Consider the following 57,671-nt stretch of genomic DNA (forward strand, 5'->3'; position numbering starts at 1 on the left):
CAGCCCGGCGACCAGCAGCAGCGCCACCAGCGGGTCGGCCAGCTGCCGGCCGACCCGTCGTCGCCACCCGGTTCGTCATCGTGGTCGCCTCCTGACAGCGGCGTGCTTCCCGGAATCACCCGATCAGGAAGGGCCGATCACCCCACCTGTCGGCCGGTAGCCGACCAGCGCCAGCGGGCAGACGGTGTGCCCGATGAGCGCGCCGGTCGTGCTGCCGACCGGGTCCGCGGCGGCGCCCACCACCAGGAGCCCGGCGTGGTCGGCGAGCACACGGAGGGCGGTCCCGGGGTCCTCGTCGTGCAGGATCTGCCGTTCGGCCGCCGCCCTCTCGACGGGAGTGAGGCCGTCGCGCGCGGCCGCGGCCAGCATCAGATCGGCGTGGGCCGGCAATTCCGGGAGCAGCCGGAGGCCACCGATCTGCCGACAGTGGCCGGTCCAGACGTGCACCAGGCGCAGCGGGGCGTGCAACTCGGCGGCCCGTTCCCGTGCATAGCTCACCACGGCGTCCCGAAGGGAGTCCTCGGTGATCGCGGCGAGCACCACGTCGCCCGTTGGGGGCATGTCCGGGATCAGCTCGACGGCATTCCGGGCCGGGTAGGTCCGCAGCCGCCAGCGGGTTCCCGGTCCCAGCCGCATACGGATCGCCACGGCCAGCCGGTCCACCGGTGTGCCTGCCACCGTCGTGCCCATGAGCCACCTCCCCGGACCATCGCCAGATCGCTGTCGGCCCACTCGGCCGGGCGGCGGTCCACCGGCTGCCGGTGCCCGTCTTGACGACGGAGGGTCTGATGGCTCGAGGGCCATACCTCGGTCTCGTCCGGCAACCGGTGGGCTTCACCACCCGGCCGGGGGTGCCTGAAGCGTCGCGCGGCTGCGGCGCGGTGCCCAGAGCCGAAAGTCCCGACCGAGGTTCCCTCGGGTCAAACGGACCATGTGAACCTGCCGGCCGGCGGTGTCTCCCGCCCCAGCCGGGCGGTTACCTTGCGGATATGACCAGTGTCGTGTCGGTAGTGGAGAGGCTGCCCGTGGTGGTCGGCGTCGATGGGATGCCGGCCGACCTGCAGGTGGTGGATGTGGCCGCCGAGGAGGCGGCGTTCCGTGGAGTGCCGTTACACGTGGTGCACGCCTGGCCGGGCCGGCTGGTGACGTGGTCGCGGCACCGGGTCGCTGCGGACCAGCCGGACGGGCGTCACCTGTTGGATCTGGCAATCCGCCGGGCCCAGCTGGCGTACCCCAGCCTGATCGTCGGAACCCAACTGGTGGACGAGGGTGCCGCTGAAACACTGGTCCGCTGGTCGGCGCGGGCCGGTCTGCTGGTGGTGCGGCATCGCGATGAGGCCGGCCTCGGCCACGGCTGGGGCTCGACGGCGGCGTACGTGGCGCATCACAGCGTTTGCCCGCTGCTGGTCCACCGTGGCGCCGCGCCGCCGCGCGGACCGGTGGTGGTGGCGGTGTCCGGACGGCACACCGCTTCCCTGCGGTGCGCGTTCGAGGCGGCCGCCCGGGTCGGATGCGGCGTCACCGCCGTACACGTCAAGGAACCTGGCGTGGCGGGTGGCGACCATCTGGAAAAGGCGCTGGCCGAATGGTCCGGACAGTGGCCGCAGGTTCCGGTGGAGCGGCTGCTCATCGACGAGGACGAGGTGGCGTACACGATCGACCGGGCCTCGCACCGTTGCCGGCTCCTGGTGGCCGGCCGCGGCCGAAAGGGCTGGTCGGTGGAGGCCGTCTACAACTCCGGTGGGGTGGTGGGCGTTCGCCAGGTGTGTCCTGTACTGCTCGTGCCGCCGGGGTGGCCGGTGGCCGGCCGCGTACCCGCCTACGCCTCTCAGCCCGCCGCGCACTGACCGTCACCAGCCCTCACGGCGGGTGAGTCGTCCGCGTCCCTCAACCTTCGCGCCCTGCCGGAAGGATCCGGCAGGGCCTCTTCCCGCGGGAGGACCCGGCCGCGCCCGAGGGCGTGGAGGAAGAGCCCGAGGCCGACGGCAGCGACGCCGCGCCGACCACCCCTCGAGGGCGCGCTGGTCGTCCAGCTCCTGCACGGCGAGATCAGCCGGGCCCAGTACCAGGCGGTCCAGTCCCGGCTCGCGGCCCGCGACGACGAGCGCAACCCGCTGTCGGTGCCGGGCAACGACCGTCCGGACGCGTGCGCCTGAGTCCGCACCGATTCGTCGCCCTGCGCGCCGCGGGACGTGCCGCTTTGTGGTTCGCGACCCGGGACGGTAGGAAGACCAGCATGATTCGCGTATTCCTGCTCGACGACCACGAGGTGGTCCGGCGTGGTTTGATCGAGCTGCTTCAGGCCAGTGGCGACATCGAGGTGGTGGGTGAGTCGGGTTCGGCCCAGGAGGCGACCCGGCGGATTCCCGCGTTGCGGCCGGACGTCGCCGTGCTGGACGGACGGCTGCCGGACGGCAGCGGCATCGACGTGTGCCGGGACGTGCGGGCCGTGGACTCCTCGATCAAGGGACTGATCCTGACCTCGTACGAGGACGACGAGGCCCTGTTCGCGGCGATCATGGCGGGGGCGTCCGGATATGTGCTCAAGCAGATCCGCGGCAGCGACCTCGTCGACGCGATCCGCCGGGTCGCCGACGGGCAGTCCCTGCTCGACCCGGCGGTCACTCAGCGAGTGCTGGAAAGGATCCGCAACGGCGTGCAGCAGCCGCGCGAACTGGCGGCCCTCACCGATCAGGAGCGCAAGATCCTCGAACTCATCGCGGAGGGACTGACCAACCGGGACATCGCCGGCCGCATGTTCCTCGCCGAGAAGACGGTGAAGAACTACGTGTCGAGCCTCCTGGCGAAGCTCGGCCTGGAACGCCGCACCCAGGCCGCCGTGCTGGCCACCCGCCTGCTCCGCGAACACCCGCACTGAGGGTCCTTCTCGGCGGGTCACCCCGGGTCGCGGTGCGTCCCGAGACCGCGCCACCGGACGATCGCCAGGGCCAGTGCGGTCCAACCGGCCAGGATCGGCAGTGCCGTGGCGGGGACGGTGCTGCCGGTCGCGGCCGAGCCGGTGGCGGCGATCACCATTCGCAGCAGATGCCGCAGCGGGAACACGTCGGCAACCGTGGTCAGCCCTCCCGGCAGCGGTACGTCGCCCACCACGAAGATCTCCGAGATGAGGCAGAGCGGCAGCAGCGTGCCGAGGGTGACCGGGACGATCGAGCGCGCCGACGGTAGCAGGGCGGCGACCGCGAGACCGAGCGCCGCGAAGCACAGCGACCCGGCGACGATCGCCAGCAGCAGCGCCGGCAGGCGGGCCGCCTCCAGGCGTATGCCGAGGAAGATCGTGCCGACGACGGCGAGCACGGTTGCGGCGGTCAATGCGACGATCAGCGCCGCCGACACCCGGCCGGCGAAGTACCAGCGGAACGACAGTGGTGTCCCGAGCAACCGTTTGAGGGCGGTGCTCTTCGCATCCACTGCGGCGAGACTGTCTCTGATCGTTGCGACGACCCGCTCCGGCCATCCGGTCAGGTCGGTCACGCTTTGCTCGCGGATGGCGGCGGCTCCCTGCGCGTCGTCGCACAGCTTGTCCAGGTCACCGTTCGCGGCCTGCCAGGCCTGCGCTGCGCGTCGCGCCCGGGCGGCTTCGCTGTCACGCCGCGCGTCGTCCACGATCTGCTCTGCCTGCCGTCGCGCCTCGACGAGCCGGGTATCGGCGAGGTTTCGCGCTTGCCGACGGATCGCAGCGGCTTCTTTCTGTGTGCCCGACAAGGCTGCGAAAACCGGTGCCAGCTCAGCTCTGGCCGTAACCGGGGGATCGCCGGGAACGCCTGCCGGCCCGGGCTACCCGCGGGCCGGAACCGGGCGAGGAGATCGCGCGCACTGGACATGCCGGCCCGTGCCGCGGCGCTCCTGCGCGGCACGGAGGTCATGATGCGGCTCACCGCGCGGGCGCTGATCGCCCGCAGCGTCCCGGCCTCGCGGGTCCGGGTGTCGCTGGAACGCAACCCGCGCTGTGGGGTCGGCTGGTGCGGGCACTGCCAGTCTCCGGCAGGCCGGCCGCCAGGTCGATGACGAGGTCCTGGCGCACATATGGCCGGCCCACCACGAAAACGTGCACTTCTACGGCACCCACTCGGTCGACATCGACGGGGAACTCGCCCAGCTCGACGCCGACTGCTACCGGCCGCTGCGGCTACCCAATGTCGGAGCCGCCGGATAGCGGCACATCAGCAAGCCGCACACCTCACCTGTGTTCCTCCGGCCAGGTGCGATGCAGGTCACCATGGACGCGCAGCATACCCCTGGAGGTATATTGACTTCGCGATCCGGGTACCCCCTGGGGTATATTTCGCGGCGGAGGTGGGTAGCTGTGGAGATGAGTCCGGTGCTGCTCAAGGATGCGCTGACCCGGTTGAAGCGGGCGCAGGGGCAGCTCGGCGCGGTGATCGCGATGATCGAGAACGGTGAGGACTGCAGGCGGGTGCTCACGCAGCTGTCCGCGGTGTCCAGCGCCGTCGACCGGGCCGGCTTCAAGATCATCGCTACCGGCATGCGGGAATGCCAGACCGCCCGCCAGCGCGGTGGGGAGCCGCCGATGACCGAGGAAGAGCTCGAGAAGTTGTTCATGTCGCTGTCCTGAGTCGGGATCGCGCCCCTTCGAGGGGGTGCGATTTCAGCCCTGCTTCATGGCCGAACCATGCCTCTCATATACCCCCGGGGGTATGCACTGAATGGAGTGTTGAAATGACTATCAGCGAGATCTCGGTTGGTCAGCTGGGTGAAGACGGGTTCTCCGGCGTACTGCTCGACGTGCGCAGCCCGGGCGAGTACGCCGGCGGTCATCTGCCGGGTGCGGTGAATGTGCCGCTCGACGAGGTGGATGCGGTCGCCGCCCGGTATGCCGGGCAGGACGTGGTGACGGTGTGCCACTCCGGTGCCCGCAGTCTCGCCGCCGCCCGGCTGCTGTCCGCCGCGGGCGCCCGGGTGCAGTCGTTGGCCGGTGGCACCGAGGCCTGGCGGCGGTCCGGAAACCCGGTCGAGACCAGCCACTGACCAGCACAACAGACGAGGAGATGACCTGTGATGCCTGAGCTGAGTGTGGAGGTCGTGCAGACCTCGTCCCTGGGTGACCGCAGCTACCTGGCCCACGACGGGCGGGTCGCGCTGGTGGTGGACCCGCAGCGCGACATCGACCGGATCCTGGCTCTGGCCGGCCGGCTCGGCGTGCGTGTCACGCACGTCGCCGAGACGCATGTGCACAACGACTACGTGTCCGGCGGCTTGGCCCTGGCCCGGCTGACCGGTACGACGTACCTGGTGGCCGCGGACGACGAGGTCGGCTTCGATCGGCGGCCGGTGACCGACGGCGACGATATCGCGATATCGGCGGGTATGCGGCTGCGGGTGGTGGCCACGCCCGGGCACACCTTCCACCACCTGTCGTACGTGCTCGACGGCGCCGGCGGTCCGGTCGGGGTGTTCACCGGCGGGTCGTTGCTGTTCGGCACCACCGGCCGCACCGACCTGCTCGGTCAGCAGCACGCCCATACCCTGGCCGAGCACCAGCACGCCTCGGCGCGGCGACTGGCGGACCTGCTGCCCGACGGCGTGCGGGTGTGGCCGACCCATGGTTTCGGCAGTTTCTGCTCCGCGGCGCAGTCGGACGCGCCGGAGTCGACGATCGGCCGGGAACGCAGCGCCAACCCGGCGCTGCGGTTGGAGGCCGGCGACTTCGTCCGCGAGACCCTGGCCGGCCTGGACGCGTACCCGGCGTACTACGCGCACATGGGCGCTCGCAACACCGCCGGCGCCGGCCTGATCGACCTCACCCCGGTTGTGGTCGCCGACCCGGCCGAGTTGGCGGCCCGGATCGCCGACGGAGAGTGGGTGGTCGACCTGCGTTCGCGCAAGGCGTTCGCGCACCGGCACCTGACCGGCACGCTCAGCTTCGGCCTGGACGGTCCGATGTCCACCTGGCTGGCCTGGATGGCCCCGTGGGGTGCGCCGATAACCCTGCTCGGCGACGACCCGGAACAGGTGGCGGACGCGCAGCGCGAGCTGGCCCGGATCGGTATCGACCGGCCCGCCGCCGCGGCCGTCGGCAGCCCCGAGCAGTGGGCCGGCGGCGACGGCGCCCGCCTGACCCAGCTCACCACCGCCACCTTCACCGACCTGGCCGCCGCCCGCACCGGCGCCGCGCCGCACGGGCTGCCCACCGTGGACGTGCTGCTCGACGTCCGGATGAGCAACGAGTGGCGCACCGGCCACATCGACGGCGCCGTGCACATCCCGCTGCCCGACCTGCCCGCGCGGCTCGCCGACGTGCCTTCGGGCGCGGTGTGGGTGCACTGCGGTTCCGGCTATCGCGCCGCGGCCGCCGGCAGCCTGCTGCGGCGCGCCGGCAGGCAGGTCGTGCACATCGACGACGCCTACGCCGACGCCGCCAAGGCCGGCCTGTCCATCGTTTCCGGCATCTGAACAGGAGCACCAGCCCCACATGACCACGCCCACCGGCACCCCACCCGCCCTCGACGTCCCCGCCCTGCACCATCTGATCACCACCGGTCACGCGCCGCGGCTGATCGACGTTCGTACCCCGGCCGAGTTCGAGACCGCGCACATCCCCGGCTCCTACAACGTGCCGCTCGACCTGCTGCGCGAGCACCGCGACGAGCTCCGTAACCACCTCGGCGAGCAGGTGGTGCTCGTCTGCCGTTCCGGGCAGCGCGCCGCCCAGGCCGAACAGGCGCTGGCCGGGGCAGGCCTGCCGAACCTGCGGGTGCTCACCGGCGGCATCGCCGCCTGGCAGGCCGCCCAGGCGCCGGTGACCACCGGCACGCCGCGCTGGGACCTGGAACGGCAGGTCCGCCTGGTCGCCGGCGGCATCGTCCTGACCGCGGTGCTCGCCAGCACCCTGGCCGAACAGGTGAAATGGGTGGCCGCGTTCATCGGCGCCGGACTCTCGTTCGCCGCGCTGACCAACACCTGCGCGATGGGTATGCTGCTGGCCAGGCTGCCCTACAACCGCGGCCCGCGCACCGACCTGGACCAGGTCGTCACCGCCCTGACCGGCGACCGGCGGTAGTCCGGTGCTCTGTCACCGCAGCATTTGCCACCGACCGGGACGCGACCGATCATGATCGCCGCTGTCGGACTCGGCGCTCTCATCGGGATCCTGCTCGGCCTGCTCGGCGGCGGCGGCTCGATCCTCGCCGTCCCCGCCCTCGTCTACGGCGCCGGCCTCACCCTGGCCGCAGCCGTGCCCACCTCCCTGCTGGTCGTCGGGATCTCCTCGGCCACCGCCCTGCTCCCGCGACTACGGGCCGGGCTGGTGCGGTGGCGCATCGCCGCCATCGTCGGCGGCACCGGCGCCGCCGCGGCCTTCGCCGGCGCCGCCGTCAACCGGCTCCTCGACCCGCGCCTGGTCCTGGTCGGCTTCGCCGCCCTGATGGTGCTCGCCGGATGGCGGATGCTGCGCGGCACCGACGACTGCGGTGGCGACTGCGCCCTGCCCGGCGGCGGCGTCAACTGGCGCGGCTGCCTCCCGAAGTCCATCGCCGCCGGACTGGGCGTCGGCTTCCTGACCGGGCTGTTCGGCGTCGGCGGCGGCTTCCTGATCATTCCGGCCCTGGTTCTGCTGCTCGGGCTGAGCATGCCCGCCGCGGTCGCCACCTCACTGGTCATCATCGTGGTCAACTCGGCCGCCGGGTTCGCCGCGCACGCCGGCGACACGGCCATCGACTACCGCATCGCCGCGGCGTTTACCCTCGCCGCCATCACCGGCTCGCTGGCCGCCGGCCGCCTCGCGACTCGGCTGCCCACCCAGCGGCTGCAACGCGCCTTCGCCTGGCTCGTCTTCGCCATCGCCGCGTTCGTCGCCGTCCAGGCGAGCGTCAACCCCGTCACCACCTGAACGCCCTTCCGGAGGAGTCCTGGAGCGGCTGCGCACACCACACCCATCACCCTCAGATACCCCCTGGGGTATCCGAATGGACAGGTGCCCGCCCACCTTCCACACCACTGAACTTCACGAGGAGATCCGATGCCCGTAGCCGCACTGCTCACCAAGCTGTTCCGCAAGCCGTACCGGTCCGTGGACCCGCAGCAGGCGGCCGCGCTGATCGCCCACGGTGCGGTGCTGCTCGACGTGCGCGAACCGGCCGAGTGGCGCGCCGGACACGCGCCGCAGGCCCGGCACATCCCGCTCGGGCAGCTCGCCGACCGGCTCACCGAGGTGCCCGCCGACCGGCCCGTGATCACGGTCTGCCGGTCCGGGGCCCGCTCCCGGCAGGCCGCCGCCCTGCTCGCCCGTCAAGGCCGGCAGGTCCACGACCTCACCGGCGGCCTGCACGCCTGGGCCGGCACCGGGATGCCGCTGCAGGCCAAAGGCGGCCGCCCCGGCCGCCTCACCTGACGCCCCACAACCAGAACCGACCCCATCCCGCCGACCGAAGGAAAAAGATCATGCGGTTCACGCAGTACTACCTCGACTGCCTGTCGCAGGCTTCATACCTGATCGCCGACGAGACCACCGGCCGGGCCGTGCTCGTCGACCCCCGCCGCGACATCGGCGAATACCTCGTTGACGCCCGCACCCACGGCCTGACCATCGAGGGCGTCATCAACACCCACTTCCACGCCGACTTCCTCGCCGGACACCTAGAAGTCGCCGCCGCCACCGGCGCCTGGATCGGCTACGGACAGCGCGCCGACACCGAATACGAGATCCGCAAGCTCACCGACGGCGAACGCGTCAGCCTCGGCGACGTCACCCTGCAGGTCATGGAAACCCCCGGCCACACGCCCGAGTCGATCAGCGTACTCGTCTACGAACACGCCACCGACAGCACGCCCTACGGCGTGCTCACCGGCGACGCGCTGTTTATCGGCGACGTCGGCCGCCCCGACCTGCTCGCCTCCGCCGGCGTCACCGCCGACGAACTCGGCCGCATGCTCCACGACAGCGTCCAGCACAAACTCATGGCCCTGCCCGACGAGGTACGGGTGTTCCCCGCCCACGGCGCCGGATCCGCCTGCGGCAAGAACCTGTCCACCGAACGGCAGTCCACCATCGGCGAGCAGCGCCGCACCAACTACGCCTGCGCCCCGATGAACGTCGACCAGTTCCTCACCCTGGTCACCGCCGGACAGCCCACCGCACCCGGCTACTTCGCCTTCGACGCCGCCCTCAACCGCCAGGCCCGCGACCTGTTCGACCACGACGTCGCACCGCGGGCGCTGACGACCAAAGAGTTCGCCGAAGCCCGCACCGCCGGCGCCATCGTCATCGACGCCCGCGACCCGCACGAGTTCGCCGCCGGACACCTGCGCGGCGCGCTGAACATTCCGGCCGACGGCCGGTTCGCCGAGACCGCCGGCACCGTCGCGCAGCCCGGCGACACGCTGCTCGTAGTTGCCGACCCCGACCGTGCCGAGGAGATCGTCATCCGCCTCGCCCGCATCGGCTTCGACCGGGTCCTCGGCTACCTGTACGAACCCGAGACCACCCTGCCGCAGATGGAAGCCGACCTCACCCGCGCCAGCCGCGTCACCGCCGCCGACCTGCGCACCGCACTCGACAGCCCGCAGCCACCCGTGGTCCTCGACGTCCGCGGCGCTGGCGAACGAGAACAGGGCGCCATCGACGGCTCGGCGCACATCCCCCTGCCCGAACTGCGGTGCCGCATCACCGAAATCCCCACCGACCGGCCGGTCGTCGTGCACTGCGCCGGCGGCTACCGCTCGTCGGTCGCCGCCAGCCTGCTCCGCGCCACCGGCCACCCGGACGCCTCCGACCTGCTCGGCGGCTACGCCGCCTGGCAACTGACAGTCGCACCCTCCGCCGTCTGACCTGCCACCAGCACGCCTTCCCCGACGTGCCGTCGCCGTCCGCGCTACCTACGGACGGCGACGGCACCGTTTACCGGCGCCCTCATGGACTCCAGCGGCGTCCGGCCCGGGAACGACGGGTGCCGTGCCATTCGCCTGACGTCCCGGGCCGGCACCAAACGCGCCCTGCCGCCGATCACAGCTCGGACGTCGACATCACACATCACCGCACAGGACACGTTCGGCCGTGCCACCGGCCAGTCCGGCCGCACCTGTCTTAGCGCCAACCGCGGCAGCCCCGAGAACTGCGGCCCCGGATGAGGACGCGAAGACTTACCAGCCCGGACGCCGCGCTCATGAGGCCGCCGTCGATACTGAGCAGTGAAATATCGCTCCCGGTGACCGGGATCGGCGGATACCGCGTCAGCGCGGGTGGAGGAACCGATGAGTCTTGCCTACCTGCCCAGCCCGTCGCGGGGGTCTGGCATCTAGGCCCGTTCCCGGTGCGGGCGTACGCGCTGTGCATCCTCCTAGGCATCATCGTGGCAGTTCTGATCACTCAGCGCCGCCGGGTCGCGCGGTCGGGTAAAGCCGCGGATGTCACCGATGTCGCAATGTGGGCCGTACCGTTCGGCATCGCCGGTGGACACCTCTACCACGTGAACACCGACCCACAGTTGTACTTCGCGCAAGGTCGTAACCCCATCGCAGCCCCGTACATCTGGCAATGTGGTCTCGGGATCTGGGGAGCCGTTGCTCTCGGGCCGTCGGGACCTGGATCGGCTGTCGCCGGCGCGGCATCTCCCTGGCCGCGTTCGCCGGCGCGGTGACACCGGGACTCGTCTTGGCCCAAGCGATCGGCCGGTGGGGCAACTACTTCAACCAGGAGCTCTTCGGCGGCCCCCACCGTGCCCTGGGCGCTGCTCAACAATGCCGAAACCGTCCCACCGAAACCCACGACATCGCCCTCTACCACCCGACTCTTTTGTACGAGTCGCTGTGGTGCGTAGGGGTCTTCCTCCTGCTCATCTGGGCTGAGAAACGATTCCGGCTCACCGGCGGCCGCGTCGTCGCGCTTTACATCGCCGCTTACACCCTGGGACGGGCCTGGGTAGAGTCGTTGCGGGTCGACGACGTCAACCGGCTCGCCCGCTCCCTGCAAGACCTGATCACCCTGACCGTCGAGCTGCGCCGGCGCGGCATCGGCTTCAAGAGCCTGCACGAAGCCCTCGACACCACCACTCCGGGCGGCAGGCTGGTCTTCCAAGTCTTCGCCGCGCTGGCCGAGTTCATCCGCGAGCTGATCATCGAGAACGCCCGCGACGGCGTCACCGCGGCCAAGGCCCGCGGCCATTGCCTCGGCCGGCCTCGGCGATGACCCCGGAGCAGATCGACCACGCCATCGCGCTGCTCGCCCAGCCGAAGGCCAGCGTCAAGGCAATCGCCACCCTGCTCGGCGTGTCTCGCTCCACCCTCTACACCCGCGCCGCAGCTCGCCGCGATCCGCGCCAAGGCCCGCACCGACACCGCCGCCGCGGTGCCCGCACCGCGGCCGCCGATCACCCGCGATCCCGGCCCCTGGTGGGAGCAGGGCGACTTCGCCCTCGACCACAACCACGCCGGCCGCCGGCTGACCCAGGCCGGCTCGACGTACGCATCACCCAGCTCAGTCAATGGTGTCACTGGAATCAGCACCATGGTCACTCAAGCGCTGCCACACCGGTCCCGCCACGATCTGCGAGCCGTCACATCTTCCCCACCTCGGTGTTCCTAACGGCTGCTCTGCGCCGTCTCGCGCAGGGGTGGCCGGGCCGAACAGGCCGCGTGGCCCCGTACGAGCGCGACCGGCGCGGAGGAGTGGTGCAGCAGCGTCTGCGCCACCCAGCCCAGCAGGCCGGCGTAGGGATGCCGGCCCCGGGCGCCCACTACCACCAGGCCCGCACCCTGTGCCGCCGTCCGCAGGGCCGTGCAGGGATCGTCCTCGACGACCCGGACACACGCCCGGAGGCCGTACCGGGACTCGAGCGGGCCGACGGCCGCTAGGAGCGTGGCCCGCGGGTCCTCCTCCCCGTCGCGATCCCAGGCCCGTACCACCATCAGACCGGCGTCCCGCCCGGCCGCGCTGTCGAACGCGAACTCCAGCGCCTGCTCCGCGGTGGCCGACGCGTTCACGCCCACCACGACCGGGCCCGCCTCCGGGGCCGCCGCTGGGGTGACCAGCACGGTCCCGGCCGCCCGCGCTGCCACCTGCACGGTGAGGGCCTCGAGCGGCAGGCAGGTGCGATCGTGCAGCCCGCCGTCGCCGATCACGGTCAGCGCCGCCACCCGGGACCGGCTCAGCAGCCCGGCCTCGGCGGAACCCTCAAACAGGCGCGTTTCGATCGGTACGCCGGGTGCGGCGTCACGCGCGTCGGCCACCGCCCGCTCCAGCAGTTCCTCCCGCCCGAGCCCGCCCTCCGGGGCGATCGCCGGTTCCCAGTTGAAGGCGTGCACCAGCTCCAGGCGGCAGCCGCGCCGCGCGGCCTCTCGCGCACCCGTCCGGACCGCTTCCCTGCTAGCGGGTGAGTCGTTGACTCCGGCGACGATCAGGCCGGTCGGTTCGGCATCCATCTGACGTCCCTTCCGCTCGTGTGCTGTTCCTCACCCTCAACTCTGCTGCCACACCAGCCATCGTGACAGGGCCGTTGAGACCCTTGTCCCTCCCGGGCGCCGCAGCGTCCGGCACGGACCGCTGCAGGTGGAGGTGTTTGTGATGTGTTCCTCGTGCCGACCACGGTCGGGCTGATCGTCACTTCGGTGCTGTATGTCGTGTCCGGGCCCGAAGCTACCGAGCAGGACCAATAGCCGGTTCACGGTGCCGATGGCCGGTTCGCCGGGATTCGAGCGGCAGGCGGCAAGGTCGCCCCATCTCGATTCCGGTTGCGTGAGGACAACCGGCAGGCTATCCGGTTCACCAGGAACTCGCGGTTCAAGGTGCTCGAAAAACGGCCGGCTGAGGCTGCCGAAGATCGGCGACGTGGTGGTTCGCTGGTCGCGGTCGTTGCCGTCGGACCCGTCGAGCGTGGCGATCATCAAGGACGCGGCTGTCGGACGGCACGAAGATCGCCGCGCCGAGGTTTCTGCGCCCTGCGGCCCGCAAGCTCAAGCGTTTCAGCAAGCCCTCTCCCGCAAGCAGGAGGGCTCGGCCAACCGCAAGAAGGCCGTCGTCAAGGTCGCTCGCGTTCATGGCCGGGTGGCCGCCACCCGGCGGGACTGGCAGCACAAACTGTCCACGGCGATCATCTGCGAGCCAAGCGGTGTACGTCGAGGATCTGTGCGTCGTCGGTCTAGGCTAGATGGTTGAGTCCTAAATCCGGTCAGGGCGTGTGTGGGCGTATCGAAGTAGGGCAGGGTGTCGTTGTCGGCTCGTGACTGCTGACATCAACACCCTTCTGACCGCACTGTACGTGTTCGTTGACGATCATCTGGTTCCGCGAGGTCCGCGGTGACGGGGTCGTCCGCAACGGTTGTCCGACGCCGAGCCGGTCAGTCTGCTGATCGCGCAGGTGTTGCTCGACTTCCCTCGGGGCCGGCACTGGATCCGCTAGGCCCACGCTCGCCTGCGGGGTCTGTTCCCGTGCCTGCCCAACGGGGACGTCAAGGGCGCCGCCCTCGAGCGCTCCCATCCGGTCGTCCACCACGCGGAACCCACGGCCCCATCCTCGGCGCCCGCCCTCCGCTGAGCCACTCGCCCGTTGCCGCCCGCACGGCAGTGGGGCGTTCTGCTTCCTGTACCACACCGAGAACCGACCTACGCAGGATGAAATAGTCCCATGATCAAATCAGGCGTACCGGAACAACGGCGGGGCCGTGGAGCGTCTCCCAGTTACTAAATGCCTGACCAAAGACAATTGAGCTGATCCGCCCAGCGATTTCCATTCACCCAAGGCCCGGGTATATATCGTTTTATGGTGGGATCATGAAGACGCATCTGAAAAGAGTTGCTGCCGGTTTTTCGGCTGCGCTCGCCATTTCCTTGGGAACCGTCGCTCCGGCCGAGGCGGCCGGCATCACCGGCACCCCGGCCTCCGCTGCCGCGGCACAACCGGATATGGACCCACAGCAGTTGGAGGAAGCCCTGCTGACGGTGGCCGACCTGCCACTGGGATACCGACAGCTAGACTTCCCCGCTGTGCTGCTCGATGCGGTATTCCACCCGCACGACTCCACCGAGACGCTGTGGACGGCTTCGCAGATGACGAGATCGGGCACCCTCCGGCCGACGGGCAGGAACGACGCGCCGGCCGCCAGCAGCCGGCTCGGCAAAGCGGCCACCGGCCGCCACGTGACACCGATGCAGATAGGCGCGTTCATGCAGGGCGAGACGGGGCCGGTGCTGATACAGAAAATCGTCGCCACGGGCGAAGAAACCGCCCAGGAGGTGATCGACACCATAGAGAGTATGCGCGAATGCTGTCAGGTCATCACGTCCGACGATCTCCGGATCACGCTGTCCGAGCTGCCGATGCCGCGGTTCGGCGACGCGTCGGTCGCCATGTCGATGACTCTCACCGTCAAGAACAAGGACTTCGACCTCACGCTCCGGGGCAACATGGTCGCATTGGCCTACGGCGACGTGTACGAGCAACTCGTGCAGGTCGGCGCACCGGAGACAGCGAACGACGCACAGTTCACGAGGATTGCCGGAATGGCGTTCGACAAACTCATGGACGCATACGAAATCGATGACAGCTTCCAGCCGGACGGCCCGGCACCGATTGCCGTGAGTTGATCTGCTCATACCGTCGACCGGAACCGGCGTGCGCACGCCGGTTCCGCACCGGTACCACACCACCGGCCAAGATTGACTACCGCGGAGGCTGGCGGAACCTCGGCAACCCACTCGACGATCGTCGTGTAGGAGCGTTAGCCGTCTTGCTGCCACCGGCTGCGGCGCTCCCACCCGGAGCCACCCAAGCCGGACAACCTAACGACTTTGCCGGGCCCTGGACACTTCATATGGTGTGACGGTCCACTAATTCAGACCGTGACCAGCATCTATCAAACTCCCAATAACCTTGCCGGGTCCTCGCCGCCATGGATGGCGTCCGGGTTCCGACGGAACGCGCCGCCCGCTGTTCTAAAAGCCATTTTCACAAGTGTTGCACGGGCAGTCGATATGAATGATTAGAATGTGGCCGTCACAAAACATTCTCATAAAGGGGGATTCTTATGCGCGCGCAATCCGCGCTCGGGGCCGGGCTCGCCGTCACCATGATGCTCTGGGCACCCACAACAGCGCATGCGGTCAGCAACAGCCACGAACCGGGCATCAGTTCAACCACCAGAACAGACGCGATGGCCGCGATGCACGACGAGGCGTACGCGTACCTGACATACCGCGTCTACGCTGCCGAAGCGACGCGAACCAAGCTGGGCGCGGTGGCGAGACTCTTCCGCGAGGTCGCACGGCAAGGCCGATACGAGCATTTCGCCGATCTGGCACAACTCACCGGCCTGGTGCGCGGCGACGTGGAGAACCTCGCCGACGCCATCACCGGGGAACACTACGAGGCGACCGTTATGTACCCGTCGTACGCCAAGCAGGCGCGACGTGACGGCTGCACCGCGGCGGCGGAGTTGTTCACCGAAATCAGCGGCGACGAGGCACGCCATGCAGCGTGGTACACCTCTGCCCGCGACGCGCTTCTCGACCCGAACCACGATCAGTCCTACCCGATCGGCAACCGCCTGCCCGCCAGATCGATTCCCGCCGGACCGCCGCGCTGCGCCGGCCAGACGCTGGCCAACCTGAAGAACGCGATGCACGGCGAAGCGCTCGCCAGCCTCAAGTACGAGTTGTACGCCCAGCACGCCCGCTCTACCGGCCACCCGAGGTTGGCGCAGCTGTTCACGAACGCAAGCACTCAGGAACACAACGAGCATTTCGCAGAGGAAGCCGCCCTCGCCGGCTTGGTGCAATCCACGCGGGATAACCTCCGCACGGCCTTGGCGGGCGAGCAGGGCCGAGCTACGACTAGCTATCCCACCTACCGCGACCGGGCGGCGCAACATGGTGACATCGGCGCCGCGCGGCTGTTCGACGAACTGGCCCATAACGATGCGAAGCACTCGTACCGGTTCACCGCCGCCCTAGCTGAACAATGCTCGACGAGCACGTCCGTCATCAGTGATCACGACCGGAACACCTGCTCGGGACACTAGATGGTTAGTCCTAAATCCGGTCAGGGCGTGGGTGGGCGTATCGAAGTAGGGAAGGGTGTCGTTGTCGGCTCGTGACTGCTGACATCAACACCCTTAATGGTCGCCTATGACTGCCGGTGGGTCGCGGGACCGAGGCGATCAGGCGGGCGGAAATCGCGCCGGGCGAGCGGGTGAACCCGTTTCCCCGCACAAGACCGCCCAAACGACCTTGCCGGTGGGAGTGGGCAAGGTTCCCCATGCCCGTACGAAGGCGTCGACGATGCGTAGTCCGTACCCGCGTTCACCGGACCCGCACCCCGACGGTAGACCGTGGGACGTCAGATGGGGCTGCCGCGGATCGCCGTCGTAGACGGCTACGCGAAGTTGGCTGGCTCCATGGGCGGCGCCGCGCCGCAGTGGCCCGAGCCGGGTGACCACGAAGTCGATGCGGGTGCCGGCATGCTCGACGGCGTTGGCAACGAGTTCGGAGACCACCAACCGGGCGCTGGGAAGCAGCGGCTCCATAGCCCATTCCCGGCACGCGGCGGCGACGACCTCGCGGGCCGCGGCGGGGGCGACGGGCTCCGGGTGCAACCTCAAGTGGATCTGGTCGGTGAGGGGACGGCGACTCGCCAGAGCGGCTCGGGCCTGCGGGACATCGGCACAGAGGACGAGGCGGCTACGGACGCCGAGTCGTTTGAGCTTCACGGCCAGCGTCGATACCGCGGGAATGCAGGCCGCGACTGGCACCGGCGGGTCCAACTGTGCTGCCTGCGACTCGGCGGTCAGCCACAAGGGCGCGCTGCCCGCCGCGGGATCGTCGAGTCCCGACAGGTCGAACAGCAGACCGGCCGGATGTTGGGGCAGGGATTCGCGCAAGGCGTCGTGGGATCGCCGCCACAGGCGGCGATCCCAGGCGCCGGTCACCGAGATCTCCAGGATCGCGGTTCGGGGATCCAAACTGGTGGTGACGGAACATGACACGCCTACGCCCTCCGAACCGTTACGGGAAATGCCGCACCCGCGTGTCTCCGCTACCGGGCGTGCCGGTATCGGCGCCGATCCGCCGAGCGGCATGTCGATGTCGTGACTCTTCTCCGTCCGCTTCCTTGATCGCTCGGGCCCTTTCTCCCGAGGTCCCGGGCCAAAAGTCCTATTGAATCGGTAGTTGCCAATGAAATGGGTCGGGCATTCGGATACCTCTCTCAGCAGGGGAAGCCCTGTTGGCAGGCATAGAACCCTCGCCGGCGCGGCGTTTCGGACCGGGTTGCACATCGAACCGATTCCTTCAGCGACCCTGTCGCCGCCGGCTGCCGCAACCGTCCATCGAATGGCTGACAGTCGTCATCGCGTTCCTTGTCGTGGCCGGGGCGGCGATGTAGGCCATCTTCTTGGCCGGCTTCTGGGGGAAGAGCGCGAACAGTTCCTTGACCGGGATCCCGCCGACGACCGACACGCGGCGCAGCGTGGCGGTCTCGCCCTTGGCGGCGTAGTCGGCGCGCAGGAAGGTGAGCGCCTTCCATCGGTGCCCCAGAGCGCATCGACCGCTGTCGACGGGGCCTCTGGCCGGTACCACCGATGGCACGGACGTTGAGACCGTCCGTGCCATCGGTGGGAAAGCGGGGATCAGATCAGCCAGCGGTTGCGGTGCACGAACGGGAGCTTGGCCCACCAGCGGCCCAGGCCCCAGGTATGACCGGCGTAGGTGAGGGCGATGACGACGGCGGCGAGCCCGTAGAGGATGTGGTAATCCATGAACGGATTCGTGGAGTGGGTGGCCTCGCCGGCGGCGGTGGTCTGCGCCGGCGGGAACTCGGCGAACCACATGAGCAGCATCATCACGGCGGCGGCGCCGGCGGCGATACGCAGGCCGATGCCGAGGACCAGGGCGGCGCCGATGCCGAGCAGACCGAACATGAACAGCCAGTCGGCCCACGGCTGGCCGGCGATGTCGTTGAAGAAGCTTTGGAAGGGGCCGACCTCGACGCCGGAGAGGAAGCCTTTGGTGGGGGAGCCGCCGTTGATCCAGGCACGCTCTGTGGGGGTGGCGTATCCGAGGCCGAAGGTCTTGTCGGCAAATGCCCACAGAAAGACGAATCCGAGGCAGATGCGCAGCACCGCGAGGGAGCGGGCCGCGGTGTGGGTAAGCATCGAGCCGGGGGCGGGGGCGTGCTCGAGCGATGTGGCCGCGTCGCGGCCGGTAGCGGTCATGATGTCCTCCTCAATCACGAATCTCTATGGCCGACTATCCGCCGCCGGGTGACGGGCCGAATGAGCTGAAGGACCCGACCGGAAGGGGCCGAAAGACCCGAACGGCGGCCCGCCCTGAGCGCCCTGTGACCGGATCGTCCTCCTGATGCCTCCGCCCTGCTCATGGTCGTTTCGGGACGGCCTGGCGGGTGTCGTTCCGCCTCGGGTTCCCCGCCGCTGTGGCAGGCTGGGTGAGGTTGTGACGGGGCGCCGCCGGGAGGACACCATGACCGCTGACACGCAGACCCGTGACCTGCTGGCCCAGGCGGCGGGCGCCGCCCGTTACGCGCCGTCGGTCCACAACACCCAACCCTGGCGCTGGGTGGTGTACCCCGACCGCCTGGAGCTGTTCGCGGTGACCGAGCGGCAGTTGCGCTTCCAGGACCCGGACCAGCACATGCTGCTGATGAGCTGCGGCGCCGCGCTGCACCACGCCCGGGTCGCCCTGGACGCCGACGGCTGGGTCCATGAGGTCGAGCGTCCCGCCGCCGAGCCCCTCGCGATCATCCGGCCGCTCGAACGCCGTACCGCCGACCCGGCGGCCGTCCGCGTCCTCGACCAGCTGTCGCGGCGGCACACCGACCGCCGCACCATGAGCGACGAACCGGTCGACGTGAAGGTCCTCGACGCGTTCACCGCGGCCGCCGAGCAGGCCGGCGCCCGCCTGTGCCTGCTCAGCCGTGATCAGGTCATCGAGCTGGCCGTCCTGGTGGAGCAGGCGCAGAAGGCGGAGACCTCCGACGATCTGCTCCAGGCCGAGACCTCCACGTGGGTCGGCGGGGACCGCGCCGACGGCACCGGCATCCCGGACGGGAGCCTGCCCGCCGAACCGGCGCAGACCACCGTCGCGGGCCGGGACTTCGGCGTGACCGGCACCCTCCCGGTCGGGGCCGGGCACGACAGCGCCGTCACCTACGCGGTGCTCTACGGCACGGGCGACGAGCCGGCCGACTGGCTGCGCGCCGGCGAGGCGCTCAACGCCGTGTGGCTGGCCGCCACCGAGCACGGCGTGGCACTCACCCCGTTGAGCGGCCCGGTCGAGGTGGGTTTCACCCGGCAGCGGCTCGGCCACATGCTCGGTGGCGTCGGCACGCCGTACCTCGTGACGCGTCTCGGCATCGCCGACACCAGCGGCCCGGCCGCCGAGCCCACCCCGCGCCTGCCCGTCGAGCAGGTGGTCGAGATCCGCGACTGACCCCCGGCCGAAGGTCCCATTGGCCACCATCCATGTTTTGGGACGTTCGGCCTTGAACCTCCGCACACCACCGCCGCACGGTGGGGGTGTAGCGCGGGCACCCCCGCCCGTGCGCGGAGGTGATCCCTGTGGACGCAGGGCGCTCGACCCGGGTGACGCTGCGGACCGCGGTGCTCGCCCTTTCCCTTCCGGCACTCACTCTGACCGCCGCGCCGGCCGTCGCTGCCGACGTCACGCCCTACCGGGCGCAGGTCTTCACCCAGGGGTACGACACGAGCAAGGTCGCCACCCTCACGTTCGATCTGGACTGGCGCACCGGCACGGCTGACCAGATCGCGGCCAGTAGGGCGAATCTGGACACGGTGCTGCGCGTGTTCGCCGCCAACGGCATCATCGGCGGCTTCGGCATGACCGGACGGTTCGCCGAACAGAACCCGGCCGAGGCACGGAACATCGCCACCCAGGGTCACAAGATCATCAATCACAGCTGGAGCCACCCCGACTTCATGACCCTGACCCAGGCCCAGCGCTGGTCCCAACTGGACCGGACCGAGGCGGCGTTCCGAGCCGCGGGCGTCAGCTCGGCCGGCTGGTTCCGGGCGCCGTACCGGTCCGGGTACACGAACGCCGCCCTCAACCGCGATCTCGCGCTGCGCGGCTTCTACATCAACGCCGACTGGACCTTCGACACCACCGGCTACCAGGGCGCCGACTGGGCCACGGTGAGCGGCCGCATCGACCGCTTCCTCAAGCCCGGCGCGATCGTCGTCATGCACGTCAGCATCCCGTCCAGCGACCCCGGCAACCTGCAAAAGATCATCGACAAGATCAAGGGCCAGGGGTACGCCTTCGTGAGCCCCTTCCAGGCGGTCACCCGAGGCCCGATCCGGACGGCGTACCTGACCGCCGGCGGACAGTCCTCACTGGGCGCCGCCACCACCGGGCCGATGCAGGCCACCACGGCCGGCACCGAGGTCCAGTGGTTCCAGAAGGGACGGCTGTACCATTCGGCGGCGACCGGCGCCCACGCGGTCCGCGGCGCGATCCTCACCAAGTACCGCGCGCTCGGCACCGCCGGCTCCTTCCTGCGCTACCCGACCGCCGGCGAGCGGCCGGGTGCGGGCGGCGGCTGGTACAGCACCTTCCAGGGCGGCTCGATCTACTGGTCGCCGGCGACCGGCGCCCACGAGGTGCACGGCGCCATCCGTACCAGGTGGCTGGCTCTCGGCGGTGAGGGCGGCCATCTCGGCTACCCGCGCTCCGACGAGACGGCGGTCAGCGTGGGCCGGGCCGTGCAGTTCCAGCGCGGCAACGCCTACTGGAACAGCACCGACGGCGCCCACGTGGTCCGCGGCGGCATCCTGACCCGCTACCTCGCCCTCGGCGGCACCGGCAGCCGGCTGGGCCCGCCCACCAGCGACGAGTACGCCGTCGCAGTGGGCTGGCGCAGCGACTTCCGGCACGGTTCCCTGACCTGGAACAGCACCACCGGCACCATCACCGTCGTCTACCGCTGACCTCGACAGCCGGGCCGCGCCGTCACCCGGCGGTGGCCCGGTAGCGGAGCACGACCACGCCGCTGTCCAGTGGGGTCGCGTCGATCAGGCCGAAACGGTGTGGGTCGAATCCGGTGGTGGCGAGGGGGATGCCGGCGCCGGCCACGATCGGGTTCAGTTTGATGACCAGTTCGTCGACGACGGGCAGCAGTTGCCCGGCCAGGCTGCCGCCGCCGGCCAGCCAGATGTCGAGGCCGGGCTGCTGCTTGAGTTTGTCGACCAGGGCACGCGGATCGTCGGCCACCACCTGGACGGCCGGATCCGCCGAGGCCGGCAGCGTGCGGGAGAACACGAACTGCTTCAGATGCGCGTACGGCGAAATGATCCCGGCCTGTAAGGCCGGCTCGTAGGTGTGCCGTCCCATCAGCACCGTGTCGAACACGCGGTTCGGCCCCTCGACGCCCAGGGGGCCGCGCAGGTGGGTGGGCACGGTTTCCGGATATCGCGTGCTCATGAACGTGGTGACGTCGTCGTGGATCGTCATGAAGTCCCACGAGCCGTCGGGCGCGGCGATGAAACCGTCGATGGTGCTGGCGACGAAATAGACGAGCTTTCGCAAGATGACTCCTCGGTCGATCACAACCACTATGGCTGTCGTGGTTCGTAAACTACAACACCTGTAGTGGTTCCTGCTAGTGTCCGCGCATGGTCAGAAATCCGGAGCGCCGCCGCGCCCTCGCCGACGCCGGGCTGCGCGTGCTCGCCGCGAGCGGGGCCCGCGGGCTCACCCACCGCGCCGTCGACCAGGAGGCCGGGGTGCCCGCCGGAACGGCGTCGAACTACTTCCGGTCCCGCGACGCGCTGCTCGGCGCCCTCGGCGAGCGGATCATGGAACGGTTCGCCCCCGATGAGACGGTGGTCGCCGGCCTGGCCGCCCGCGAGCCGGGCCGAGAGTTGTTCGTCGACTACCTGCGCTACATCCTGGAGCGCACCACCCGGCAGCCCGATCTGACCCGGGCGCTGATCGAGCTGCGGCTGGAGGCGGCCCGGCGGCCGGGACTGTCCGAGATCCTCGGCGGCACGCTGCGGGCCGGCTTCCGCGACGACGTGGCGTTCCACCTCACCACCGGCCTGCCGGGCGGGGCCTTCGAGATCGCGCTGCTGCACTACGCGATGGACGGTCTGCTGCTGGACATGCTGACCACGTCGATCGGGGCGGACGCCGATCCGGACGAGGTGGTGACGGCCTTCGTGGACAGGCTCGTCTTCTGACGCCCCTGGGTCAGCGCCACCCCGTGACGGGACGGTACTGTCCCGGTGTGGCGTTGAGTTACCTTTCCGGGATGGCGTCGTAGTGGCGACGCCCGCCGGGCCCCCGGTCGACCCGGAGCAGCTCAGGGCGCATGCCGCCCAGCTCGACCGGTTGCGCGTGCGGCTCGGGCAGGTCCGGCTCACCGGACGGCAGATCGAGAAGGGCCAGACCGCTTTCGGAGCGCTCTGCGGCTGGATTCTCACCGGCCTGGGTGACCGCTATCAAAAACACGACGAGCTTCTGGCGTACGTCGAGGAGACGCTGGTCCTGACCGTTCGCGGTCTGCGTCGGGTGGCCGCCGGTGAGCAGCCGCTGGCCGAGATGGTGGGCCAGCCGGACGAGGGCTCCGCCGACGAGGACGCCCCGTCGGCCCCGGAGATCATCGACGGCGTGCTGGAGGCGGTCAACAGCCGCGATTGGGTGGAGCCGCTGCTCGCCGAGGCCGCCCCGGTCGCCGAGTTCGCCACCCCGGTGACCGGCATGTTCATGCTGCTGCGGACCGGTGGCCTGGAGTACGCGACCACGCATGTCGAACCGCTTCGCCGCCTGCTGGACGATCTCACCGGCACCCCGGAGGTGGTCGCCGACCAGGCCGGCCACTGGGACGTGATGGCCGGTGACCTGCGCCGGCTGGCGTCCGATCTGGAGTGGTGCCTGGCCGGGGCGTTCCCCGGGCCGGAGCGGCCGGACGCGCGCGCCTACCTGGACATCATGGCGAACAACGTGGAGGCGCTGCGCGGGCTGGCCGCGACCTCGACGGCCATGACATTGATCACCAGGTCGGCCGGTGACCTGATCCTGTTGGCCCGCGACATCGTGCGCGGCCTGATCGGCGACCTGTTCGCCCGGGCGAGCCTGTGGGTGATCGACAGTCCGGAGGTGGTGACCCGGCCGGTGCTGGTCGCGCGGCTCGCGAGCCTGGTCACCGCGGCGTGGCGGATCAACGCCTACGTCACCGCGCTGACCACCAGCATCGCGAATCTCTCGCGCAGCATCGACGGTTGATCGCGGGACTTTACCGTACGGGCGGGCGCGTTCCCTCCACGCCCCGGGCTAGGCGGACACACCCTCCAGCGCTTAGGTTAGGCGAACCTAAGTAAAGGGGGATCCGATGAGTGCGGAAACCTGGTCGGCGGAGTCCTTCCGGGAGCTGACCGACGGCCTCGACCCGGCCGTGGTCGCGGCCGGCCCACCGCCCGTCCCGAAACTGGACGGGCCCTGGCGGGTTCGGGTGGCCGACCCGGACGCCGGCGACGGCAAAGTGGTCGCCGACTGGATGGCACTGCCGCACGTGGACCTGTTCTGGGAGCAGAACTGGCCGGTCGAGCGGTGGGACGCGGTGCTCCGGCGGCAGCTCGCGGGGGCGTGCACGCTGCCCCTGATCGCCGCTCGCGACGGGGCGGACCTGGCCTACCTGGAGGTCTACCGGACACCGCGCGACGTGGTCGGCCGGTACTACCCGGCGGAGCCCTACGACCTGGGCGTCCACATCGCCGTCGGGCCGCTCGAGGCGACCGACCGCGGTCTCGGCCGGGAGTTGATGGCGGCGCTGGTCGACGGCCTGTTCGCGGCCGACCCCCGGTGTCCGCGGGTGGTCGCCGACCCGGACGCCCGGCACGCCATGGCATGCCGGATGTTCGCCGCCGCGGGTTTCGAGCCGCTCGTCGAGGTCGATCTGGGGCACAAGTGTGCCGCGCTCATGTCGCATCCACGACCCGCTTTACGTGCCTGAAATTGTTAGGTTAGCCTAACCTCCGCACGGCAGTGCCGCTCCGCTCGAAAGGGCCTGACCTTGAATCCCTCCGACTCCACGGTGTACGACCTGGTCGGCATCGGTTTCGGACCGTCCAACCTGGCCCTCGCCATCGCCGTCGAGGAGCACAACGCCCGGTGCGCCCGTCTCGAGGACCGCATCGAGGCCGTCTTCCTGGAGAAGCAGGAGGAGTTCGGCTGGCATCGCGGGATGCTGTTCGAGAACGCGACGATGCAGGTCTCCTTCCTCAAGGACCTGGTCACCATGCGCAACCCGGCCAGCGACTTCAGCTTCGTCTCCTACCTGCACGCCCACGACCGGCTCGCCGACTTCATCAACTACAAGACGATGTACCCGCTGCGGGTCGAGTTCCACGACTACCTCAGCTGGGCCGCCGGCCGGATGAAGAACAGCGTGGCGTACGGGCACACGGTCACCGACGTCATTCCGGTCACCGGCCCTGACGGCCAGGCCCGCGCGGTCGACGTGATCGCCCGGCACGCCGGCGGCACCCGCGTCGTGCGGGCCCGCAACGTGGTCGTCGCCGCCGGCCTGGAAGCGGCCATGCCACCGGAGGTCACCGCCTCCGAGCGGGTCTGGCACAACCTCGACATCCTGCACCGCGTCGAGACGTTCGAGGTCGCCGAACCCCAACGGTTCGTGGTGGTCGGCGCCGGCCAGAGCGCCGCCGAGACGGTCGCCTTCCTGCACGAGCGCTACCCGGCCGCCGAGGTCTGCTCGGTCTTCCTCCGGTACGGCTACAGCCCCGCCGACGACAGCAACTTCGCCAACGGCATCTTCGACCCGTCCGCCGTGGACCTCTACTACGGCGCCCCGGACGACGTGAAGCGGATGCTGTTCGACTACCACCGCAACACCAATTACTCGGTGGTGGACGGCGACCTGATCACCGAGCTGTACCGCAAGGCGTACGGTGAAAGAATCCTGGGCCGCAACCGGCTCCGCATCCTGAACGCCTCCCGGGTCACCGGCCTGAAACCGCGCCCCGACGGCGTCGAACTGGTCGTCGAACACCTGCCCACCGGCGAGTTGACCGAGCTGAGCGCCGACGCCGTCGTCTACGCCACCGGCTGCCGCCCGGTCGACGCCGCGACACTGCTCGGCGCGACCGGCCCGCGGTGCCGGCGCGACGACGAGGGCCTGCCGCGCATCGGCCGCGACTACCGGCTCGTCACCGACCCGGCCCTGCACGCCGGCGTCTACCTCCAGGGCGCGACCGAGCACACGCACGGCATCACGTCCTCCCTGCTGTCCGCCGTGGCGGTGCGATCCGGCGAGATCGTCGCGTCGGTCGCCGCCCGGCTCGCCGATCGCCACCCCGTCCCGGCCGCCGAGCCGTGGACGCTCGTCACCTCCGGAGACCGACAATGACCGCCCCGCTGCCCACGTCCGCCGCCGAACTACAGGCGCAGATCGCCGAGGTCCTCGAGGAGCCGGCCGACAGCTTCGGCCCCGACGACGACCTGATCGACGTCGGCCTCGACTCGATCCGGCTGATGACCCTGGTCGAGCGCTGGCGCTCCGGCGGCGCCCGCCTCGATTTCGCCGACCTCGCCGAGGACCCCACCGTCAACGGCTGGTGGGCGCTGCTGACCGCCGCGCGGCAGGAGGCGGTCCGATGAGCACCAACCCGTTCGAGGACGACGACGCCACCTACCTGGTGCTCGTCAACGACGAGAACCAGCACTCGCTGTGGCCGTCGTTCGCCGAGATCCCGGCCGGGTGGACGGTCGCCCACCCGGAGGACTCCCGCGCCAACTGCCTGGAGTACGTCGAGAAGACCTGGACCGACATGCGCCCCGCCAGCCTGATCCGGGCCATGGACACCCCGTCCGCCTGAACCGCCACCTGACACGACCCGCCGTCCTTTCACGGCGGGTCGTGCCTTTTCATCGCCGCCTACGGAGGAGTTCCGTGCCCGCCACGATCGTCCAGTACGACCTCAAGCCCCGCCTGCTCCAGGTCCGCAACGTCCAGCGGATCACCCCGCGCATGGTCCGCGTGACCCTCGGTGGCGCCGACCTCGACGGCTTCCAGGGACCGGCCCCCGCCGACCACGTCAAGGTCTTCTTCCCGGCCGACGGCGCCGACCTGCCGATCATGCCCACCCTCGGTCCCGAGGGTCTGATCCCGCCGCCGCCCGGCACGCCCCGCCCGGTGTTCCGCGACTACACGGTCCGCGCCCACCGCCCCGGCGAACTCGACCTCGACTTCGTCATCCACGGCGAGGGCCCGGCGTCCACATGGGCCGCCCAGGCGAGCGAGGGCCAGACCGTGGGCATCCTGGGCCCGCGTGGCTCGGTCCTGATCCCGATGGACCTCGACTGGTACCTGATCGCCGGCGACGAGACCGCCCTGCCCGCCGTGGCCCGCTTCCTGGAGCAGATCCCGGCCGGCCGCCGGGTCCTGGCATACGTGGAGGTCGCCGACGCCCTGGAGGAGCAGAGGCTGACCTGGAACGCCGACGTCACCCTGACCTGGCTGCACCGCGACGGCGCCGAACCCGGCACCACCACCCTCCTGCTCGACGCGATCACCGCCACCGAACTCCCGCCCGGCGACGGTTTCGCCTGGACCGCAGGCGAGGCCACCACCCTCAAGCCGATCCGCCGCCACCTCCGCGACGACCGCACCCTGCCCTCGAACGCGATCGACGTGGACGGTTACTGGAAGCGCGGCATCCAAAACCTCGACCACCACGCCCCCGACGAGGACTGACCCCCAACCTCACCCGCCGCTGGCCCCCGTTCCGCGGCGATCTTGGACGCCCGTCCACCGTTTGCGGTGGCCAACCGCCCAAGATCGGCGGGGTGCGCCAGGCGTGTGGATCCCGCCGGTTCCTTGGCGCCTCGCGCTTTCGGAATCACAGTGATCTTGGGCTGTTGACCACCGAAAACGGTGGGCAAACCTCCAAGATCGGCGGTCAGCTCCACCCTGTTCATCTCCACCCGACCGCACTGGGGGAGCAGCGTGAGCGCTTGCTTGTCTGTTGGCGGCTCGTGCTCCTCGATTCACAGCGATCTTGGGTGATTGCCCGAGATTGTCCGGATAGCGCTGATCTTGTCCAGCTGGTCGTCAGTGCTGTCTCGGACCGCTTGAGACGGCTCTCAGTGCCAGCCGGTCGGTTCCGTCTGGTTCCGGGTGCTGTCTCAAGCGCTCCGAGACGGCACCCGGAACCGGCCGGACAAGATCGACCACGGTGCACAATCACCCGAATACGGACAGGCCTGCGGCGGTGGTGAGACGTTCAAGATCGGGACTGGCGTGCGGCGTGAGCGCAGTCTGTCCGTAGGTGACTCGTGCTTCTCGCTCGCGCTTTCCCGATTTGCGCCGATCTTGGGCCTCTGGCCACTGATAGCGGTGGTGAGGCGTCCAAGATCGGGACGGGGTGTGAGGTGCGGGCCCGTTCGTTGGCGACCGCGCTTTCGGATTCACGGCGATCTTGGACGTGTGACCACCGAAAACGGTGGTCACACGTCCAAGATCGAGCCGGGCGGGGTGGGCGGTGGCGCGAGCGCCGGTGCGCGAGCGCCGGTGCGCGAGCGCCCAGGCGTGTGGTGGGTGCGTGGGACCGGGCGTGTGGTGCGCGGGAACTGGGCGTGTGGCGGGTGCGTGGGACCGGGCCTGTGGTGCGCGGGGAACTGGGCGTGTGGTGGTGCGTGCGCGGGGTTCGGGTGGGGGATGGGGTCAGGGTTCGGGGGTGGGGGAAGTGGGGGTGAGGAGGTCGTCGGCGCTCGGGTCGTGGAGGCTGGCGTTGCGTAGGTTGCGGCTGGCCGCGCCGACGCCGAGGGCGCCGGCCGTGCACAGGGCGCCGCCGGCGAGCAGGGCCATCGCCGGGCCGGCTACGCGGGCTGCCAGGGCCACCTCGACGCTGCCGATGGCCGGGCCTACGTTGGTCTGGGCCAGCCACAGGCTGCTCACCCGGCCCTGGAGGTGGTCGGGGGTGTTGTGCTGGAGCAGGGCGCGGCGCAGGATCTCCGAGATGGTGTCCGCGGCGCCGAGCAGGGCAAGGAAGAACAGGGCCGCCCACAGCCAGTCGGCGGTCAGGCCCAGTCCGGCCACGGCCAGGCCGCACGCGGCGGTGGCCCAGATCAGGTGGCGGCCGGTGTGCTTGACCGTGCCGGTCCAGCCGCTGGCCAGAGCGGCGATCATCGCACCCACGCCGGGGGCGGCGTAGAAGAGGCCTAGGACGGTGCCGCCGTCGCCGTACATCTTCTCGGTCAGCTCGGGGAAGATCGCGGTCGGCATCGCGAAGACCACCACGACCATGTCGATCAGCAGCAGGCCGGCGATGAGCCGGTTGGAGGCCACGAACCGCAGGCCGCCGGCGATCGAGCGCAGCGGGCTCTCCTCCTCGAAGTCGCCGGCGGGGGGCTGCGGCCTGATGAAGGCGATCAGCGCCGTGGTGATGAACGTGGCGACCGCGGTGAGGCCGTAGTTCCAGGACAGGCCGGCGAGTTCGGTGAGGCCACCGGCGACCGACGGGCCGACGATCGCGCCCAGTTCGGCGGTGATCGCCATCAGCGCGCCCGCCGCCGGCAGCTGGTCGCGGCCGACCAGGTTGGGTGTGGTGGCCATCAGTGCGGTCGCGGAGAGTCCGTTCAGGACGCTGTTGACCGCCGCGGACAGATAGATCACCCAGAGGTACGGGGTGTCCGCCGACGCGTTCAGAGCCAGCACCGCGAACACCACCACCGCGGAGCCCCTGGCCAGCAGGATCAGCTTCCGGCGGTCCATCCGGTCGGCCAGGATGCCCCCGGCCAGGGTGCCGATCAGCATCGGGATCATGTTGACCACGCTCACCAGTCCCACGTGCCAGGACGAGTGCGTGATTTGCCACACCTGCAGCGGCAGCGCCACGAGGGTCAGGCCGAGGCCGAGTAGGGACACCAGGCGGGCGGCGAACAGGAAACGGAAGTCCCTGCTGGTCCTGAGTGGTGTCACGTCGATGACGAGGTCACCGAGGCGCATCGGCGTCTCCTAGCGGATGAGAAGCGGGTGATCGAAAAGGTGAAGCCAACATAGGTTAGCCTCACCTAAATTGTTCGCCGTTCGCTGGGAGCGCCACACCATGCCCGACCTCCGGGATTCCGCCACCGTCACGATCGGCACCCCGTTGGAGCACACCGGCGCGTACGTCCTCGACGCCGGGCTCCAGCCCGTGCCGTCCGGTGTGGTCGGCGAGTTGTACCTGACCGGGCCGTCGCTGGCACGCGGCTACCGGGGGCGGCCGGCGCTGACCGCCCAGCGGTTCGTGGCCGACCCGTACGGCGACCCCGGCGACCGCATGTACCGTACCGGCGACCTGGTCACGGTCCGCCCGGATGGCGAGATCGAGTACGTGGGCCGCGCCGACCAGCAGGTGAAGGTCCGCGGTTTCCGGGTGGAACTCGGCGAGATCGAGGCAGCCCTGTCCGCGCTGCCCGGTGTGGCCGGCGCGGCCGTCCTGGCGGTGCCCGGCCCGGTGGTCCGCCTGGCCGGTTACGTGGCGGGTGACGTCGATCCCGCCAAGCTGCGCGCCGAACTGGCCGCCACCCTGCCCGACTACCTCGTCCCGGCGGTGATCGTCCGGCTGGACCGGCTCCCGCTCACCCCGAACGGCAAGGTCGACAAGCGTGCCCTCCCGGCGGCCGAGATGCCGGTGGTCGCCGGCCGCGCCCCGGCCACCCCGCTGGAAGCCGCCCTGTGCGCCCTGTTCGCCGACGTCCTCGGCCTGGACACGGTCGGCGCCGACGACGACTTCTTCGCCCTCGGCGGCCACTCACTTCTCGCCACCCGCCTGATCGGACGGCTCCGCGCCGACCTGGGCCGGGAGATCAGCCTGCGCGACCTGTTCGCCGCGCCCACCCCGGCCGGTGTCGCCGCCGCCTCCACCGAGCAGGCCCCGACACGGCCCGCGCTGACCCGCCGCGACCTGCCGGAGACCGTGCCCCTGTCGTACGCCCAGCAGCGCCTGTGGTTCCTGAGCCGCCTCGACGCGGACACCACCGCGTACCACATGCCGTTGATCGCCCGGCTCACCGGCGACCTGGACGTGCCCGCCCTGAATGCCGCCATCGGTGACCTCGCCGGCCGGCACGCCACCCTGCGCACGGTCTTCCCGGCCGGCCCGGACGGCGTCCCCTGCCAGCGCGTTCTCGACGATCGGCCGGTCCTCGGGCGCACCGACGACGTGGCCGCGACGATCCGCGAGCCGTTCGACCTGACCCGCGACCTGCCGCTGCGGGCCGCGCTGCGCCGGATCGACGACACCACTCACGACCTGGTCCTGCTGCTGCACCACATCGCCGGCGACGAGTGGTCGATGAAGCCGCTGATGACCGATCTGGCCACCGCCTACCGGGCCCGCCGCGACGGTCACGCCCCGGACTGGACGGAACTGCCCGTCTCGTACGCCGACTATGCCCTCTGGCAGCGGGAGCTGCTCGCCGCCGCCGAACCCACCCAGATCGCGTTCTGGCGTGACGCCCTGGCCGGCGCCCCCGACGTGATGGACCTGCCCACCGACCGGCCCCGCCCGGCCGTCGCCGGAGGCGAGGGCGCCACCGTCGGCTTCCACCTGCCCGCCGACCTGGCCGACAAGGTGCGCGCCGCGGCCGCCGGCAGCAGCGTCTTCATGGTGCTGCACGCGGGCCTGGCCGCCCTGCTCACCCGGCTCGGCGCCGGCACCGACATCGTGGTCGGCACCCCGGTCGCCGGCCGTGGCGACACCGCCCTCGACGATCTGGTCGGCTTCTTCGTCAACACCCTCGCGCTGCGCACCGACACCTCCGGCGATCCCACCTTCGCCGAGCTGCTGGACCGGGTGCGGCAGACCGATGTGGCCGCTTTCGATCACGCCGACCTGCCGTTCGACCGGCTCGTGGAGCGGCTGAACCCGGCGCGGTCGCTGGCGTACCACCCGCTGTTCCAGACGCTGCTGGTCTACCGGGCGGGGCTGGGGGAGACCCTGGATCTGGCCGGATTGGACGCGGCCATCGAGATCACGCCGGCCGGGGACGCCAAGTTCGACCTGACGGTGAGCGTCGCCGACGGTGGCGCCGGGCAGCCGATGCGCGCCGGGCTGGAGTTTCGGGCCGCGCTGTTCGACCGGGCCACCATGGAGACGTTCGCCGACCGGTTCACCCGGCTGCTGACCGCCGCGGTGGCTGAGCCGGACCTGCCGATCGGCGCGATCGACCTGCTCACCGAGGGTGAGCGGAACGCCGTCCTGCACCGGTGGAACGACACGGACCGTCCCATCGTGCGGGCCACCCTGCCCGGCCTGGTCGCCGAGCGGATCGCCGCCACCCCGGACGCTCCGGCCGTCACCTTCGAGGGTTCGACCCTGTCCTACCGGGAATTCGGCGAGCGGGTCGATACCCTGGCCCGCAGCCTGGTCGCACGGGGTGTCCGGGGACGGATCGTCGCCGTACAGATGCCCCGGTCTTTTGATCTTGTAGTTGCCCTGCATGCGGTGCAGCGGGCCGGTGGCGCGTATCTGCCGATCGACCCCGATCTGCCAGCGGACCGGATCGCGTTCATGCTGGCCGACGCCGACCCCGCGGTGATCTTGACCGGAATTGATCTTCCGGATGCAGCAGTTGATCTTCCGGTGGTCAAAGAGACCGACGCCGCCTACCTCATCTACACCTCAGGATCGACGGGACGGCCGAAGGGCGTGCTCGTCCCGCATGTCGCCATCGTCAACCGCCTGCTGTGGATGCAGCACGAATACGGCCTTCAGCAGGGCGAACGCGTCCTCCAGAAGACCCCGGCCAGCTTCGACGTCTCCGTCTGGGAGTTCTTCTGGCCGTTCCTGGTCGGCGCCCACCTCGTCGTGGCCCGCCCCGACGGCCACCGCGACCCCGCATACCTGGCGGAACTGATCCGCGACGAGCAGATCACCACGGTCCACTTCGTTCCGTCGATGCTCCAGGCCTTCCTCGCTTCACCCGGTGCGGCGACCTGCACCGGACTGCGCCGGATCATCACGTCCGGAGAGGCCCTGCCCGCCGCGCTGGCGGAAGAATGCCTCGCCCTGCTCCCGGCCGAGCTGCACAACCTGTACGGACCCACCGAGGCCGCCGTCGACGTCACCTACTGGCCGTGCGCGCCCGGCGACCAGGTCGTACCGATCGGCCGCCCGGTCTGGAACACCCGCCTCTACGTGCTGGATCGCCACCTCAAGCCGGTCCCGCCGGGCGTCCCCGGCGAGCTGTATCTGGCCGGAATCCAGTTGGCCGACGGCTATCTGGGCCGGGCCGGGCTCACCTCCGAACGGTTCGTCGCCAACCCGTTCGGCGCGGGCCGCATGTACCGCACCGGCGACCGGGCCCGCTGGCGCGCCGACGGCGCCGTCGAATACCTGGGCCGCACCGACGACCAGATCAAACTGCGCGGCTTCCGGATCGAGCTGGGCGAGATCGAGGCCGCCCTGATCGCGGCGTCCGGCGGTCCGGCGGCCGTCGCGGTCCGCAACGACATGCTGGTCGGCTACACGGTCAACCCGGTCGACCTGGAACCGCTGCGCCGCACCCTGCCCGCCTACATGGTCCCGTCCGTGACGGTCCGGCTCGACGCGCTGCCGCTGTCGCCGAACGGCAAACTCGACCGCCGCGCCCTGCCCGCCCCGGCGATCACCGCGACCGGCCGCGCCCCGGAGACCCCGCAGGAACGCACCCTCTGCACGATCTTCGCCGACCTGCTCGGCCTGGACACGGTCGGCGCCGACGACGACTTCTTCGCCCTCGGCGGCCACTCACTTCTCGCCACCCGCATGGTCAGCCGGATCCGCCTCGAACTCGGCGCCGAGATGCCGCTGCGGTCTGTTTTCGAAGCCCCGACGCCCGCGGGACTCGCTCTGCGCCTGACGGCCGCGGGTCCGCAGCGTCCTTCACTGACAGCAGGGGTACGCCCGGAGCGTCTTCCCCTCTCCGCAGCTCAGCAGCGCCTGTGGTTCCTGGACCGCCTGGACGGGCCGAGCGCCACCTACCACCTGCCGCTGGTGCTCAAACTGTCCGGACCGGTCGACGTGCGGGCGCTGGCCGCCGCGATCACCGACCTGACCGTGCGCCACGAGACGCTGCGGACCGTGCTGCGCACCGAGGACGGGGAGGCGTACCAGGAGATCCTCGACCCGATTCCGGTCACGCTGCCGGTGCTGCCGCCGGACGGGTTCGACGCGGCGGTGAACACGCCGTTCCGGCTGGACGCGGAGCCGCCCCTGCGGGCCGCGCTGATCGCCGACGGGCCGGACGAGCACCGGCTGCTCCTGCTGCTGCACCACGTCGCCGGTGACGAGTGGTCCCTCGAACCGCTCTGCTCCGACCTGGCCGTGGCCTATACGGCCCGCGCCGCCGGGATCGCGCCAAGCTTCACCGCGCTGCCGGTGCAGTACGCCGACTACACCCTCTGGCACACCGAGCTGCTGGGCGCGGTCGGCACGGAGCAGACCGAATACTGGACATCGGCGCTCGACGGCCTGCCCGAGGTCCTCGAACTGCCGACCGACCGGCCCCGCCCGGCCGTCGCGTCCAGCGCCGGGCGCCTGCACGGCTTCACCATCCCGGCCGACCTGCACCGCGGGCTGCGCGACCTGGCCAACACCACCGGCACCAGCCTGTTCATGGTCCTCCAGGCCGGACTCGGGGCGCTGCTCACCCGGCTCGGCGCGGGCACCGACCTGCCGATCGGCGTGCCGGTCGCCGGTCGCGCCGACGCCGCCCTGGACCGGCTCGTCGGGTTCTTCGTCAACACGCTCGTGCTGCGCACCGACACCAGCGGCAACCCCGGCTTCCGCGAGCTGCTCGGCCGCGTCCGGGCCGTCGACCTGTCCGCGTACGACCACGCGGACCTGCCGTTCGACCGGGTCGTGGAGGCGGTCAACCCACGCCGGTCGGCCGCGTACAGCCCGCTGTTCCAGGTCATGCTCTCCTACCAGAACGGCATGCAGCAGGCCCCGGTCCTGCCCGGCCTGACTATCGAGATCGCCTACACCGAACCGGAGATCGCCAAGTTCGACCTGACCGTCAGCGTCGCCGAGACCCCCGGCACCGACGGCCTGGCCGGCTACCTCGAATACCGCACCGACCTGTTCGACCCGGCCACCGTTGCCCAGCTCGCCGACCGGTTCACCCGCCTGCTCGCGGCCGCCGTCGCCGCACCTGACCGGCCGATCGGCGACCTCGACATCCTCGCGCCCGCCGAGCGGCCGGTCGCGGCGGCGCCGATCGCGGCCGTCACCGTTCCCGAGGTGCTGGCCGCGCAGGCCCGCCGCACCCCCGACCGAACCGCTGTCACCGACGGTGAACGGGCTCTCTCCTTCGCCGAGCTGGACGTGGCCGTGGAGAGGCTCGCGACCTGGCTCCGCCGACAGGGCGCTCGACCGGAAACGGTCATCGGGCTGCGGCTGCCGCGCGGGGTGGACGCGGTCGTGGCGCTGCTCGGCGTGCTGCGCTCCGGAGCGGCGTCGCTGCAACTCGACCCGTCCTACCCGGATACGCGGATCGCCGCCATGACCGCCGCCGCGAAGCCGCTGCTGGTCCTGGACGCGCTGCCCGCCCTCGACGGGCCGGTCGACGAGATGCCGTACCCGCACTTGGAAACGGCCGCGTACGTGATCTTCACGTCCGGGTCGACCGGCACCCCGAAGGGCGTCGTCGCCACCCACGGCAGCCTCGGCACCCTCTACGCCTCGCACGCCAACCGCCTCTTCCCGGCCGACGGGCTGCGGATCGCCCACACCGCCCCGTTCACCTTCGACTCCTCCTGGGACCCGATCCTGTGGATGGCCGGCGGAAACACCCTGCACGTGGTCGACGGCGACACCTACCGCGACCCGGCGGCGCTGCTCGCCCTGCTGCGCGCCGAACGCGTCGACTACCTCGACTTCACCCCGTCCTACCTGGCCCAGCTCGTCGCGGAGGGCCTGTTCGACGGCGACCACCACCCGGGCATCGTCACGGTCGGCGGCGAGGCCGTCCCGGCCGCCCTCTGGGACCGTCTGCTGGCGCAGCCCGGCCTTCTCGCCATCAACCAGTACGGGCCCACCGAGACCACCGTGGACGGCTACGTCTGGTGGAACAGCGGCGCGGCCGCCACCGCGGGCAGCGCCGTCTACGTCCTCGACGCCGCCCTGCGCCCGGTTCCGGCCGGGGTCACCGGCGAGCTGTACGTCGGCGGCGCCTCGGTGGCCCGCGGCTACCTCGGCGACCCGGCGCTCACCGCCACCCGGTTCGTGGCCGACCCGTACAGCGGCGGCCGCATGTACCGTACCGGCGACCTGGCCCGCTTCGGCTCCGACGGGGTGCTGCGCATCCTCGGCCGCGCCGACGACCAGGTGAAGATCCGCGGCTTCCGGATCGAACCCGCCGAGATCGAGGCGGTGCTGCTCGAACACCCCGCGGTGGTCCAGGCCGCGGTCGTCATCCGCGAGGAGCGTGGCAAACAACTTGTCGCGTACGTGGTGGGCGCCGCCGATCCGGCCACGGTGAAGACGTACGCGGCCGAGCGCCTGCCCGACTACATGGTCCCGGTCGCCGTCGTGGTGCTGGACGCGCTGCCGCGTACCGCCAACGACAAGCTGGACCGCAACGCGCTGCCCGCCCCGGATCTGGCCGTCGAGAACGCGGCCGCCGCCAGCGCCGCCGAGGCTGCCCTCGCACGCCTGTTCGCCGAGGTCCTCGGGGTGCCCGGGATCGGTGTCACGGACGGCTTCTTCGATCTGGGCGGCGACAGCATCTCGTCGATCCAGCTGGTCAGCCGGGCCCGCGCCGCCGGTCTCGTGGTCACCCCGCGCGACGTGTTCACCCACCAGACGCCGCGGGCGCTGGCCGCGGTGGCCCGTGAGCTGGACGGCGCCCCGGTGGAGACGGCCGCCGACGCGCTCGGCGAGATCCCGGCCACCCCGATGTCGGCGTGGCTCGCCTCGCTCGGGCCGGTCACCGCCGGATACCACCAGTCGGTGGTGCTGCGGGTCCCCGCCGGCGCCGACCTCGAACCGGCCCTCACCGCCGTGCTGCGCCGCCACGACCTGCTCCGCGCCCGCCTCGACGGCGACACCCTGACCGTCCCGGACGAGCTGCCCACCGACTGGTTCCGCGCTGTGCCGCTGGTGCCGGTCGCCGCCGAATCGTCGGCCGACCGGGCCGAGGCGGCGCGGCATGGCCGGTCCGACGCGATGTCGGCTGACGGCTCGGGGGCTTCGCCGCATGGCCGGTCCGACGCGGAGCCGGGTGACCGGTCTGAGCCGGTGTGGCAAGGGCGGGTCGATGTCGAGTCGGCGGCCGCGATCGAGCGGCTCGACCCAGGCGTCGGCCGCATGATCCAGGCCATCCACCTCGACCATGGGGACGAGCCCGGCCGCCTGATCCTGGTGATCCACCACCTCGTCGTGGACGGCGTGTCTTGGCGGATCATTCTGGACGATCTGCGGGCCGCCTACGCCGGTACGGCGCTGCTGCGGTCGGGCACCTCGTTCCGGAAGTTCGCGCAGGCCCAGGCGGGCGAGGACCGGTCGGGTGAGCTGCCCTACTGGGAATCGGTGCCGGCCGGGGACGAGCCGCTGCTCGGGTCGCGGCCGCTGGACCCGGCGCAGGACACCACCGCCACCTCCCGCGAACTCACCCTCACACTGCCCGCCGCGGTGACCGGGCCGCTGCTCGGTACGGTGGCCGCCGCCTTCCACGCCGGTGCCAACGACGTGCTGCTCACCGGGCTCACCCGGGCCGTGCAGGCGTGGCGGGGGAGTGCGGACGCGCTGATCGACCTGGAAGGCCACGGTCGCGAGGTGGACGGGCTCGACGCGACAGTGGGCTGGTTCACCACGGTCTACCCGGTTCGGCTCTCCGCTGGCGGGAACGCGGCCACGAGTCTGAAATCGGTCAAGGAGCAGCTGCGCGCCGTACCAGAGAACGGTCTTGGCTTCGGGGTCTTGCGGTGGCTTTCTGGGGCGCTTGCCGATGTGCCCGCTCCGCAGATCGGTTTCAACTATCTGGGGCGGATGCCCGCGCCGGAGGACGTCGATTTCGGGGTGGCGCCGGAGCGTGCCGCCGCCGGTGGGGCGCCGGACATGCCGTTGCCGCACGCCGTCGAGGTGAACGCCGCGACCGTCGGTGGTGAGCTGCGGGCGACCTGGACGTGGGCCGGTGGTGTCCTCGCCGAGGCCGACGTGCGGGCGCTGGCCGAGGCGTGGTTCTCCGAGCTGACCGAAATCGCACAGCTCACCGAGGGTGGGCTGACGCCGTCCGACGTGACCGCCGACGTCACCCAGGGTGATCTGGACGCGCTCGGTGGTGGGCTGGTCGACGTGTGCCCGCTGTCGCCGTTGCAGGAGGGCATGCTCTTCCACTCCGAGTTCGACGCGGACGCACCGGATGTCTATCTGAGCCAGCTCGCCATCGATCTTGCCGGGCCGTTGGATGTGGAGGCGCTGCGGCGGGCGGTGGACGGGCTGTTCGCACGGCACGCCAACCTGCGGGCCTGGTTCGGGCGCACCGGCGACGGGCGGGCGGTCGCCGCGATTCCGGCCACCGTGGACGTGCCGTGGCTGGAGGCCGACTTCGACGATCGCTTCGAGGAACGCGACCGGGCCCGCAAGTTCGACATCACGCGGGCGCCGCTGGCCCGGTTCGCGCTGCTGCGGCAGGGTGAGGACCGGCACCGGCTGCTGTTCAGCAACCACCACGTGCTGCTCGACGGGTGGTCCACGCCGGTGCTGCTCGGGGAGCTGTTCGACCTGTACCGGGGGCGGAGTCTGCCCGCCGCCCCGCAGTACCGCGACTACCTGCGGTGGCTTTCCGGCACCGATCGGGAGGCCTCGCGGCAGGCCTGGCGGACTGCCCTCGAGGACGTCACCCCCACCCTCGTGGCCGGGCCGGCGAACGCCCGCGTGGCGGTTCTGCCCGGCACCGTCACGGTTTCGGTCGACGGGGAGCGGCTGTCGGCCGCGGCCCGGCGGCTCGGTGTCACCCTCAACACCGTCGTGCAGGGCGCCTGGGCTCTTCTGGTCGGGCAGCTCACCGGAAGTACCGACGTGGTGTTCGGGGCCACCGTGTCCGGGCGGCCCGCTGAGGTGCCCGGTGTCGAGACGATGGTCGGGCTGTTCATCAACACCGTGCCCGTGCGGATCCGGATCGATCCGGCCGAGACGCTCGCCCAGCTGTTGCGGCGGGTTCAGGCGGAGCAGGCGGTTCTGCTCGACCACCAGCACCTGAGCCTCGCCGAGGTCCAGCGTCTTGCCGGCGAAGGGGACCTTTTCGACACGCTCGCCGTGTTCGAGAACTACCCGTACGACCCGGAGAAGGCCGCCGAGACCGTCGCCGGGCTGACCATCGGCGCTGTCGCCGGGCGGGACGCCACCCACTATCCGCTGAACGTCACCGTCACCCCGGGTGACGGGCTCCAGGTGCACCTCGACTACCGGCCGGACTGCTTCACCGCTGAGGCCGCCGGTGTCATCGCGGTACAGCTCGCCACCCTGCTCGACACGATCGGCGCTGACACCGGGCGCCGGGTCGCCGCGACAAGCGTCGTCACCGCCGACTCGGCCCAGCACGCCCGCTCCGCACAGCCGTTCACGCCGGTGACCGTGTTGCCGTCCTCGCCGGGTGCCGCGCAGCGGTTCACGCCGATCACCTCGTGTCTGGCCGAGCACACGGGCACCGCCGTCGTCGGTCCGGACCGGACGCTCACCTTCGCCGAACTCGACGCCGAGTCCAACCGGGTGGCCAACGCGCTGCTCGCCCTCGGAGCCGGGCCGGAGACGGTGGTGGCGCTGCGGTTGCCGCGCGGCGCGGACGCGATCGTCGCCCTGTTCGGCGTGCTCAAGGCCGGTGCGACCGCGCTGCCGATCGACGCCGCCTACCCGGCCGACCGCGTGGCGCTCATGCTCGCTGACGCGCGGCCGGTGGTCACCCTCGACGCGCTGCCGTCCGGCGGCGCGGCAACGCCGCCGCCGGTCTCGCCGGGGTCCGGCCAGGCGGCCTACATCATCTACACATCGGGATCCACCGGTACGCCCAAGGGCGTCGTCGTCAGCCACGGCTCCATTGCGAACCTGCTAGCCGGGCACCGCCGTGACCTTTTCCCGTCGGCCAGCCGACTTCGGGTCACGCATACCGCCTCGTTCGGGTTCGACGCCTCCTGGGACCCGATCCTGTGGATGCTCGCCGGGCACGAGCTGCACGTCCTCGACGATTACGCCGACCCGGACGTGTTCCTCGCCTACCTGCGCGAACACCGGATCGACGGGATCGACTTCACCCCCGCCTACCTGGAGCAGCTCGTCGACCGCGGCCTGCTCACCGGCCCCGGCCACGTGCCGTCCGTGGTTTCGGTCGGCGGCGAAGCGGTGCCGCCGGGGCTGTGGCGGACGCTGCTCGACGCCGGGGTGCGGGCCCTCAACCTGTACGGGCCGACCGAGTACACGGTCGACGCGTACCAGTGGACCGCCGACGGTGGCACACCGATGGCCGGAACCACCGTGCGGGTCCTCGACGCCGCGCTTCGCCCGGTGCTGCCCGGCGTGACCGGCGAGCTGTACCTGACCGGTCCCGGCCTCGCCCGCGGCTACCTCAACCGGCCCGGCCTGACCGCCGAACGTTTCGTCGCCGACCCGTACGGCTCCGGCCGCATGTACCGCACCGGCGACCTGGCCCGCTTCGCCGACGCCCGGCTCGAACTGCTGGGCCGCGCCGACGACCAGGTGAAGATCCGTGGCTACCGGATCGAGCTGGGTGAGGTCGAGGCCGCGCTGGCCGCCCTGCCTGGCGTGATCCAGGCGGTCGCCATGGTCCGCGAAGACCATCCCGGGGTACGGCGACTCGTCGGCTACGTCGTCGGATCCGCCGATGTGGCCCTGCTGCGCGACCGGCTGCCCGACTACATGGTCCCGTCGGCGATCGTCACCCTCGGCGCGTTCCCGCTCACCCCGTCCGGCAAGGTGGACCGGCGTGCCCTGCCCGCCCCGGCGCAGCCGGTCAGCGCCTCCCGTTCGCCGCGCACCGACGCCGAACGCCTGATTCAGACCCTGGTCGGCGAGGTGCTCGGGGTGTCCGCCGGGATGACCGACAGCTTCTTCGACCTCGGCGGCGACAGCATCTCGTCGATCCAGCTGGTCAGCCGGGCCCGCGCGGCCGGTCTCATGCTCACCCCACGACAGGTCTTCGAGGAACGTACGGTCGAGGCGCTCGCTGCCGTAGCAGTGCCGGTCACCGCCGATCGAGCCGAGCCACGCGACGCGGCCTACGGCACGATTCCGGCCACCCCGATCATCCGGTGGCTGCGCGACCTGACCGGCGGCGACGTCGCTCTGGCCGCCGGCTACAGCCAGGAGATCCTGGTCCACCTGCCCGACGGTCTCACCGACGACACCTTGCGGTCGGCCCTACAGGCGGTCTACGACGCCCACGACCTGCTCCGTGCCAGCCTCACCGATGGCTGGGACCTGTCGGTGCCCCCGCCCGGCGCCGCTGTCCCGTTCCGGGTGGCCGGTGCCGATGTGGCCACCGAGCTGACGTCGGCCCAGCAGCGCCTCGACCCGGCCGCCGGCCGCATGTTCGAGGCCGTCCGCCTGCGGCTGAACGAAGGCGACCGCCTGCTTCTGGTCATCCACCACCTGGTCATCGACGAGGTCTCCTGGCGCATCCTGCTCCCCGACCTGGCCGCCGCCTGCGAAGGCCACCCGGTCACCCCGGCCGGCACCTCCTTCCGCCGCTGGACCGCCCTCCTCCAGACCCGCAACGAGGCCCTCTCACCGGCTGGCGGTGACGGCGGTGCTCCGACCGGCGGTGACGGCCGGACCTCGGCTGGTCGTGGTGGTGATTTGGCCGGCCACGACGAGGGTTCTTCTTCCGGGCTCGACCGCGGTCTCGGCGGTGCGGGTGGCAAGGCCGAGGTCCGCTTGTGGGCAGCGGCGACGGCCGCCGCGGCTCCGCTCGGGGACCGGCCGCTCGACCCTGCTGTGGACACCACCGCCACGCTGCGGCGGCTGGAGATCAGCGTTCCGGCGGAGCCGTTGCTGTCGGCGGTGCCGGCGGCGTTCTACGGCAATCCGGAGGATGTGCTGCTCACCGGGCTCGCCCGAGCGCTGCCCGGTTGGCGGCGGGCGTACGGCTACGGCGATGACACCGTGTCTGTGGTGGATCTGGAGAGCCATGGCCGCGCGGATCTTCCACACGCCGACACGGCCCGGACGGTCGGCTGGTTCACCAGCCTCTACCCGGTCCTGCTCGACCCGGGCAGCGGTGACGCCGCCACCTCGCTGAAGCGGATCAAGGAGCAACTGCGGGCCGTACCGGATCGGGGGGTCGGTTTCGACGGCGGCAGCACCGGGCCGATCTGCTTCAACTACCTCGGGCGGGCCGGGTCGTTCACCGGCGAGCCGTGGTCGCCCGCGCCGGAGTCGTCGCAGTTGCGGGGCGGCGCGCGGGAGCTGCCCGTGGCGTACCCCCTCGAAGTGAACGCCGACATCCGCGACGGCGATCTCGTCGCCGTGCTGACCTGGCCCGATGGGGTGTTGACCGAGGCCGCGGTGGCCGACCTCGCCGAGCGCTGGCAGGACGCCCTGCGTGAGCTGGCCGCCGTCGAGCGCGGCGGCCGGACCCCCTCCGACCTGCCACTGGTGAGCCTCACCCAGGCCGAGATCGACGAGATCGAGGCAGCCCACCCGGATCTGGCCGACGTGCATCCGCTGTCGCCGCTCCAGCAGGGCATGGTCTTCCACACCCTGCTCGACGACTCCGGCCCGGACGTCTACGTCACCGAACTCACCATCGACCTGACCGGACCGCTCGACGAGGACCGGCTGCGCGCCGCCCTCGACACCGTCCTGTCCCGCCACGAGAACCTGCGGATCGCCGTGCACCGCACCGCCGCCGGCTCGGTCGTCGCGGTCGTCCCGCGAACCGCCACCGTGCCGTGGTCGGAGACAATCCCGGACCGCTTCGACCTGGCCACCGCCCCGCTGATCCACGCCAGCCTGTCCGAAAGCGGCAGCACCAGCGGTTTCGCGCCGGGGGCAGCGGCCGAGAGTGGCGGCACCAGCAGTTCCGCGTCGGGGGCAGTGGCCGAAAGCGGCGACGCCGTGACGGCGGCCGGGCGGCGGCTCACCATCACCAGCCATCACCTGCTGTTGGACGGATGGTCGACGCCGCTGTTCATCGGGGAGCTGATGGCCGCCTACCAGGGTGGCGACCTGCCCAAGGTCGCGCCGTTCCGGCGCTACCTGACTTGGCTGAACGAGCAGGACCCGCAAGTATCCCGCCAAGCGTGGCAGCTGGCGCTGGACGGCGCCGAGCCGTGTCTCGCGGCCGCCGCCGGGCACCGCGAGCCGATCCACCCGGCCGAGATCACCGTCGGGCTGGACGTGGCGCTCGACGACGCGGCCCGCACCCTCGGCGTCACCATGAACACCGTCGTACAGGGCGCCTGGGCCATGCTGCTGGCCGGGCTCACCGGCCGCGACGACGTCATCTTCGGCGCGACCGTCTCCGGCCGCCCGCCGGAGGTGGACGGCGTCGAGCGGATGATCGGCCTGTTCATCAACACCGTCCCGGTACGGGTGCGGCTGCACCCGGGCGAGACCCTCGCCCGACTGCTCACCCGCATCCAGGCCGAGCAGGCCGCTCTCACCGCCCACCACCACGTCGGCCTCACCGAGATCCAGCGGCTGGCCGGCGGGGGCGAGCTCTTCGACACCCTGGCCGTGTTCGAGAACTACCCGTTCGACCCGGACCAGGCGGCCCGGGACGCCGACGGCCTGACCATCACCGGCGTGGGCGGCAGCGACGCCACCCACTACCCGCTGAGCCTGTCGGTGATCCCCGCCGAGACCCTGGAGCTGCACCTCGAATACCGTCCGGACTGCTTCACCGCCGACCGGGTCACCGAACTGGGGGAGCGGCTCTCCCAACTGCTCACCGCCTTCGCGACCGAAGCGAGCCAGTTGGTCGGCCGGGTGCCGAACCCGGGTGCGGCAGTGCCCGTGACCGGCCCGGAGGTCGGCGAGAAGCCGTTGCTGCCGGCCGTTTTCGCCACCACGGTGGCCGAGAACCCGGACGTGCCCGCACTGGTCGCGGGGCAGACGCGACTGACGTTCGCGCAGCTCGACGCCGCGTCGAACCGGCTGGCGAGGTGGCTGATCGCCCAGGGCGCCGGGGCGGAGACGTACGTCGGTCTGCGGCTGCCCCGCGACGAGTCCTACGTGATCGGCCTGCTGGCCGTGCTCAAGTCGGGCGCGGCCGCCCTGCCGATCGACACCGCCTATCCGGCCGACCGGGTGGCGCTCATGCTGGACGACACCCGCCCGGTCGTGGTCCTGGACGAAGACGGGCTGCCCGACCTGGACGGCTACGACGAGGGCCCGCTGGAGACCCGGATCGACCCGAACCAGACCGCGTACGCCATCTTCACCTCCGGCTCGACCGGCCGCCCGAAGGGCGTGGCGGTCACCCACGCCGCCATCGCCAACCTGCTCGCCTCGCACCGCGCCGGCGTGTTCACCGAGCAGCGGCTGGCGATCGCCCACACCACCTCGTTCTCGTTCGACGCCGCCTGGGACCCGATCCTGTGGCTGTTCGCCGGCCACGAGCTGCACGTGCTCACCGACGACGTCTACCGCGACCCCGAGTCGATGGCGGCCTACGTCGACACGCACCGGATCGGCTACCTCGACTTCACCCCGGCCCACCTGGGCCAGCTGCTCACCGCGGGCCTGCTGGGCGAGGGCCGGCACCGCCCGAGCGTGGTGTCGGTCGGCGGCGAGGCGGTCCCTGACACCCTGTGGCGGCAGTTGACCGCGATCGACGGCCTGACCGTCAACAACCTGTACGGCCCCACTGAGTACACCGTCGACGCCTGGCACTGGCAGTCCACCGGCCGGTCCCGGCCGATCGCCGGCACCCGCACGTACATCCTGGACGGCGCGCTGCGGCCGGTCCCGCCGGGCGTGCCGGGCGAGCTGTACCTGGCCGGCGCCGGTCTGGCCCGCGGCTACCTGAACGCGGCCCGCACCGCCGAACGGTTCGTCGCCGACCCGTGGCAGACCGGCGAGCGGATGTACCGCACCGGCGACCTGGCCATGTGGGAGCCGGCCGGCAACCTGCGACTGCTGGGCCGCACCGACGACCAGGTGAAGATCCGCGGCTACCGGATCGAGCTGGGCGAGGTGGAGGCCGCCCTGGCCGCGCTGCCCGGCGTCGACCAGGCGGTCGTGGTGGTCCGCACCGAGGGCGCTCGCCGCCTGATCGGCTACGTGACGGGCGAGGTGATCGTCGCCGAGCTGCGCGAACGTCTGGCGGGAACGCTGCCCGACTACATGGTTCCGGCCATCATCGTCCACCTCGGCGAGCTGCCGCTGACGGTCAGCGGCAAGGTCGACCGGGCCGCGCTGCCCGCCCCGGACCTCGCGGCGACCACGAAGAGGGAGCCCGTCACCGCGGCCGAGCGGATCCTGTGCGACCTGTTCGCCCAGCTCCTCGGCCTGGACGCGGTCGGAGCCGACGACGCGTTCTTCGACCTGGGCGGCGACAGCATCTCGTCGATCCAGCTGGTCAGCCGGGCCCGCGCGGCCGGGCTGGCGATCACCCCGCGGCAGGTGTTCGACCACCGCACCCCGGCCGGGCTGGCCGCGGTGGCCGGCGCGGTCCGCGACGACGCCGAGCCGCGCGCCGAGGCGTTCGGCGAGGTGCCGTTCACGCCGATCATGCACTGGCTGCACGAACTGGGCGCCGGCACGCGCGGTTTCAGTCAGGCCGTGATGATCTCGTGTGAGAAGGAGAACCTGACAGCCGCCCTCCAGGCTCTGCTGGACACCCACGACCTGCTGCGCGCCCGAACCGACGGCACGCGGCTGATCGTGCCGCCGCCGGGCACGATCGCGGCGGCGGACGTGCTGAGCGAGTGGTCCGGTGACTGGGCCGCCGACGCCCGCCGGGCACAGGCCGGATTGGACCCCGACGCCGGGATCATGCTGCGTGCCGTCCACGGCGACGGCCGCCTGCTGCTGGTCGCCCACCACCTGGTCGTCGACGCGGTGTCGTGGCGGATCCTGCTGCCCGACCTGGAAGCGGCCCAGGTCGGCCGGCGGCTGGAGCCCGCGCCGACGTCGTTCCGCCGCTGGTCGCGCCGCCTGTCCGAGGAGGCCGCGAGCAGGCGTGACGAGATCCCGGCGTGGCGGCGCATTCTTGCCGGTGACAACACCCCATTGGGCGTACGCCCACTCGGGCCCCAGGACACCACGGCCACCATGCGTCACCTGCGCCGGACACTGACCGGGGCGGCGCCGCTGCTCACCACGATCCCGGCCGCGGTACACGGCAACGTGGACGACGTGCTGCTGACCGCCCTGGCCGACGCGTTCGGCCGCCCGTCGATCCTGGTCGACCGGGAGACCCACGGCCGCGAGGACCTGGGTCTGGACACCTCCCGCACGGTCGGCTGGTTCACCAGCGTCCACCCGGTCCGCATCTCCGCCGGCGGCTCGATCAAGCGGGTCAAGGAGGAACTGCGGGCCGTCCCCGGCTCGGGCATCGGCTACGGGCTGCTCCGCTACCTGGACGGCGAACTGGCCGACACCGCCCAGCCGCAGATCGCCTTCAACTACCTGGGCCGGGCCGTGGCCGCCGCCGAAGGCAGCGCCGGAATCGGCGAGGGTGGGGCCGACGCCGACATGCCGGCCACCCACGTCATCGAGATCAACGCGGAGGCGTCCCCGGACGGCACCGAACTGGTCGCCGACTGGTCCTGGCCGGACGGCGTGCTGACCGAGGAGCAGGTAGCCGCCTACGCCGACGCCTGGTTCACGGCACTGGAGCGGCTGGGCGGCGAACACGGCGAACACGGCCACACTCCGTCCGACTTCCCGCTGGTCAGGACGGGCCAGCCGGAGATCGACCGCCTCGAGGCCGCCTATCCCGGGTTCACCGACCTGCTGCCCGCCTCGCCGTTGCAGGAGGGCCTCGCCTACCACGCCGAGCTGGGCGCCGACGTCTACACCGTGCAGCTCGCCTTCGACCTGGAGGGCGACGTCGACGCGGCGCGACTGCGCACGGCCGCCCGCGATCTGCTGCGGGCCCACCCCAACCTGGCCGCCGGCTTCATCCAGGCCGAGCACGGCCTGCTCGCCGTGATCCCGGCCGACCCGGAACCCGGATGGCGGGAACTCGACGCACCCACGGATGCCGACTGTGAGCGGGCGGCCGAGGAGGACCGGGCGCCGTTCGACCTGGCCGCGCCCCCGCTGTTCCGGTTCACCCTGCTGCGGCGGGGCCCGGGACGCAGCCGCCTGCTGATCTCCAACCACCACATCCTGCTCGACGGCTGGTCCACACCGCTGCTGGTCGGCGACCTGTTCGCCCGGTACGCCGGACAGCGGCCGGCCGCGGTCACCCCGTACCGGGAGTATTTGACATGGCTGGCCGGGCAGGACCCGGCGGCGGCGCACGCGGCCTGGGCCGACGCCCTGGAGGGCCTGGACCGGCCCACCCGGGTCGCCCCGGACACGCCGCCCGCGCTGACCGTGCAGGAACAGCACGAGGTGACGCTGCCGGAGGAGCTGACCGCGGCCCTGACCGGCTGGGCCCGGACCCGCGGGCTCACCCTGAACACCGTGGTCCAGGGCGTGTGGGCGCTGCTGCTCGGCCAGCTCACCGGCCAGGACGACGTGGTGTTCGGCACCACCGTGTCCGGCCGTCCGGGCGGTCTGCCCGGCGTCGAGGACATGATCGGCCTGTTCATCAACACCGTTCCGGTACGCGTCCGCCTGAACCCCGCGCGGACGGTCGGCGACTACCTGGACACCGTGCAGCGGGAACAGTCCCGGCTGCTCGACCACCAGCACCTCGGCCTGGCCGAAATCCAGCGGATCGCCGGATCGGGCGAGCTGTTCGACACCCTCGCCGTGTTCGAGAACTACCCGTTCGACGCCGAGAAGGCGCGGCAGACGTTCGCCGGGCTGCGGATCACCGGGGTCGTCGACGAGGACACCACGCACTATCCGCTCGCCCTGGCCGTGAACCCGGGCGACCGTCTGGTGCTGCAACTGCGCTACCGGTCCGACGCCTTCACCACGGCCGAGGTCGAGGTGTTCGGCGAGCGGCTGCATGCCCTGTTCCGTGCGGTGCCGGACGCCGCCGCCACCCCGATCGGCCGGTTGTCGCTGCTCACCGCCACCGAGGCGGCGGAACTGTCCGGGTTCACCGGCCGGGCCGGCGGCTACCCGCCGCGGACCGTCGCCGAACTGTTCGCCGCGCACCAGCGGCCGGACGAGACCGCCGTGGTCTGCGAGGACCGGCGGCTCACCTACGCCGAACTGGACGCCGCCTCCAACCGGCTGGCCCGGGTGCTGCGCGGGCACGGTGCCGGCCCGGAGCGGACCGTGGCGCTGGCCCTGCCCCGCGATGTCGAGATGGCGGTCGCGGTGCTGGCCGTCGCCAAGGCGGGCGCCGCGTACCTGCCGATCGACCCGGCCTACCCGGCGGCCCGGATCGCGCACATGCTCACCGACGGCCGCCCGGTCGTCGGCCTGGCCACTCGGGCCACCGCGGCGGCGCTGCCCGGTGTCGAGACGCTGCTCATGGACGATCTCGACGAGACCTACGACAGCCCGCTCGACGTCCCCGTGGATCCGCGCCACCCGGCGTACGTGATCTACACGTCCGGGTCGACCGGCCTGCCGAAGGGCGTCGTCGTCACCCACGAGGGCGTCGCCGCACTGCTCGCCACCGCACGCGAGTCGTTCGGCGTGGACCAGAACTCGAGGGTGCTCCAGTTCGCGTCGATCAGCTTCGACCTGGCGTTCTTCGAGCTGGCGATGGGCCTGCTCACCGGCGCCCGGTCGATCATCGTGCCGTCCGCCCGCCGGGTGGCGGACAATGCGCTGACCGACTACATCACGTCGAACGGCGCCACCCACATCGCGCTGCCACCCGCGGTGCTCGGCGCGCTGCCGCCGGACGCCGAGCTGCCCGCCGGGGCCGTGCTGCTGTGCGGAACCGAGGCGGTCACCCCGGAACTGGCCCGGCGGTGGGGCGAGCGGATGCGGTTCATCGACGCCTACGGGCCGACCGAGGCGACGGTCAACTCCACCCTGTGGGAGTACCGGCGCGGCTGGGACGGCGCCCGCGTCCCGATCGGCGTCCCCGACCCGGGGACGACCGCGTACATCCTGGACAAGGCCCTGCGGCCGGTCCCGGTGGGCGTCAAGGGCGAGCTCTACCTGGGTGGTCCCGGTCTGGCCCGGGGGTACGCGGGACGCCCCGCCCTGACAGCGGAACGGTTCGTCGCCAACCCGTGGGAGCCGGGACAGCGGATGTACCGCACCGGCGACGTGGTGTCCTGGCGGGAGAACGGTGACATCGACTTCTTCGGCCGTTCCGACGACCAGATCCAGTTGCGCGGCTTCCGGGTCGAACTCGGCGAGATCGAGGCGGCGCTGGCCGAGCAGCCGGAGGTACGCCAGGCGGCCGTGATCCTGCGCACCGACCACGGCATCAAACGGCTCGTCGGCTACGTGGTCCTCGACCGCCCGGCCGGTGACCTGCGGGAACGCCTCGCCGCCACCCTTCCGGAGCACATGGTCCCGGCGGCCGTGGTCGAGCTGGACGCGCTGCCGCTCACCCCGAACGCCAAGCTGGACCGTCGGGCGCTGCCCGCGCCGGAGTTCACCGTGGGCGGCAGCGGACGGCCGCGTACCGCCACCGAGCGCCTGGTCTGTGGTGTGTTCGCCGAGGTGCTGGGCCTGGAGCAGGTGGGCGTCCAGGACGGCTTCTTCGACCTGGGTGGGCACTCGCTGCTGGTGGTGCGGGTGCAGATGGCGTTGCGGGGTGTGGTGACGGTGCCGGACATCATCGCCAACCCGACCCCGGCCGCCCTGGCGAGGCTGATCGACTCCGGCGCCGAACCGGGGGCCGCGCTGCGCCCGCTGCTGCCGCTGCGCCCCACCGGCGACGGGGAGCCGCTGTTCTGCGTGCACCCGGCCGCCGGGCTGGGCTGGTCGTTCGCCGGGCTGGCCCGGTACACGAGACGGCCCGTCCACGCGTTGCAGGCCCGCAGCCTGACCGAACCCGGGCACACCCCGACCGCCGAGGAGATGGCCGCCGACTATCTCGCGCTGATCCGCGAGATCCAGCCGGACGGCCCCTACCACCTCGTCGGCTATTCGCTGGGCGGGACGGTGGCGCACCTGATGGCCACCGAGCTGCGCCGCGCGGGGCAGGACGTGCGTCTCGCCCTGCTCGACGCGTACCCCGGAAAGGAAGAAAGCGCAGACACCGGCCCGGCGGCCGGCGACGGCCTGGAGTTCCTCCTCGCGCTGTCCGACCTGGACGCCCTGCCGGCGGACCGCGACGAGGCGTTCGCCGCGCTCAGCGGATCGGGGGTTCTGGCCGGCCTCGGACGGCCCGCCCTGGAGGCGATCGAGGCCAACCTCGCGGCCGCCGGTGGGCAGGTCAACGGCGCCGCGCTCGGCTTCTTCGACGGCGAGTTGCTGTTGTTCACGGCGGCGAACGAGGAAGCGGACGACGCGTTCCGGGCGGACGCCTGGGAGAAGCACGCCGCATCGGTACGGGTGGTGCCCGTGCCCTGCACCCACGACGAGATGACCGACCCGGCCGCGCTCGCGCTGATCGGCCCGGAGCTGGCGAACACCTGGGAGATCGACCGATGACCGAACACCTGCGGCTGTCCCCGGCCCAGTCCCCGCTCTGGTACGCCCAGCAGCTCGACCCGGCCAGCCCGGTCTACAACACCGCCGACTACGTGCGCATCGAGGGCCCGCTCGACGTGGCGAGATTCGAGGCGGCCGTCCGTCGGATGGTCGGCGAGGCGGAGTCGCTGCACACCCGGTACGGCTCCGACGACGCCGGCCCGTGGCAGGTGATCGACCCGCGGCCGTTCCCGTTCCCGGTCCGCGAGTGCGGCGAGGACGAGGCGCTCGCCTGGATGCGGGCGGACGTCCGTGCCCCGGTGGACCTGGCCGAGGGCCCGCTGTTCGCGCAGGCGCTGTTCCGGATCGGCCCGGAGACGTGGCTGTGGCACCAGCGGATCCACCACATCGCCATCGACGGGTTCGCGTTCTCCATGCTGGCCCGCCGGGTCGCCGACCTGTACACGACGGGGGAGGGGCGGCCGTTCCGCCCGTTCGCGACCGTTCTCGACGTGGCCGACGCCTACGTCGCCTCGCCGAAGCACCCGGCCGACCGGGAGTTCTGGCGCGGCTACCTGGACGGGATGCCGGAGCCGGCCGCGTTGGCCGCCCCGGCCCCGGTCGCCGACCACACGGTCCGGGCGGTCACCCGGATCGGCCCCGACCGGGCCGCCGAGCTGAAGGGCCTCGGCGTCGGCTGGCCGGAGCTGTTCGCCGCGGCCACCGCCGCCTACCTGCACCGGATGACCGGTACGACCGAGGCCGTCCTCGGTCTGCCGGTGATGGGCCGCCTCGGCACCCCGCTGCTGCGGGTTCCGGCGATCGTGATGAACATCGTGCCGCTGCGGGTGCCGGTCCGTCCCGACCAGACGCTGCCCGGCCTGGCCCGGCAGATCGCCGCCGAGATCAGGCGGTCCCGGCCGCACCACCGCTACCGGCATGAGCAGATGCGGCGTGACCTGGGGCTGGTCGGCAGCGACCGGCGGCTGTTCGGTCCGGTGGTCAACGCCATGCCGTTCGACAACGACCTGCGGTTCGGCACAGCGGCCGGCACCATGCACAACATTTCGGCCGGGCCGGTCGAGGACCTGGCGCTGGGCATCCGCGACTTCGGCGACGGCACCGGGATGAGCCTGGAGGTGGACGGCAACCCGGCCCGGTACACGTCGTCCGGCCTGGCCGATCATCTCGACCGGCTGTTGCGCCTGCTGGCCGAGCCGGAGACGCCGCTGGGCCGGCTGCGGCTGGGCCCGGCGGTCGCGCCGCGCCGTCCGGTGTGGCGGGATCGAGTCGTCACGCCGGTTCTGGACCGGATCGCCGCGCAGGTGGAGTCGACCCCGGATGCGGGGGCGGTCGAGCAGGGCGGGACGCGGTACACGTACGCCGCATTGTGGGCGAAAGCCGGCGCCGTCGCCGCCGGCCTGGCCCGTCGCGGGGTCGAGCCGGACAGTCTGGTGGCCGTGCGAATGCGACGGGAGCCGGACGCGATCGTGGCGATCCTGGGCGTGCTGCTGGCCGGTGCGGCGTATCTGCCGATCGACCCGGACGGCCCGGCGGGACGCAACACCGATGTGCTGGAGGATGCGCGGCCGGCCGTGATCATCGACTCGGCAGTGGCCGGACCCGGGGTGGTGCACCGGAACGTGCCGGAGGACGCGCTCGCCTACGTGATCTACACCTCGGGTTCGACCGGCCGCCCCAACGGCGTGGAGATCAGCCGGGGCGCCCTGTCGCAATTCGTGGCGGCCGCCACCCACCGGTACGGGTTCACCGAACGTGACCGGGTGCTCCAGTTCGCGGCCCTCCACTTCGACGCCAGTGTGGAGGAGATCTTCGGCACTCTCTCGACCGGTGGGACGCTGGTGCTGCGCGAGCCCGAGATGCACGCCTCGGCCGAGACGTTCCTGAAAGCATGCGCGGAGCTGCGACTCACCGTGCTCGACCTGCCGACCGCGTTCTGGCACGAACTGGTGCACGCCCTCCTCACCCAGGACATCAGGGTCCCGGATTCAGTACGCACAGTGATCATCGGTGGCGAGGCGGCGCTGCCCGACCGGGTCGCCGCGTGGCAGAGAATCGCCCCGAATGTCCAGCTCTTCAATACCTACGGGCCGACCGAATCCACTGTGGTGGCCACCTCCGCGTCGATCGGACGTTAGGTAAGCCTTACCTCATGTGGTAGAAACTCAGCGCGGCCTAGCCGTCTGATTCCGACTGCTCCCCGGGAGTTCATGATGTCCCGCTTCACCCAGCGCATGGGTGCGCTCCTGGCCGCGGCCACGGTGGCCGCCGCCCTCGGCGCCTGCTCCTCCGAGGCCGAGCCGGCCGGCTCCGGCGCGAGCGCCGCCCCCGCCTCCACCACCCGCGAGATCACCGACGCCTCCGGCGCGAAGGTGACCGTCCCGTCGGCCCCGAAGAACATCGTGGCCCTCGCCGAGACCGACCTGGACGCGGCCCTCGCGCTCGGCGTCACCCCGATCGGCGCCAGCAAGTCCCGCCAGGGTGACTCGGTCGCCGGCTACCTCGCGCCGCAGCTGCCCAACGTCAAGCTGGTCGGCGAGATCGTCGAGCCGAACATCGAGGCGATCGCCACGCTGGACCCGAAGCCCGACCTGATCCTCTACGGACACTTCCTCGACCCGGACCCGGCGCAGATCAAGGACCTCAACGCGATCGCGCCGACCGTCATCACCAGCATGGTCGACAGCACCTGGAAGGACAGCCTCAAGGGCGTCGCGAACGCGCTCAACCTGGAGGCCAAGGCCACCGAGGTGCTCGCCGCCTACGACAAGAAGGTCGCCGACACCAAGGCCGCCATCGCCGCGAACGGCGCCGCCAAGGTCAGCCTCGTCCGCTGGAACCCGCAGGGCCCGTCCTACCTGCAGAAGCAGCACTTCTCCAGCACCATCGTGGAGGAACTCGGCCTCAAGCGCCCGGACGCCCAGCTCACCGAGGGCACCGGCCCGTCCGACCCGGTCAGCCTGGAGAAGCTCGACGTCCTCGACGCCGACTACATCTTCCTCGGCACCCTGAACAACGACGGCGCCGCCGCCCTCGAGCAGGCCAAGGCCAACGCCTCCTGGAACCAGCTCGGCGCGGTCAAGGCGAACAAGGTAGTCGCGGTCGACGGTGTGCCGTGGACCTCGCGCGGTGGCCCGATCGCGGCGGGCATCGTCCTCGACGACATCGTGAAGACCCTCAAGGGCTGACGCGTCTGATGCGGGATCGTCGGGACGGCTGGCACTACACGGACGGGCGCGGGGTCACCCTCTCCCTTCCGGAACGGCCACGGCGCGTCGCCGTCGCCGAGCTGCTCGCCGCCTCGACGCTGGCCGCCGCCGGGATCCGTCCCGTCGCGGCGGCCCTCGGTCCGGATCCCGGCGGTGACGTCTGTTTCGCCGCCGCCGGGTTCGCGCCGGACGGAGTGGCCCGGCTGGACACTCCCGGGGATCCCGCCATCGACCCGGGCATGCTCGCCGCGTCCCGGCCCGACCTGGTGGTCGACCGTTTCGCCCGCGAGCACGGTTTCCCGACGGTCGTTCTGCCGCTCAAGGAGCGCGGCCAGTCGCTCGACGACCTGCTCGCCGAGACGGCCCGGCTCGCGGTCGCCCTCGGTGCTTCGCCTCCGGCGACCGATTCCTATCAGGCCGCGAAGCTCCAGGTCAGCGCGGCGCTGAAGGGCCGCACGATCATTTTCGGGTACGCGCGGGGCGCGCGACTGTCGATCCTGGATCCGTCCCGCTACCCCTGGCTGGTGACGCTCCAGGAGTTGGGGTCGCGAGTCCTCGGCGAGCGCACCCCCGACGACGGGCCGCATGGCACCCCGGTGCCGTGGGCCGCCGCGCGAGCGGACATGATCTTCGTCAATGGGGAGATCCCGCCCGGCTTCCGCGCCCACCCGTGGGACGACACCTGGCACGCGTTCTCCTACCCGAACTACGCCCGCCTGTTCACCGCACTCACCACCCTGGACCGGACCGCCGCGTGACGAACTCCCTGCCCCGCCGGATCGCGGGCCTGCTGCTCTGCCTCGCTCTACTGGCGCTCGCCGTGCTGCTCAGCCTCGCCGTGGGCGCCCGCGCCATCCCGTTCTCCACGGTCGTCGACGCGCTGTGGCACTCCGACGGGTCGCCCGAGGCCGTCATCGTCACCACCCAGCGCGTACCCCGTACCATCCTCGGGCTTCTGATCGGCATGGCCCTCGGCCTGGCCGGCGCGGTCATGCAGGCGCTCACCCGCAACCCGCTCGCCGACCCCGGCCTGCTCGGCGTCAACTCCGGCGCGGCCGCCGCGGTGGTCACCGCGATCAGCTTCTTCGGCATCACCACCGCCTCCGGGTACGTGTGGTTCGCCTTCGCCGGAGCGGCCGCCGCCACCGTCGTGGTCTACCTGCTCGGCGGCGGTGGCAAGGGGCCCGGCGGACCGGTCCGGCTCGCCCTGGCCGGCACGTCGATCGGCGCGGTCCTGGTCGCCTACACCTACGGGGTGCAGATGCTCGACGCGAAAGCCCTCGACCAGTTCCGGTTCTGGATCGTCGGCGGCCTCTCCGGGCGGGATCAGTCGGTGCTGCTCGACGTGCTGCCGTTCCTGGTCGTCGGCATCGTCATCGCCCTGCTGCTGAGCCGCCCGCTCAACGCGCTGTCGCTCGGTGAGGACACCGGCCGGGCCCTCGGCGTGAACCTGGCCGGCACCCGGCTCGCCTCCGCCGCCACCGTCACCCTGCTCTGTGGGGCCGCGACGGCCGCCGCCGGTCCGTTCGCCTTCATCGGGCTGGCCGTCCCGCACGCGGCCCGCGCCCTGATCGGCGCCGACCTGCGGTGGGTGCTGCCCTACGCCATGCTGCTCGCCCCGGTCCTGCTGCTCGGCGCGGACGTGGTGGGTCGGGTCGTGATCACCCCGAGCGAACTGGAGGCCGGCATCGTCACCGCCCTGATCGGCGCGCCCGTCCTCATCGCCCTGGTCCGTCGCCGTCAGGTGGTGCCGCTGTGAGGACGCTCTCGCCGGCCCGCTCGATCAAGGACGTCCGCCTCGCCGCCGACCGCGTCTCGTTCCGCATCGAACCCCGTACCCTCGTGGTCTGTCTGATTCTGATCCTGGTCACCGCCGGGCTGGTGCTGGTGTCGCTGAGCGTCGGCGACTACCCGGTGCCGTTCCCCGAGGTGATCAAGTCGTTGCAGGGGGAGGGCAGCCGGCTCGCCGAGCTGTTCGTCGTCCAGCGGCGGCTGCCGCGCGCCCTGGTGGCCGTGGTCGCCGGCATCGCCTTCGGGGTCAGTGGCGCGATCTTCCAGCGGCTCACCCACAACCCGCTGGGCAGCCCCGACGTCATCGGCTTCGGCTACGGCGCGTCGGTGGGGGCCATTCTGGTCATCCTCTTCTACGGCGGTGGCGCGCTGCTCACCGCCACCGGCGCCTTCGTCGGCGGGCTGGTCGCGGCTATCGCGGTGTATGTGCTCGCCTACCGCAACGGCGTCAACGGGCTGCGGCTCGTGCTCGTCGGCATCGGCGTCAGCGCGATCTTCATCGCGATCATCAACTACCTGGTCAGCCGGGCCGACCTGCGCGACGCCCGGGCCGCCACGGTGTGGATCGTCGGCAGCCTCTTCGAACGCCGGTGGGGTGACGTGCAGCTGGTCGGGTTCGGGCTGCTGCTGCTCATCCCGATCACCGTGATCCTGTCCCGCTACCTGCCGATGCTCGAACTCGGCGACGACGCGGCCGCGGCCCTCGGCGTACCGCTGGAACGGGCCCGTCTCGGGCTGGTCGTGGTCGCGGTCGGGCTCACCGCGATCGCCACCGCCTCCACCGGGCCGATCGGCTTCGTCGCCCTGGCCGGGCCGCAGCTGGCCCGCCGGCTCACCCGCTCACCCGGTGCTGGGCTGACCGCGGCGGGCCTCATGGGCGCGTTGCTGCTGGTCGCCAGCGACCTGATCGCCCGGCGGGCGGCCGCCCCCAGCGAACTCCCGGTCGGCGTCGTGACCGCCGGGGTCGGCGGCATCTACCTGGGCTGGCTCCTGCTGGTGCATTCTCGCCGTACCCGCTGAGGCGACCCGGTCGAGAATCGCCTCAGGCAGTGTGTCCGTCGTAGGACTCCCGGTTGGCGAGCACAGCGTCGATGTGCGTCTCGGCCCAGGCCTTCAGGCCCTGGATCGTCCGGTGCAGCGAGAGACCCAGATCGGTCAGCTCGTAGGTGACCGTGACCGGCACGGTCGGCGTCACCGTCCGGGTGACCAGACCGTCGCGTTCCAGGGCGCGCAGGGTCTGCGTCAGCATCTTCTGGCTGACACCGGCCAGGGTGCGGGACAGCTCCGAATACCGCAGCGGTCGCGGCTCACCGGCGCAGTCGCTGCGAAGCGCGGCCAGGACCAGCACGACCCACTTGTCCGCGATCCGGTCGAGCAGCTCACGGCTGGGGCATTGCGCCACGAAAGCGTTGTACTCCATCTTCGCGGCCGCCCGCTTCTGCGCCGCCGTCGTCGTCGCCACGCACTTCTCCCCACGTTACGCACCTTCAGGTGCCTACTTCCTGATGGAAAGCTACCCCTCGATAGTGGAGTCCATGAGTGATCAACACGGCTCCACCCCTCTTCCCGGCGGCTTCTGGACGCTGGGGGACCTGACCGTCACCCGGTTCGGCTACGGCGCCATGCAGCTCGCCGGACCGGGAGTGATGGGACCGCCCGCGGACCCCGGCAACGCTCTCGCCGTGCTCCGTGACGTCGCCGAACTCGGCATCACCCACATCGACACCGCCGGCGCCTACGGGCCGCGCGTCACCAACCGGCTGATCCGCGCGGCGCTGCATCCGTACCCGGACTCGCTGCGCATCGTCACCAAGGTCGGCGCCGAGCGGGACCAGCAGGGTGGCTGGCCCCCGGCCCGCGACCCCGGCAGCCTGCGCCGAGCGGTGCACGAGAACCTCGAAGACCTCGGCGTCGACGTGCTCGACGTGGTCAATCTGCGCCTCGGCGACGCCGCGGGACCCCGCCCCGAGCCGGTGGCGCAAGCGTTCGAGACCCTCGCCGAACTCCAGCGGCAGGGCCTGATCCGCCACCTCGGGCTCAGCAACGCGACACCGGAACAGGTGATCGAGGCGCAGGCGATCGCACCGATCGTGTCCGTGCAGAACCTCTACAACCTCGCCCACCGCGCGGACGACGAACTCATCGACGAGCTATCCCACCAGGGCGTCGCCTACGTGCCGTTCTTCCCACTCGGCGGATTCAGCCCGCTGCAGTCGTCGGCGTTGTCCGCGGTGGCCGCCCGCCTCGAATCGCCGCCGATCTCGGTGGCGCTGGCCTGGCTGCTGCGCCGCTCACCCAACATCCTGCTGATCCCCGGCACGTCCTCCCGAATCCACCTGCGCGAGAACATCACCGGCGCGAACCTCACCCTCTCCGCCGAGGACCTCGCCGAGCTGGACAAGATCGGACGCTGACCGGTCAGCTGGAGCCGCGGACAGTCAGCGTGGTGGGCAGCCGGCCGGCCGGGGGCAGAGCCGGATCGAGCAGACGGCGGACCGCCGACGCGGCCTCCTCCTCGACCGGCATGTAGACCGACGACAGGTCGGCGGCCTCGGCCAGGGCGCTGCCGTCGAAACCGACGACCGCCACGTCGTGCGGCACCCGGCGGCCGGTCTCGCGCAGCGCCCGCAACACGCCCATCGCCGTCACGTCGCAGGCCGCGAACACCGCGTCGAGCTCCGGTTCACGTCTCAGCAGCTCCCGGGTGGCGGCGTAGGCGGTGGACCGGGTGAAATCGCCGTCCACCGCCGCCACCGACAGGCCCGCGCCGGCCATCACCCGCAGGAACTTGGCCCTGCGCTCGTCGGCGCACGGCGTGGACGGGCCGAACACCGCCCCGATCCTGGCCCGGCCGGTGGCGACCAGATGGGCGGCCGCCTGGCTCCCGCCACTGTCGTTGTCGGGCGCCACGAACACCACCCCCGGCGCGGAGCGGCCCAGCGCCACGGTCCGCGACCGGCGGGCCAGGGCGGCGCCGGCCGCGCCGGGCAGGTTGATCAGCAGACGGCCGAACGGCGCGTCGTCCTCATCGGA

General features: G+C 71.4%; 39 protein-coding genes and 3 pseudogenes (1 of these 42 running past the window's edge). 32 read left to right on the top strand and 10 right to left on the bottom strand.

All coding sequences use genetic code 11. The features are described from left to right. Window positions 1-123: 123 nt before the first annotated feature. Window positions 124-690, bottom strand: coding sequence for a universal stress protein (locus IEZ13_RS08945; RefSeq protein ID WP_183220192.1), 567 nt, complete (start codon window positions 688-690; stop codon window positions 124-126). Window positions 691-989: 299 nt separating this feature from the next. Between IEZ13_RS08945 and IEZ13_RS08950 the strand changes: the two genes are divergently transcribed. Together IEZ13_RS08950 and IEZ13_RS08955 are read left to right on the top strand one after the other, a co-directional pair. Beyond that, window positions 990-1,847: a universal stress protein gene (locus IEZ13_RS08950; protein WP_183220194.1), complete on the top strand. Its 858-nt coding sequence runs from the start codon at window positions 990-992 to the stop codon at window positions 1,845-1,847. Between the two features lie 389 nt (window positions 1,848-2,236). Continuing rightward, window positions 2,237-2,878, top strand: coding sequence for a response regulator (locus tag IEZ13_RS08955; RefSeq protein WP_183220196.1), 642 nt, complete (start codon window positions 2,237-2,239; stop codon window positions 2,876-2,878). A 17-nt stretch (window positions 2,879-2,895) separates the two neighbouring features. On the opposite strand, the gene IEZ13_RS08960 is transcribed toward IEZ13_RS08955, so the two are convergent. Further along, the gene (locus IEZ13_RS08960) at window positions 2,896-3,624 is read right to left on the bottom strand and encodes an ABC transporter permease (RefSeq protein WP_183220198.1); all 729 of its coding nucleotides are present in this window, start codon (window positions 3,622-3,624) and stop codon (window positions 2,896-2,898) included. A gap of 706 nt (window positions 3,625-4,330) precedes the next feature. On the opposite strand from IEZ13_RS08960, the gene IEZ13_RS08965 reads away from it, so the two are divergent. From IEZ13_RS08965 to IEZ13_RS46370, 10 genes and pseudogenes are all read left to right on the top strand, one after another. Further along, on the top strand, window positions 4,331-4,594 hold the full coding sequence (locus IEZ13_RS08965) for a metal-sensitive transcriptional regulator (protein WP_221245465.1): 264 nt from the start codon (window positions 4,331-4,333) through the stop codon (window positions 4,592-4,594). 104 nt (window positions 4,595-4,698) lie between these two features. Then, window positions 4,699-5,007, top strand: a complete 309-nt coding sequence (locus IEZ13_RS08970) for a rhodanese-like domain-containing protein (protein WP_183220204.1) — start codon at window positions 4,699-4,701, stop codon at window positions 5,005-5,007. Between the two features lie 30 nt (window positions 5,008-5,037). Further along, the gene (locus IEZ13_RS08975; protein WP_183220206.1) at window positions 5,038-6,432 is read left to right on the top strand and encodes an MBL fold metallo-hydrolase; all 1,395 of its coding nucleotides are present in this window, start codon (window positions 5,038-5,040) and stop codon (window positions 6,430-6,432) included. Between the two features lie 19 nt (window positions 6,433-6,451). Further along, window positions 6,452-7,039 carry a rhodanese-like domain-containing protein gene (locus tag IEZ13_RS08980; protein WP_183220208.1) on the top strand — a complete coding sequence of 196 codons (588 nt, stop codon included), beginning with the start codon at window positions 6,452-6,454 and terminating at the stop codon, window positions 7,037-7,039. A gap of 51 nt (window positions 7,040-7,090) precedes the next feature. Then, window positions 7,091-7,867: a sulfite exporter TauE/SafE family protein gene (locus tag IEZ13_RS08985; protein ID WP_183220210.1), complete on the top strand. Its 777-nt coding sequence runs from the start codon at window positions 7,091-7,093 to the stop codon at window positions 7,865-7,867. Between the two features lie 129 nt (window positions 7,868-7,996). Beyond that, entirely contained in the window at window positions 7,997-8,368 is a 372-nt protein-coding gene (locus tag IEZ13_RS08990; protein ID WP_183220212.1) for a rhodanese-like domain-containing protein, read from the top strand. Between the two features lie 50 nt (window positions 8,369-8,418). Continuing rightward, window positions 8,419-9,804 (top strand): MBL fold metallo-hydrolase, encoded by a 1,386-nt coding sequence (locus tag IEZ13_RS08995; RefSeq protein WP_183220214.1) that lies wholly within the window; start codon window positions 8,419-8,421, stop codon window positions 9,802-9,804. A gap of 335 nt (window positions 9,805-10,139) precedes the next feature. Further along, a complete protein-coding gene (locus tag IEZ13_RS46360) occupies window positions 10,140-10,613 on the top strand; it encodes a prolipoprotein diacylglyceryl transferase family protein (RefSeq protein ID WP_260179106.1) in 474 nt (157 codons plus the stop codon). Then, entirely contained in the window at window positions 10,511-11,161 is a 651-nt protein-coding gene (locus IEZ13_RS47445) for a prolipoprotein diacylglyceryl transferase family protein (protein WP_260179107.1), read from the top strand. Before IEZ13_RS46360 ends, IEZ13_RS47445 begins: the two co-directional genes overlap by 103 nt. Then, a pseudogene (locus IEZ13_RS46370) lies at window positions 11,158-11,226 on the top strand (hypothetical protein); the annotation flags it as partial. The gene IEZ13_RS47445 and the pseudogene IEZ13_RS46370, both read left to right, overlap by 4 nt. A 327-nt stretch (window positions 11,227-11,553) precedes the next feature. On the opposite strand, the gene IEZ13_RS09005 reads toward IEZ13_RS46370, so the two are convergent. Then, complete coding sequence (locus tag IEZ13_RS09005; protein ID WP_183220216.1) at window positions 11,554-12,393, bottom strand: universal stress protein; 840 nt, start codon at window positions 12,391-12,393, stop codon at window positions 11,554-11,556. A gap of 250 nt (window positions 12,394-12,643) precedes the next feature. On the opposite strand from IEZ13_RS09005, the gene IEZ13_RS47835 reads away from it, so the two are divergent. The 4 genes and pseudogenes from IEZ13_RS47835 to IEZ13_RS09020 all read left to right on the top strand — a co-directional run bounded on the left by IEZ13_RS47835 (window position 12,644) and on the right by IEZ13_RS09020 (window position 15,987). Continuing rightward, window positions 12,644-13,126: a transposase gene (locus IEZ13_RS47835; RefSeq protein WP_372441854.1), complete on the top strand. Its 483-nt coding sequence runs from the start codon at window positions 12,644-12,646 to the stop codon at window positions 13,124-13,126. Window positions 13,127-13,190: 64 nt separating this feature from the next. Next, window positions 13,191-13,367 (top strand): annotated as a pseudogene (locus tag IEZ13_RS48200) (IS982 family transposase); the annotation flags it as partial. Between the two features lie 374 nt (window positions 13,368-13,741). Further along, window positions 13,742-14,554 carry a hypothetical protein gene (locus IEZ13_RS09015; protein ID WP_183220218.1) on the top strand — a complete coding sequence of 271 codons (813 nt, stop codon included), beginning with the start codon at window positions 13,742-13,744 and terminating at the stop codon, window positions 14,552-14,554. Between the two features lie 440 nt (window positions 14,555-14,994). Beyond that, entirely contained in the window at window positions 14,995-15,987 is a 993-nt protein-coding gene (locus IEZ13_RS09020) for a ferritin family protein (RefSeq protein ID WP_183220220.1), read from the top strand. Window positions 15,988-16,125: 138 nt separating this feature from the next. Here the strand turns inward: IEZ13_RS09020 and IEZ13_RS09025 are convergent, their stop codons facing one another. The 3 genes and pseudogenes from IEZ13_RS09025 to IEZ13_RS09035 form a co-directional block, all read right to left on the bottom strand. Further along, window positions 16,126-16,950 (bottom strand): ATP-binding protein, encoded by an 825-nt coding sequence (locus tag IEZ13_RS09025; protein ID WP_183220222.1) that lies wholly within the window; start codon window positions 16,948-16,950, stop codon window positions 16,126-16,128. A gap of 304 nt (window positions 16,951-17,254) precedes the next feature. After that, window positions 17,255-17,488: pseudogene (locus IEZ13_RS46375) on the bottom strand (TusE/DsrC/DsvC family sulfur relay protein); the annotation flags it as partial. Window positions 17,489-17,592: 104 nt separating this feature from the next. After that, window positions 17,593-18,177, bottom strand: a complete 585-nt coding sequence (locus IEZ13_RS09035) for a DoxX family protein (protein WP_183220224.1) — start codon at window positions 18,175-18,177, stop codon at window positions 17,593-17,595. A 265-nt stretch (window positions 18,178-18,442) separates the two neighbouring features. Between IEZ13_RS09035 and IEZ13_RS09040 the strand changes: the two genes are divergently transcribed. Continuing rightward, on the top strand, window positions 18,443-19,411 hold the full coding sequence (locus IEZ13_RS09040; protein ID WP_183220226.1) for an Acg family FMN-binding oxidoreductase: 969 nt from the start codon (window positions 18,443-18,445) through the stop codon (window positions 19,409-19,411). Between the two features lie 128 nt (window positions 19,412-19,539). After that, window positions 19,540-20,928: a polysaccharide deacetylase family protein gene (locus IEZ13_RS09045; RefSeq protein ID WP_183220228.1), complete on the top strand. Its 1,389-nt coding sequence runs from the start codon at window positions 19,540-19,542 to the stop codon at window positions 20,926-20,928. Window positions 20,929-20,950: 22 nt separating this feature from the next. On the opposite strand, the gene IEZ13_RS09050 is transcribed toward IEZ13_RS09045, so the two are convergent. After that, entirely contained in the window at window positions 20,951-21,526 is a 576-nt protein-coding gene (locus IEZ13_RS09050; protein ID WP_183220230.1) for a dihydrofolate reductase family protein, read from the bottom strand. Between the two features lie 86 nt (window positions 21,527-21,612). On the opposite strand from IEZ13_RS09050, the gene IEZ13_RS09055 reads away from it, so the two are divergent. The 7 genes from IEZ13_RS09055 (at window position 21,613) to IEZ13_RS09085 (ending at window position 26,711) form a co-directional block, all read left to right on the top strand. After that, complete coding sequence (locus IEZ13_RS09055; protein ID WP_183220232.1) at window positions 21,613-22,179, top strand: TetR/AcrR family transcriptional regulator; 567 nt, start codon at window positions 21,613-21,615, stop codon at window positions 22,177-22,179. A gap of 82 nt (window positions 22,180-22,261) precedes the next feature. Then, entirely contained in the window at window positions 22,262-23,224 is a 963-nt protein-coding gene (locus tag IEZ13_RS09060; RefSeq protein WP_183220234.1) for a hypothetical protein, read from the top strand. 106 nt (window positions 23,225-23,330) lie between these two features. Next, window positions 23,331-23,951: a GNAT family N-acetyltransferase gene (locus IEZ13_RS09065; RefSeq protein WP_183220235.1), complete on the top strand. Its 621-nt coding sequence runs from the start codon at window positions 23,331-23,333 to the stop codon at window positions 23,949-23,951. Window positions 23,952-24,011: 60 nt separating this feature from the next. Beyond that, window positions 24,012-25,364 carry a lysine N(6)-hydroxylase/L-ornithine N(5)-oxygenase family protein gene (locus IEZ13_RS09070; RefSeq protein WP_183220237.1) on the top strand — a complete coding sequence of 451 codons (1,353 nt, stop codon included), beginning with the start codon at window positions 24,012-24,014 and terminating at the stop codon, window positions 25,362-25,364. Continuing rightward, window positions 25,361-25,615 (top strand): phosphopantetheine-binding protein, encoded by a 255-nt coding sequence (locus IEZ13_RS09075; RefSeq protein WP_183220239.1) that lies wholly within the window; start codon window positions 25,361-25,363, stop codon window positions 25,613-25,615. Before IEZ13_RS09070 ends, IEZ13_RS09075 begins: the two co-directional genes overlap by 4 nt. After that, window positions 25,612-25,833 (top strand): MbtH family protein, encoded by a 222-nt coding sequence (locus tag IEZ13_RS09080; RefSeq protein ID WP_183220241.1) that lies wholly within the window; start codon window positions 25,612-25,614, stop codon window positions 25,831-25,833. The genes IEZ13_RS09075 and IEZ13_RS09080 overlap by 4 nt, the downstream gene beginning before the upstream one ends. A 74-nt stretch (window positions 25,834-25,907) precedes the next feature. Then, complete coding sequence (locus tag IEZ13_RS09085) at window positions 25,908-26,711, top strand: siderophore-interacting protein (protein ID WP_229794568.1); 804 nt, start codon at window positions 25,908-25,910, stop codon at window positions 26,709-26,711. Window positions 26,712-27,680: 969 nt separating this feature from the next. On the opposite strand, the gene entS is transcribed toward IEZ13_RS09085, so the two are convergent. Continuing rightward, on the bottom strand, window positions 27,681-28,964 hold the full coding sequence (gene entS / locus IEZ13_RS09090) for an enterobactin transporter EntS (RefSeq protein WP_183220243.1): 1,284 nt from the start codon (window positions 28,962-28,964) through the stop codon (window positions 27,681-27,683). 100 nt (window positions 28,965-29,064) lie between these two features. Between entS and IEZ13_RS09095 the strand changes: the two genes are divergently transcribed. From IEZ13_RS09095 to IEZ13_RS09120, 6 genes are all read left to right on the top strand, one after another. Further along, entirely contained in the window at window positions 29,065-49,638 is a 20,574-nt protein-coding gene (locus IEZ13_RS09095) for a non-ribosomal peptide synthase/polyketide synthase (RefSeq protein ID WP_183220245.1), read from the top strand. Next, the gene (locus tag IEZ13_RS09100; RefSeq protein WP_183220247.1) at window positions 49,635-51,776 is read left to right on the top strand and encodes an AMP-binding protein; all 2,142 of its coding nucleotides are present in this window, start codon (window positions 49,635-49,637) and stop codon (window positions 51,774-51,776) included. Before IEZ13_RS09095 ends, IEZ13_RS09100 begins: the two co-directional genes overlap by 4 nt. A gap of 75 nt (window positions 51,777-51,851) precedes the next feature. Continuing rightward, complete coding sequence (locus IEZ13_RS09105) at window positions 51,852-52,826, top strand: ABC transporter substrate-binding protein (RefSeq protein WP_183220249.1); 975 nt, start codon at window positions 51,852-51,854, stop codon at window positions 52,824-52,826. A gap of 8 nt (window positions 52,827-52,834) precedes the next feature. Beyond that, window positions 52,835-53,605, top strand: a complete 771-nt coding sequence (locus IEZ13_RS09110) for an ABC transporter substrate-binding protein (protein WP_183220250.1) — start codon at window positions 52,835-52,837, stop codon at window positions 53,603-53,605. After that, the gene (locus IEZ13_RS09115) at window positions 53,602-54,606 is read left to right on the top strand and encodes a FecCD family ABC transporter permease (RefSeq protein WP_229794569.1); all 1,005 of its coding nucleotides are present in this window, start codon (window positions 53,602-53,604) and stop codon (window positions 54,604-54,606) included. Before IEZ13_RS09110 ends, IEZ13_RS09115 begins: the two co-directional genes overlap by 4 nt. Continuing rightward, on the top strand, window positions 54,603-55,658 hold the full coding sequence (locus tag IEZ13_RS09120) for a FecCD family ABC transporter permease (protein ID WP_183220252.1): 1,056 nt from the start codon (window positions 54,603-54,605) through the stop codon (window positions 55,656-55,658). The genes IEZ13_RS09115 and IEZ13_RS09120 overlap by 4 nt, the downstream gene beginning before the upstream one ends. Window positions 55,659-55,680: 22 nt before the next feature. Here IEZ13_RS09120 and IEZ13_RS09125 read toward each other — a convergent pair whose 3' ends face one another. Then, window positions 55,681-56,100: a winged helix-turn-helix transcriptional regulator gene (locus IEZ13_RS09125; protein ID WP_183220254.1), complete on the bottom strand. Its 420-nt coding sequence runs from the start codon at window positions 56,098-56,100 to the stop codon at window positions 55,681-55,683. A 73-nt stretch (window positions 56,101-56,173) separates the two neighbouring features. On the opposite strand from IEZ13_RS09125, the gene IEZ13_RS09130 reads away from it, so the two are divergent. After that, window positions 56,174-57,052 carry an oxidoreductase gene (locus IEZ13_RS09130; RefSeq protein ID WP_183220256.1) on the top strand — a complete coding sequence of 293 codons (879 nt, stop codon included), beginning with the start codon at window positions 56,174-56,176 and terminating at the stop codon, window positions 57,050-57,052. Between the two features lie 4 nt (window positions 57,053-57,056). Here the strand turns inward: IEZ13_RS09130 and IEZ13_RS09135 are convergent, their stop codons facing one another. Continuing rightward, window positions 57,057-57,671, bottom strand: partial view of a LacI family DNA-binding transcriptional regulator gene (locus IEZ13_RS09135; protein ID WP_183220257.1) — the 3' portion only. It continues 348 nt past the right edge of the window; the window shows 615 of its 963 coding nt (coding positions 349-963); its start codon lies beyond the right edge, outside the window — the gene reads right to left on this strand; it ends in the stop codon at window positions 57,057-57,059.

This window comes from Actinoplanes campanulatus, assembly GCF_014647795.1.
GTDB classification, from domain to species: domain Bacteria; phylum Actinomycetota; class Actinomycetes; order Mycobacteriales; family Micromonosporaceae; genus Actinoplanes; species Actinoplanes campanulatus.

Coding starts and splice junctions, on each gene's coding strand:
- IEZ13_RS08950 (WP_183220194.1), top strand. CDS start 990: ATGACCAGTGTCGTGTCGGTAGTGGAGAGGCTGCCCGTGGTGGTCGGC.
- IEZ13_RS08965 (WP_221245465.1), top strand. CDS start 4,331: ATGAGTCCGGTGCTGCTCAAGGATGCGCTGACCCGGTTGAAGCGGGCG.
- IEZ13_RS47445 (WP_260179107.1), top strand. CDS start 10,511: ATGTGGTCTCGGGATCTGGGGAGCCGTTGCTCTCGGGCCGTCGGGACC.
- IEZ13_RS09105 (WP_183220249.1), top strand. CDS start 51,852: ATGTCCCGCTTCACCCAGCGCATGGGTGCGCTCCTGGCCGCGGCCACG.
- IEZ13_RS09005 (WP_183220216.1), bottom strand. CDS start 12,393: ATGGATGCCGAACCGACCGGCCTGATCGTCGCCGGAGTCAACGACTCA.
- IEZ13_RS09130 (WP_183220256.1), top strand. CDS start 56,174: ATGAGTGATCAACACGGCTCCACCCCTCTTCCCGGCGGCTTCTGGACG.
- IEZ13_RS08990 (WP_183220212.1), top strand. CDS start 7,997: ATGCCCGTAGCCGCACTGCTCACCAAGCTGTTCCGCAAGCCGTACCGG.
- IEZ13_RS09080 (WP_183220241.1), top strand. CDS start 25,612: ATGAGCACCAACCCGTTCGAGGACGACGACGCCACCTACCTGGTGCTC.
- IEZ13_RS09065 (WP_183220235.1), top strand. CDS start 23,331: ATGAGTGCGGAAACCTGGTCGGCGGAGTCCTTCCGGGAGCTGACCGAC.
- IEZ13_RS08970 (WP_183220204.1), top strand. CDS start 4,699: ATGACTATCAGCGAGATCTCGGTTGGTCAGCTGGGTGAAGACGGGTTC.
- IEZ13_RS09100 (WP_183220247.1), top strand. CDS start 49,635: ATGACCGAACACCTGCGGCTGTCCCCGGCCCAGTCCCCGCTCTGGTAC.
- IEZ13_RS08945 (WP_183220192.1), bottom strand. CDS start 690: ATGGGCACGACGGTGGCAGGCACACCGGTGGACCGGCTGGCCGTGGCG.
- IEZ13_RS08955 (WP_183220196.1), top strand. CDS start 2,237: ATGATTCGCGTATTCCTGCTCGACGACCACGAGGTGGTCCGGCGTGGT.
- IEZ13_RS08995 (WP_183220214.1), top strand. CDS start 8,419: ATGCGGTTCACGCAGTACTACCTCGACTGCCTGTCGCAGGCTTCATAC.
- IEZ13_RS08975 (WP_183220206.1), top strand. CDS start 5,038: ATGCCTGAGCTGAGTGTGGAGGTCGTGCAGACCTCGTCCCTGGGTGAC.
- IEZ13_RS09095 (WP_183220245.1), top strand. CDS start 29,065: ATGCCCGACCTCCGGGATTCCGCCACCGTCACGATCGGCACCCCGTTG.
- IEZ13_RS47835 (WP_372441854.1), top strand. CDS start 12,644: ATGGCCGGTTCGCCGGGATTCGAGCGGCAGGCGGCAAGGTCGCCCCAT.
- IEZ13_RS09020 (WP_183220220.1), top strand. CDS start 14,995: ATGCGCGCGCAATCCGCGCTCGGGGCCGGGCTCGCCGTCACCATGATG.
- IEZ13_RS09015 (WP_183220218.1), top strand. CDS start 13,742: ATGAAGACGCATCTGAAAAGAGTTGCTGCCGGTTTTTCGGCTGCGCTC.
- IEZ13_RS09040 (WP_183220226.1), top strand. CDS start 18,443: ATGACCGCTGACACGCAGACCCGTGACCTGCTGGCCCAGGCGGCGGGC.
- IEZ13_RS09110 (WP_183220250.1), top strand. CDS start 52,835: ATGCGGGATCGTCGGGACGGCTGGCACTACACGGACGGGCGCGGGGTC.
- IEZ13_RS09075 (WP_183220239.1), top strand. CDS start 25,361: ATGACCGCCCCGCTGCCCACGTCCGCCGCCGAACTACAGGCGCAGATC.
- IEZ13_RS09055 (WP_183220232.1), top strand. CDS start 21,613: ATGGTCAGAAATCCGGAGCGCCGCCGCGCCCTCGCCGACGCCGGGCTG.
- IEZ13_RS09035 (WP_183220224.1), bottom strand. CDS start 18,177: ATGACCGCTACCGGCCGCGACGCGGCCACATCGCTCGAGCACGCCCCC.
- IEZ13_RS08985 (WP_183220210.1), top strand. CDS start 7,091: ATGATCGCCGCTGTCGGACTCGGCGCTCTCATCGGGATCCTGCTCGGC.
- IEZ13_RS46360 (WP_260179106.1), top strand. CDS start 10,140: ATGAGGCCGCCGTCGATACTGAGCAGTGAAATATCGCTCCCGGTGACC.
- entS (WP_183220243.1), bottom strand. CDS start 28,964: ATGCGCCTCGGTGACCTCGTCATCGACGTGACACCACTCAGGACCAGC.
- IEZ13_RS08980 (WP_183220208.1), top strand. CDS start 6,452: ATGACCACGCCCACCGGCACCCCACCCGCCCTCGACGTCCCCGCCCTG.